The organism is Pseudomonas sp. BT-42-2, from assembly GCF_025847435.2.
In the GTDB taxonomy this organism is placed as follows: Bacteria; Pseudomonadota; Gammaproteobacteria; order Pseudomonadales; family Pseudomonadaceae; genus Aquipseudomonas; species Aquipseudomonas urmiensis.
In genome coordinates, this window is the sequence record NZ_JAOYTM010000018.1 from 1 (window position 1) to 56231 (window position 56231).

52 protein-coding genes and 1 riboswitch (1 of these 53 running past the window's edge) are annotated in these 56231 nt (G+C 62.9%); of the genes, 27 read left to right on the forward strand and 25 right to left on the reverse strand.

The features are described 5' to 3' along the window. Window positions 1-120: 120 nt before the first annotated feature. From hslU to gshB, 9 genes are all read right to left on the reverse strand, one after another. Entirely contained in the window at window positions 121-1467 is a 1347-nt protein-coding gene (hslU, locus tag OIU19_RS21330) for an ATP-dependent protease ATPase subunit HslU (RefSeq protein WP_264236673.1), read from the reverse strand. 76 nt (window positions 1468-1543) lie between these two features. Next, window positions 1544-2074: an ATP-dependent protease subunit HslV gene (gene hslV, locus OIU19_RS21335; protein WP_158458616.1), complete on the reverse strand. Its 531-nt coding sequence runs from the start codon at window positions 2072-2074 to the stop codon at window positions 1544-1546. 283 nt (window positions 2075-2357) lie between these two features. Further along, entirely contained in the window at window positions 2358-3629 is a 1272-nt protein-coding gene (locus tag OIU19_RS21340) for a dihydroorotase (protein WP_264236674.1), read from the reverse strand. After that, window positions 3626-4630 carry an aspartate carbamoyltransferase catalytic subunit gene (locus OIU19_RS21345; RefSeq protein WP_186557365.1) on the reverse strand — a complete coding sequence of 335 codons (1005 nt, stop codon included), beginning with the start codon at window positions 4628-4630 and terminating at the stop codon, window positions 3626-3628. Before OIU19_RS21345 ends, OIU19_RS21340 begins: the two co-directional genes overlap by 4 nt. A 12-nt stretch (window positions 4631-4642) precedes the next feature. After that, entirely contained in the window at window positions 4643-5161 is a 519-nt protein-coding gene (pyrR, locus tag OIU19_RS21350; RefSeq protein WP_264236676.1) for a bifunctional pyr operon transcriptional regulator/uracil phosphoribosyltransferase PyrR, read from the reverse strand. A 52-nt stretch (window positions 5162-5213) separates the two neighbouring features. Then, a complete protein-coding gene (gene ruvX / locus OIU19_RS21355) occupies window positions 5214-5639 on the reverse strand; it encodes a Holliday junction resolvase RuvX (RefSeq protein WP_264236677.1) in 426 nt (141 codons plus the stop codon). Continuing rightward, a complete protein-coding gene (locus OIU19_RS21360) occupies window positions 5639-6208 on the reverse strand; it encodes a YqgE/AlgH family protein (RefSeq protein WP_264236678.1) in 570 nt (189 codons plus the stop codon). Before OIU19_RS21360 ends, ruvX begins: the two co-directional genes overlap by 1 nt. Window positions 6209-6459: 251 nt before the next feature. Then, a complete protein-coding gene (locus OIU19_RS21365; RefSeq protein WP_264236679.1) occupies window positions 6460-7359 on the reverse strand; it encodes an energy transducer TonB in 900 nt (299 codons plus the stop codon). A 91-nt stretch (window positions 7360-7450) separates the two neighbouring features. Further along, window positions 7451-8404 carry a glutathione synthase gene (gshB, locus tag OIU19_RS21370; protein WP_264236680.1) on the reverse strand — a complete coding sequence of 318 codons (954 nt, stop codon included), beginning with the start codon at window positions 8402-8404 and terminating at the stop codon, window positions 7451-7453. A 193-nt stretch (window positions 8405-8597) separates the two neighbouring features. On the opposite strand from gshB, the gene OIU19_RS21375 reads away from it, so the two are divergent. The 7 genes from OIU19_RS21375 (at window position 8598) to OIU19_RS21405 (ending at window position 18622) form a co-directional block, all read left to right on the forward strand. Beyond that, entirely contained in the window at window positions 8598-8999 is a 402-nt protein-coding gene (locus OIU19_RS21375; RefSeq protein ID WP_186557370.1) for a PleD family two-component system response regulator, read from the forward strand. A gap of 46 nt (window positions 9000-9045) precedes the next feature. Then, the gene (gene pilH, locus OIU19_RS21380) at window positions 9046-9411 is read left to right on the forward strand and encodes a twitching motility response regulator PilH (RefSeq protein ID WP_186557371.1); all 366 of its coding nucleotides are present in this window, start codon (window positions 9046-9048) and stop codon (window positions 9409-9411) included. Next, window positions 9408-9962 (forward strand): chemotaxis protein CheW, encoded by a 555-nt coding sequence (locus OIU19_RS21385; RefSeq protein WP_264236681.1) that lies wholly within the window; start codon window positions 9408-9410, stop codon window positions 9960-9962. Before pilH ends, OIU19_RS21385 begins: the two co-directional genes overlap by 4 nt. Before the next feature lie 10 nt (window positions 9963-9972). Then, window positions 9973-12033, forward strand: coding sequence for a methyl-accepting chemotaxis protein (locus tag OIU19_RS21390; RefSeq protein ID WP_264236682.1), 2061 nt, complete (start codon window positions 9973-9975; stop codon window positions 12031-12033). A gap of 10 nt (window positions 12034-12043) precedes the next feature. Then, window positions 12044-17320, forward strand: a complete 5277-nt coding sequence (locus OIU19_RS21395) for an Hpt domain-containing protein (protein ID WP_264236683.1) — start codon at window positions 12044-12046, stop codon at window positions 17318-17320. Beyond that, window positions 17313-17786, forward strand: coding sequence for a chemotaxis protein CheW (locus tag OIU19_RS21400; RefSeq protein WP_264236684.1), 474 nt, complete (start codon window positions 17313-17315; stop codon window positions 17784-17786). The genes OIU19_RS21395 and OIU19_RS21400 overlap by 8 nt, the downstream gene beginning before the upstream one ends. Before the next feature lie 218 nt (window positions 17787-18004). After that, a complete protein-coding gene (locus OIU19_RS21405; RefSeq protein ID WP_264236685.1) occupies window positions 18005-18622 on the forward strand; it encodes a hemolysin III family protein in 618 nt (205 codons plus the stop codon). A 9-nt stretch (window positions 18623-18631) separates the two neighbouring features. Here the strand turns inward: OIU19_RS21405 and OIU19_RS21410 are convergent, their stop codons facing one another. From OIU19_RS21410 to OIU19_RS21420, 3 genes are all read right to left on the reverse strand, one after another. Continuing rightward, entirely contained in the window at window positions 18632-19351 is a 720-nt protein-coding gene (locus OIU19_RS21410) for a 16S rRNA (uracil(1498)-N(3))-methyltransferase (RefSeq protein WP_264236686.1), read from the reverse strand. 142 nt (window positions 19352-19493) lie between these two features. Then, window positions 19494-20900: an adenosylmethionine--8-amino-7-oxononanoate transaminase gene (locus tag OIU19_RS21415; RefSeq protein WP_264236687.1), complete on the reverse strand. Its 1407-nt coding sequence runs from the start codon at window positions 20898-20900 to the stop codon at window positions 19494-19496. Between the two features lie 81 nt (window positions 20901-20981). Then, a complete protein-coding gene (locus OIU19_RS21420; RefSeq protein ID WP_264236688.1) occupies window positions 20982-21473 on the reverse strand; it encodes a hypothetical protein in 492 nt (163 codons plus the stop codon). Window positions 21474-21674: 201 nt separating this feature from the next. On the opposite strand from OIU19_RS21420, the gene OIU19_RS21425 reads away from it, so the two are divergent. The 3 genes from OIU19_RS21425 (at window position 21675) to OIU19_RS21435 (ending at window position 24979) form a co-directional block, all read left to right on the forward strand. After that, window positions 21675-23543, forward strand: a complete 1869-nt coding sequence (locus OIU19_RS21425; RefSeq protein WP_264236689.1) for an NAD(P)/FAD-dependent oxidoreductase — start codon at window positions 21675-21677, stop codon at window positions 23541-23543. Window positions 23544-23817: 274 nt separating this feature from the next. After that, on the forward strand, window positions 23818-24369 hold the full coding sequence (locus OIU19_RS21430) for a cytochrome b (RefSeq protein ID WP_264236690.1): 552 nt from the start codon (window positions 23818-23820) through the stop codon (window positions 24367-24369). Window positions 24370-24400: 31 nt separating this feature from the next. Beyond that, window positions 24401-24979, forward strand: a complete 579-nt coding sequence (locus OIU19_RS21435; RefSeq protein ID WP_186557382.1) for a YceI family protein — start codon at window positions 24401-24403, stop codon at window positions 24977-24979. Window positions 24980-25044: 65 nt separating this feature from the next. Here OIU19_RS21435 and OIU19_RS21440 read toward each other — a convergent pair whose 3' ends face one another. The 5 genes from OIU19_RS21440 to ahcY form a co-directional block, all read right to left on the reverse strand. Further along, entirely contained in the window at window positions 25045-26952 is a 1908-nt protein-coding gene (locus OIU19_RS21440; protein WP_264236691.1) for a DEAD/DEAH box helicase, read from the reverse strand. Between the two features lie 219 nt (window positions 26953-27171). Then, complete coding sequence (locus OIU19_RS21445; protein ID WP_264236692.1) at window positions 27172-27960, reverse strand: ABC transporter substrate-binding protein; 789 nt, start codon at window positions 27958-27960, stop codon at window positions 27172-27174. A 63-nt stretch (window positions 27961-28023) separates the two neighbouring features. Beyond that, window positions 28024-29100, reverse strand: a complete 1077-nt coding sequence (locus OIU19_RS21450; RefSeq protein WP_264236693.1) for a hypothetical protein — start codon at window positions 29098-29100, stop codon at window positions 28024-28026. Between the two features lie 99 nt (window positions 29101-29199). Then, complete coding sequence (gene metF, locus OIU19_RS21455; protein WP_264236695.1) at window positions 29200-30045, reverse strand: methylenetetrahydrofolate reductase [NAD(P)H]; 846 nt, start codon at window positions 30043-30045, stop codon at window positions 29200-29202. 163 nt (window positions 30046-30208) lie between these two features. Next, window positions 30209-31618 (reverse strand): adenosylhomocysteinase, encoded by a 1410-nt coding sequence (gene ahcY, locus OIU19_RS21460; RefSeq protein WP_264236696.1) that lies wholly within the window; start codon window positions 31616-31618, stop codon window positions 30209-30211. Window positions 31619-31639: 21 nt separating this feature from the next. Beyond that, a riboswitch (S-adenosyl-L-homocysteine riboswitch) is annotated at window positions 31640-31735 on the reverse strand. A 178-nt stretch (window positions 31736-31913) separates the two neighbouring features. On the opposite strand from ahcY, the gene OIU19_RS21465 reads away from it, so the two are divergent. After that, on the forward strand, window positions 31914-32315 hold the full coding sequence (locus OIU19_RS21465; protein ID WP_186557388.1) for an acyl-CoA thioesterase: 402 nt from the start codon (window positions 31914-31916) through the stop codon (window positions 32313-32315). Between the two features lie 122 nt (window positions 32316-32437). Here OIU19_RS21465 and OIU19_RS21470 read toward each other — a convergent pair whose 3' ends face one another. Then, window positions 32438-33673: a sodium:proton antiporter gene (locus tag OIU19_RS21470; RefSeq protein ID WP_186557572.1), complete on the reverse strand. Its 1236-nt coding sequence runs from the start codon at window positions 33671-33673 to the stop codon at window positions 32438-32440. Between the two features lie 218 nt (window positions 33674-33891). On the opposite strand from OIU19_RS21470, the gene OIU19_RS21475 reads away from it, so the two are divergent. Then, window positions 33892-34725, forward strand: a complete 834-nt coding sequence (locus OIU19_RS21475) for a DMT family transporter (RefSeq protein WP_264236697.1) — start codon at window positions 33892-33894, stop codon at window positions 34723-34725. 31 nt (window positions 34726-34756) lie between these two features. Further along, a complete protein-coding gene (locus OIU19_RS21480) occupies window positions 34757-35143 on the forward strand; it encodes an MAPEG family protein (RefSeq protein ID WP_186557569.1) in 387 nt (128 codons plus the stop codon). A 112-nt stretch (window positions 35144-35255) separates the two neighbouring features. Here OIU19_RS21480 and OIU19_RS21485 read toward each other — a convergent pair whose 3' ends face one another. Next, window positions 35256-36407, reverse strand: a complete 1152-nt coding sequence (locus OIU19_RS21485; RefSeq protein WP_264236698.1) for a murein transglycosylase A — start codon at window positions 36405-36407, stop codon at window positions 35256-35258. A gap of 115 nt (window positions 36408-36522) precedes the next feature. Here OIU19_RS21485 and OIU19_RS21490 point away from each other — a divergent pair, with 115 nt between their 5' ends. Continuing rightward, a complete protein-coding gene (locus OIU19_RS21490; RefSeq protein WP_264236699.1) occupies window positions 36523-36969 on the forward strand; it encodes a cytochrome c in 447 nt (148 codons plus the stop codon). A 209-nt stretch (window positions 36970-37178) separates the two neighbouring features. On the opposite strand, the gene OIU19_RS21495 is transcribed toward OIU19_RS21490, so the two are convergent. The 5 genes from OIU19_RS21495 to OIU19_RS21515 all read right to left on the reverse strand — a co-directional run bounded on the left by OIU19_RS21495 (window position 37179) and on the right by OIU19_RS21515 (window position 42202). Then, window positions 37179-37580, reverse strand: coding sequence for a DUF1090 domain-containing protein (locus OIU19_RS21495; protein WP_264236700.1), 402 nt, complete (start codon window positions 37578-37580; stop codon window positions 37179-37181). Between the two features lie 141 nt (window positions 37581-37721). Beyond that, window positions 37722-38117, reverse strand: a complete 396-nt coding sequence (locus tag OIU19_RS21500) for a DUF1090 domain-containing protein (protein WP_186557556.1) — start codon at window positions 38115-38117, stop codon at window positions 37722-37724. A gap of 60 nt (window positions 38118-38177) precedes the next feature. Continuing rightward, the gene (gene ligB / locus OIU19_RS21505) at window positions 38178-39851 is read right to left on the reverse strand and encodes an NAD-dependent DNA ligase LigB (RefSeq protein WP_264236701.1); all 1674 of its coding nucleotides are present in this window, start codon (window positions 39849-39851) and stop codon (window positions 38178-38180) included. Window positions 39852-39995: 144 nt separating this feature from the next. Beyond that, a complete protein-coding gene (metK, locus tag OIU19_RS21510; RefSeq protein WP_186557554.1) occupies window positions 39996-41186 on the reverse strand; it encodes a methionine adenosyltransferase in 1191 nt (396 codons plus the stop codon). Beyond that, window positions 41183-42202, reverse strand: a complete 1020-nt coding sequence (locus OIU19_RS21515) for a metalloregulator ArsR/SmtB family transcription factor (protein WP_186557553.1) — start codon at window positions 42200-42202, stop codon at window positions 41183-41185. The genes metK and OIU19_RS21515 overlap by 4 nt, the downstream gene beginning before the upstream one ends. A gap of 349 nt (window positions 42203-42551) precedes the next feature. Between OIU19_RS21515 and tkt the strand changes: the two genes are divergently transcribed. The 13 genes from tkt to OIU19_RS21580 all read left to right on the forward strand — a co-directional run bounded on the left by tkt (window position 42552) and on the right by OIU19_RS21580 (window position 55673). Further along, entirely contained in the window at window positions 42552-44549 is a 1998-nt protein-coding gene (gene tkt, locus OIU19_RS21520) for a transketolase (RefSeq protein ID WP_264236702.1), read from the forward strand. A gap of 137 nt (window positions 44550-44686) precedes the next feature. After that, window positions 44687-45748, forward strand: a complete 1062-nt coding sequence (gene epd / locus OIU19_RS21525; protein WP_264236703.1) for an erythrose-4-phosphate dehydrogenase — start codon at window positions 44687-44689, stop codon at window positions 45746-45748. 12 nt (window positions 45749-45760) lie between these two features. Then, complete coding sequence (locus OIU19_RS21530) at window positions 45761-46924, forward strand: phosphoglycerate kinase (protein ID WP_264236704.1); 1164 nt, start codon at window positions 45761-45763, stop codon at window positions 46922-46924. Window positions 46925-46956: 32 nt separating this feature from the next. Further along, entirely contained in the window at window positions 46957-47175 is a 219-nt protein-coding gene (locus OIU19_RS21535; RefSeq protein WP_186557544.1) for a hypothetical protein, read from the forward strand. A gap of 142 nt (window positions 47176-47317) precedes the next feature. Then, the gene (locus OIU19_RS21540; RefSeq protein ID WP_186557542.1) at window positions 47318-47647 is read left to right on the forward strand and encodes an MliC family protein; all 330 of its coding nucleotides are present in this window, start codon (window positions 47318-47320) and stop codon (window positions 47645-47647) included. Between the two features lie 99 nt (window positions 47648-47746). After that, window positions 47747-48811, forward strand: a complete 1065-nt coding sequence (gene fba / locus OIU19_RS21545; protein WP_012274520.1) for a class II fructose-bisphosphate aldolase — start codon at window positions 47747-47749, stop codon at window positions 48809-48811. Window positions 48812-49027: 216 nt separating this feature from the next. After that, on the forward strand, window positions 49028-51148 hold the full coding sequence (locus OIU19_RS21550) for a bifunctional diguanylate cyclase/phosphodiesterase (RefSeq protein ID WP_264236705.1): 2121 nt from the start codon (window positions 49028-49030) through the stop codon (window positions 51146-51148). Between the two features lie 39 nt (window positions 51149-51187). Further along, window positions 51188-51688, forward strand: a complete 501-nt coding sequence (locus OIU19_RS21555) for a M48 family metallopeptidase (RefSeq protein WP_264236706.1) — start codon at window positions 51188-51190, stop codon at window positions 51686-51688. Between the two features lie 12 nt (window positions 51689-51700). Then, entirely contained in the window at window positions 51701-51997 is a 297-nt protein-coding gene (locus tag OIU19_RS21560; protein ID WP_264236707.1) for a winged helix-turn-helix domain-containing protein, read from the forward strand. An 87-nt stretch (window positions 51998-52084) separates the two neighbouring features. Further along, window positions 52085-52720 carry a transcriptional regulator gene (locus tag OIU19_RS21565; protein ID WP_264236708.1) on the forward strand — a complete coding sequence of 212 codons (636 nt, stop codon included), beginning with the start codon at window positions 52085-52087 and terminating at the stop codon, window positions 52718-52720. A 119-nt stretch (window positions 52721-52839) separates the two neighbouring features. Then, a complete protein-coding gene (locus OIU19_RS21570) occupies window positions 52840-53814 on the forward strand; it encodes a threonine/serine dehydratase (RefSeq protein ID WP_264236709.1) in 975 nt (324 codons plus the stop codon). Next, on the forward strand, window positions 53811-54758 hold the full coding sequence (locus tag OIU19_RS21575) for an ornithine cyclodeaminase family protein (RefSeq protein ID WP_264236710.1): 948 nt from the start codon (window positions 53811-53813) through the stop codon (window positions 54756-54758). The genes OIU19_RS21570 and OIU19_RS21575 overlap by 4 nt, the downstream gene beginning before the upstream one ends. 177 nt (window positions 54759-54935) lie before the next feature. Continuing rightward, window positions 54936-55673: an ABC transporter substrate-binding protein gene (locus OIU19_RS21580; protein ID WP_264236711.1), complete on the forward strand. Its 738-nt coding sequence runs from the start codon at window positions 54936-54938 to the stop codon at window positions 55671-55673. A gap of 124 nt (window positions 55674-55797) precedes the next feature. Here OIU19_RS21580 and yccS read toward each other — a convergent pair whose 3' ends face one another. Beyond that, window positions 55798-56231: the final stretch of a YccS family putative transporter gene (gene yccS, locus OIU19_RS21585; protein WP_264236713.1), read on the reverse strand. The gene runs 1750 nt beyond the window's last position; the window shows 434 of its 2184 coding nt (coding positions 1751-2184); its start codon lies beyond the right edge, outside the window; the stop codon is at window positions 55798-55800.

The following is a 56231-nucleotide window of genomic DNA, read 5'->3' on the forward strand; positions in this document are numbered from 1 at the left end:
GTACGCGCCGGTCTTTTAGCGGGCCGCAAAAGTTGCCCCGCGATAGCTGGCGTTGCTGCCGACACTATCGCGGGGCAAGCCCGCTCCCACGCGCCGCTCCCATTACCCTCTGGAGAGGTGTTACAGGATGTAGCGCGACAGATCTTCGTTCTGCGCCAGCTCACCGAGGTGGCTGTTCACATAAGCGGCATCGATGCGGATCGGCGCTTCGTCATGCGCGCTGGCCAGGTCGCCAGCACTGAACGACACCTCTTCGAGCAAACGCTCGAGCAGGGTGTGCAGGCGACGCGCACCGATATTCTCGGTCTTCTCGTTGACCTGATAGGCAATCTCGGCCAGACGCTGGATACCGTCGCTGACGAACTCGATGTTGAGGCCTTCGACCTTGAGCAGCTCGCGATACTGTTCGGTCAGCGAGGCATGCGGCTCTTGCAGGATGCGCTCGAAGTCGCCCGGGGTCAGCGCCTTGAGTTCAACGCGAATCGGCAGACGGCCTTGCAGCTCAGGCACCAGGTCGCTCGGCTTGCTCAGGTGGAACGCGCCAGAAGCGATGAACAGGATGTGGTCGGTCTTGACCATGCCCAGCTTGGTGTTGACGGTGCAGCCTTCGATCAGCGGCAGCAGGTCGCGCTGCACGCCTTCACGGGAGACGTCGGCGCCGCCAACGTTGCCACGCTTGGCAACCTTGTCGATTTCGTCGATGAACACGATACCGTGCTGCTCGACCGCTTCCAGGGCCTTGGCCTTGAGCTCTTCTTCGTTGACCAGGCGGCCCGCTTCTTCTTCGCGGACCATCTTCAGCGCTTCCTTGACCTTGAGCTTGCGCGCTTTGCGCTTGCCCTTGCCCATGTTGGCAAAGAGGCTTTGCAGCTGGTTGGTCATCTCTTCCATGCCGGGTGGCGCGGCGATCTCGACGCCCATGGATTCGGCGACTTCGATCTCGATTTCCTTGTCGTCCAGCTGGCCTTCGCGCAGGCGCTTGCGGAACAGCTGACGGGTGTTGGAGTCGCTGCTCGACTGCGAAGCTTCTTCGGCGAAGCTGCTGGCGCTGCGCGCCTGTGGCAGCAGGGCGTCGAGGATGCGGTCTTCGGCGGCGTCTTCGGCGCGGTGGCGCACGCGAATGATTTCCTGCTCGCGGAGCATCTTCAGCGCAGCGTCGGCCAGGTCACGGATGATCGACTCGACATCACGGCCAACGTAGCCGACTTCGGTGAACTTGGTCGCTTCGACCTTGATGAACGGGGCGTTGGCCAGCTTGGCCAGGCGACGGGCGATTTCGGTCTTGCCGACGCCGGTCGGGCCGATCATCAGGATATTCTTCGGCGTCACTTCAGCGCGCAGCTCGGCAGGTAGCTGCATACGCCGCCAGCGGTTGCGCAGGGCGATGGCCACAGCGCGCTTGGCGTCTTCCTGGCCGATGATGTGGCGGTTGAGTTCGTGGACGATCTCGCGGGGGGTCATGGACATGATCAATGTGGTCCTTGGGCGCAGTGGGTCAGCGTGGGAAAGCCCAACCACCGGGGTTGGGCGCCAAAACAGCTGATCACTCGGCCAGGTCCTGCTCCTCGATGGTCAGGTTGTGATTGGTGAACACGCAGATGTCGCCAGCGATATTCAGGGCGGTCTCGGCGATTTCGCGGGCCGAGAGGTCGGTCTTGTTCAGCAGCGCACGGGCAGCGGCCTGGGCGAAGGCGCCGCCGGAGCCCATGGCGATCAGGCCGTCTTCCGGTTCGACTACGTCACCGTTGCCGGTGATGATCAGCGAAGCGTCCTTGTTGGCCACTGCCAGCATGGCTTCCAGGCGGCTCAAGGAACGATCGGTACGCCATTCCTTAGCCAGCTCGACGGCGGCGCGGACCAGGTGGCCCTGGTGTTTTTCCAGTTGGCCTTCAAAGCGCTCGAACAGGGTGAAGGCATCGGCGGTGGCACCGGCGAAGCCGGCGATGACCTGGCCGTGGTACAGGCGACGAACTTTTTTCGCGTTGCCTTTCATCACGGTGTTGCCGAGGGAAACCTGGCCGTCGCCCGCCATGACGACTTTGCCGTGGCGGCGGACTGAAACGATGGTAGTCAAGGGAGAGTCTCCACGCAGCGGGGCGAAAATGCCTGATGCAGACTCATATGGGGGGAGGGGGGAAGAATTTCAACCGGGGAGGATGAATGGTCGACTAAGGCAGGCCTAGGGTCGTCGGTGCTTTGCCCATTCACTATGGATTGAGTAGGCTGCTTTGGGGTCGCGCTGCGGCCCTTCGCGGGCAAGCCCGCTCCCACAGGTACCGCGCCGTCCATGAGAGCAGCGCCCACCCTGTGGGAGCGGGCTTGCCCGCGAAGGGCCGCAGCGCGGCCCCATTACTGGATCAGGCCTCGTGGCAGACGTGGCCATCGACCAAGGTATAACGCACCGCACTCGGCAGGCAGTGGCCGATGAACGGGCAGTTCTCGCCGCGTGACAGCCATTGTTCGCCAGCTACGGTCGATGCCTTTGGATCGAACAGTACCAGGTCCGCCGCACCGCCGACCTTCAGCTCTCCGGCCGGCAGACGCAGCGCCTGCGCCGGGCCTGTGGTCAGGCGTGCCAGCAGGGTCGGCAGATCGAGCAAGCCGTCTTCGACCAGGGTCATCGCCAGCGGCAGCAACAGCTCGACACTGCTGATACCCGGCTCGGTAGCGCCGAACGGCGCCAGCTTGGCATCGCGCTCGTGCGGTTGGTGATGGCTGGAGATCGCCTGGATAACCCCCGACTTGACCGCCTCGCGCAGACCGTCACGGTCGGCCGCAGTGCGCAGCGGTGGCTGCACGTGGTACAGGCTGGAGAAATCCCGCAGCGCCTCGTCGGTGAGGATCAACTGGTACAGCGCCACATCGGCCGTCACCGGCAGGCCAAGCTCTTGCGCCTGGGCGATCAGCCGCGCGCCACGGGCGCTGGTGATCTGGGTGAAGTGCGCACGCACGCCGGTTTGCTCGACCAGCAGCAGGTTGCGCGCCAGGGCCACGGTTTCGGCACTTTCCGGAATACCCGGCAGGCCGAGGAAGCTGGCCATGGCGCCTTCATGGGCCAGGCCGCCGTGCGACAGGTCGCGATCCTGCGAGTGGAAGACCACGGTCAGGTCGAAAGTCGCGGCGTATTCCAGGGCGCGGGCCAGGGTGCGGTTGTTGGGGATTTCCTTCAAACCGTTGCCGAATGCCACGCAACCGGTGTCGCGCAGGGCGACCAGTTCGGCCAGTTGCTCGCCTTCCAGGCCCTTGGTCAGGGCGCCGATGGGGTAAACCTTGCTGTTGCCGGCCTCGCGGGCGCGGTCCAGCACCAGTTCGGCGACTGCCGAGGTATCCAGCACCGGGCGGGTCTGCGGCGGGCAGCACAGGCTGGTGACGCCACCGGCGACTGCGGCGCGGGTTTCGCTGGCGATGTTGCCCTTGCGGCTGTAGCCCGGCTCGCGCAGGGATACATCGAGGTCGACCAGGCCAGGGGCTGCTACCAGGCCATCGGCCTGGATCGTGCGGCTGGGGCTGAAGCCGGCAGGGGCGGCGCCGAGCGCAACGATCCGGCCGTTTTCCAGGTGCAGGTCGGTGATGGTGTCCAGGCCGCTGCTGGGGTCAATCACCCGGGCGCCAAGAATGCTGATACTCACAGGGCGTTCTCCAGGTCCAGTAGTCGTTGCGCGTTCTGTCCGCTCATGGCCATCGACAGCACGGCCATGCGTACGGCAATACCGTAGGTGACCTGGTTGAGGATCACCGAGTGTTGGCCGTCGGCCACGGCCGATTCGATCTCCACGCCGCGGTTGATCGGGCCAGGGTGCATGACGATGGCATCCGGCTTGGCTCCAGCCAGGCGCGCGGTGGTCAGGCCGAACAGGCGGTAGAACTCACCTTCGCTGGGCAGCAGGCCGCCGGCCATGCGCTCACGCTGCAGGCGCAGCATGATCACCACGTCGACGTCCTTGAGGCCTTCGGCAAGATCGGTATAGACCTTCACCCCGTATTGCTCGATGCCTACTGGAATCAGGGTCTTCGGGCCGATCACGCGGATGTCCGGGCAACCCAGGGCCTTGAGCGCGAGCATGTCCGAGCGGGCCACGCGCGAATGCAGGATGTCGCCGACGATGGCCACCGAGAGGTTCTCGAAGCTGCCTTTGTGGCGACGGATGGTGAGCATGTCGAGCATGCCCTGGGTCGGGTGCGCGTGGCGGCCGTCGCCGCCGTTGATCACTGCCACATCCGGGCAGACGTGTTCGGCGATGAAGTGCGCCGCGCCAGAGTCGGAATGGCGCACGACGAACATGTCGGCGGCCATCGCTTCGAGGTTGCGCAGGGTGTCGAACAGGGTCTCGCCTTTGCTGGTCGAAGAGGTCGACACGTTCAGGCTGATGACGTCGGCCGACAGCCGTTGGGCGGCCAGTTCAAAGGTGGTGCGGGTGCGGGTGGAGTTCTCGAAGAACACGTTGCACACGGTCTTGCCGCGCAGCAACGGGACTTTCTTGACGGCCCGGGCGCCGACTTCGAGGAACGAGTCGGCAGTGTCGAGGATCTCGGTGAGCAGTTCGCGAGGCAAACCGTCGAGCGAGAGGAAGTGGCGCAGCTGGCCCTGATCATTGAGCTGCAGCGGGCGCTTGGCGTCGAATGGCGTCATCGCGGGGGACTCTTAAAGGGCGGAAGCGGTGGCGAGGTCCTGGCGCTCGAGGGCGAGCGGCGTGGGTCCGGTCAATTTTACCCGCTCATGGGCGGCCAGCGACAGGGTGGCACCGAGCACATTGGGCCGGATCGGCAATTCGCCGGCATCCAGGTCCAGCAGGCAGACCAGGGTGACACTGGCGGGGCGGCCATAATCGAACAGTTCGTTGAGCGCGGCGCGAATGGTGCGACCGCTCATCAGCACGTCATCGACCAGCACCAGATGCTGGCCTTCGACTTCAAAGGGCAACTCGGAGGGACGCACCTGCGGGTGCAAGCCGTTCTGGCTGAAATCATCGCGGTAGAACGACACGTCGAGGGTGCCCAGCGGGCTCGTGTCGGCCAGTTCCTGTTGCAGGGCCTGGGCTACCCACACGCCACCGGTACGGATGCCGATGAAGCGTGGCTCGGCAATGGCGCGGCGGGCCAGGTGGGCGCGTAGGTCGACGGCCATCTGCCGGATCAGCTCGGCGGGATTGGGTAGGCTCATTGCGTGCTCCTCGGGGCGCCGGGTTGGCCCGGCGGCAAAGCGAATGAAGGAATCAGGTGTTGGCCTCCAGCCAGCCCTGCAACAGCAGCGCTGCGGCGATGGCGTCGACCGGATTGTCACGGTAGCTGCCGCGCTGGCCGCCACGGGCCATGCGCTCGCCCTTGGCTTCGAAGGTGGTCAGGCGTTCGTCGTGGGTGTGCACCGGCAGGTTGTAGCGCCCGTGCAAACGATTGGCGAATTTTTGCGCGCGGGCGCTCATGTCGCTGGGCGTGCCGTCCATGTTCAATGGCAGGCCGACGACGATGGCATCGGGCTTCCATTCTTTGATCAGTTTTTCTACCTGAGCCCAGTCGGGGATGCCGTCCTGGGCCTTGAGGGTACACAGCTCGCGGGCTTGGCCGGTGATCACCTGGCCCACCGCGACGCCGATCTGTTTGGTGCCGTAGTCAAAACCCAGCAGCAGGCGTAGCTCACTCATCAGGCGTGGCCCGCCTGGCTGGTCAGCAGGCTGAGGTTGATCCCCAGCAGTGCAGCGGCAGCTTCCAGGCGCTGCTCGCTGGCCAGGCCAAAGATGATCTCGGCATCGAACGGGCAGTTGAGCCAGGCGTTGTCGGCCAGCTCCGCTTCCAGTTGACCTGCTTCCCAGCCGGCGTAACCCAAGGTAATCAGGCTCTGTTTCGGCCCGTTGCCTTCAGCGATGGCGAACAGCACATCCTGCGAGGTGGACAACGACAGGCCGTCGAGCTCGATGGTGGCCTGGAAGCTGCGCTCCGGGGTGTGCAGGACGAAGCCGCGGTCGGTTTGTACCGGGCCGCCTTGGTAGATCGGGATCTGCAGGGTGCTGGCAGGCGCCTCATCGTCCGGGCGCAATTGCTCAAGGATGTCGGCCAGGTTCAGCTCCTGGGGCCGGTTGACCACCAGGCCCATGGCGCCATTGGCGTTGTGCTCGACGATGTAGGTCAGGGTCTGGGCAAAGTTCGGATCGGCCATGTGTGGCATGGCGATCAGGAACTGATGCTTGAGGTAACTCGGCGTGAGGTTTTTCATGGGGGATAGTGTGGCGCCAGGTGGCGAGGCTGACAAGGTGCTGCACAGTGTCTCCAGTCCCGACCGCACACTGTCGTGCATTGGATAGGTCATTGGCAGCGCTGCCCGACCTTGTGGGAGCGGGCTTGCCCGCGCAGAGACCGGTTTGAGCACCCTTGTGGATGGCGAGGGCTTCGCCCTCGTTCGCGGGCAAGCCCGCTCCCACAGGGTTGGGTGCCAGATCAACCCATCAGCATGGCTTCAGTGATGGCCTAATTGCTCGACAAGCGGTCACCGCGGGCAAAGCGCCAGGTGCGGATGATCTCCAGGCGGTCGAACTCGGCCAGATCTCCGGTAAACGGCGCAAATGGCGCTGCCAGGCGCACAATGCGTTGGGCGGCCTGGTCGAGCACTGGCTGGCCAGATGACTCCAGGACCAACACCTCATACAGCGAACCATCGCGATTGATCGACACCATCATGCGCAAATTGCCGTAGATCTGCTGGCGGCGGGCATCGTCTGGATAATTGAGGTTGCCGACCCGCTCGACCTTCTTGCGCCATTCCTCTTTGTACCAGGCGCCCTTGTCGCGCATGGTCGAGGCGGCATTGAGGCGGTGGATGCGTGGGCGCTTGGCGTACAGCTGTTGTTCGTTGGACAGCTCTGCCTCAAGGCTGGCGATCTGGCTGGACAGCTGCGAGCTGTCGAAGTCGGGCGTGGCCGCGGCAGGCTTGGGCTGCGGCTTGCTTTCCTTGGGCTTGGGCTCGACCTTGTGCACCTTGCTCGCCTGCGTGGCCACCGCTGACTTGTGTGGCGCCGGCGGAGTCTCGGGCTTGGCCGCAGGGGGCGGGGTGACCTTGTTGATCTTGCTGTCCTGGAACGGTGCAAGCTCGGTGGTCTTGGGCACCGCCTTCTTGTCCAGGGTACCGCTGCCTTGCTGATTGTCCTGGGCCTGGAAGTCGGCCTTCTCGGGCGGTTTCTCGCTCTTGAAGGTGGCCAGGGTGATGTCCATGGTATGGCGGATTTCACTGGGCTTGACCACGGTAAAACCGACGCCAAGGATCAGCGCCAGGTGCACCAGGGCAGCCAGGAACAGGGTAAAGCCGAGCCGATCCACCGAGCGAACGCGGGGTGGCAGCATGTCGGCAGGGATGTCGGCGGGCAGCGTCATCAGGTATCCAGCAACCGCAAAGCGGGGCAGCAGGTCAGGTGAAAAAGACCCGCATCATACCCCACTGCGCGGTTTTGCTCCGCGTTGGTGGTCAGCGCGCCTTGAGCTTGCGATCAATGGCGTCCATCAGTTGCGCACCAATCTGGGTGCCAAAGGCGTTGTCGATCTCGCGGATGCAGGTCGGGCTGGTGACGTTGATCTCGGTCAGGTGCTCGCCGATTACGTCCAGGCCGACGAACAGCAGGCCCTTCTCACGCAGGGTCGGGCCGACCTGGGCGGCAATCCAGCGGTCGCGCTCGGTCAACGGGCGCGCCTCGCCACGGCCACCGGCAGCCAGGTTGCCACGGGTCTCGCCGCTGGCCGGAATGCGCGCCAGGCAGTATGGCACTGGCTCGCCGTCGATCATCAGGATGCGCTTGTCGCCATCCTTGATCGCCGGCAGGTAGGCCTGGGCCATGATCTGCTGGCTGCCCAGCGCAGTCAGGGTCTCAAGAATCACCGACAAGTTGGGGTCGCCGACTCGGTGGCGGAAGATCGAGGTGCCGCCCATGCCATCCAGCGGCTTGAGGATCACATCGCCATGCTCGGCGGCGAATTGGCGAATGATGTCCGGGCGACGGCTGACCAAGGTCGGCGGGGTGCACTGCGGGAACAGCGTGGCGAACAGCTTTTCGTTGCAATCGCGCAGGCTCTGCGGGCGGTTGACCACCAGTACGCCGGCGGCCTCGGCCTGCTCCAGCAGGTAGGTGCTGTAGACGAACTCCATGTCGAACGGCGGATCCTTGCGCATCAGGATCACATCCAGGTCGCTCAGCGGCAGATCGGCTTCGGCGTCCAGCTCGAACCAGTGCGCCGGGTCGGCGAACACCTTGAGCCCGCGCACCTTGGCGCGGGCCACGCCCTGGTTCTGGTAGAGGTCCTGCTGTTCCATGTAGAACAGCGTCCAGCCGCGCTCCTGGGCTGCCAGCAGCATGGCCAGCGAGCTGTCTTTTTTGTAGGAGATGGACGCGATGGGGTCCATGACAATCCCGAGGCGAACGCTCATCGGTAGTTTCCTCTTGGCGGCGCCTGGCCGCGATGACTGGAAAGAAAAGTGGCTCAGGGTGGCGCCGCACGCGTGGATGGTCAAGGGGTGCAGCAGATGGAATGGCCACCCGGAGTGTGCTAAAAATGCCTGCATAGGCCTTCGGGCGATTCAATCGCGGGCAAGCCTCGCGATAAGCGGACTCAACGCGATTATGGAACAACCCCTGAAGGTGATGGTGATCGACGACTCGCGCACGATCCGCCGCACCGCCCAGATGCTGCTGAGCGAAGCCGGCTGTGAGGTGATCACCGCCAGCGACGGTTTCGATGCGCTGGCCAAGATCGTCGACCACATGCCACGGATCATCTTCGTCGATGTGCTGATGCCGCGCCTGGACGGTTACCAGACCTGCGCCGTGATCAAGCACAACAGCGCCTTCAAGGACACCCCGGTGATCCTGCTGTCGTCACGCGACGGCCTGTTCGACAAGGCCCGCGGGCGGGTGGTCGGCTCCGATCAATTCTTGACCAAACCCTTCAGCAAAGAAGAACTGCTCGATGCGATCAGGGCGCATGTGCCCGAATTCGCCGCGCAGGAACAACACGCACCCTGACCCCGCCGGTGCTGGCGGCGTCACTTTTCCTTGATGGGGAAACAGCATGGCCCGAGTTCTGATTGTCGACGACTCGCCGACAGAGTTGCACAAACTGACCGCAATACTGGTAAAGCATGGCCATGAGGTCCTTAAAGCGGAAAACGGCGCCAACGGCGTAGCCCTGGCCCGTCAGGAGAAGCCCGACGTGGTCCTGATGGATATCGTCATGCCGATCCTCAATGGTTTCCAGGCCACTCGCCAGCTGGCCAAGGACCCGGCGACCAGCGCCATTCCGGTGATTGTCATCACCGCCAAAGACCAGGATACCGACCGCATCTGGGCATCGCGTCAGGGCGCCCGTGATTTTCTGATCAAGCCGGTGGAAGAAGAGGCGCTGATCGCCAAACTCAAAGAAGTGCTCGCAGGTTGACCACCCGCCCGCAAGGCGCGTCGCTGACCGCCTTCGAGTTGCTGCTGGATATCGACCGGCGCTGCCGCCTGCTGGTGGCCGACCAGCCGTTGCAGGACAACCGCTTGCAGCAGTGGAGCGGGATCGGTTTTCGGATTGCCGGGCAGTGGTTCGTGGCGCCGATGGGCGAAGTCGCCGAAGTCTTGCGTGAGCCGCGCAGCAGCCGTGTGCCGGGGGTGCAACCGTGGGTCTGCGGCGTTGCCAACCTGCGTGGACGGCTGCTGCCGGTGATGGACCTGAGCAGCTTCTTCGGCCTCGGCCCGGTAGCGCCCGGCAAGCAGCGGCGCGTGCTGGTGTTGGACCACGAAGACCTGTTCGCCGGGCTGTTGGTCGATGAGGTGCTGGGTTTGCAGCACTTCACCCTGAGCAGCCTCGACCTGTCGCCGCCGCAGCCGCTGTTGCGCGCCGCTGCACCGTTCGTTCAGGGGCATTTCCCGCGGGAGCGCAATTGGGCGATCTTCAGTCCGTTCGCCCTGGCCCAGGCGCCAGGCTTTCTTGATGTAGCGTTGTAGAGGATCGACCGTGAACAAGCCCGCCAGCCCCGTCACTCCACCCGCCGTGACTGCGCGTGCGCGCAGCAGTGCGCAGATCACCGTGCTGTTCGTGGTGCTGATCCTGTCGATCGTCTTGCTGTTCGCCAACTTCGCCTACCTCAATACCCAGTCCAACTACGACAAGCAGTACATCGGCCATGCCGGCGAGCTGCGCGTGCTGTCCCAGCGCATCGCCAAGAACGCCACCGAGGCTGCCGCAGGCAAGGCCCTGGCGTTCAGGTTGCTGTCGGATGCGCGCAACGACTTCGAGCGTCGCTGGAGTTACCTGCGCGAAGGCGACAAGACCACGGCGTTGCCAGCAGCTCCGGCGAAAATGCGCGATGAAATGGAGGCGGTCCGCCAGGATTGGGAAAACCTGCGTAAGAACACCGACACCATCCTGGCCAGCGAGCAGACCGTATTGTCGCTGCACCAGGTGGCGGCGACCCTGGCCGAAACCGTGCCGCAGTTGCAGGTCGAGTACGAAAAGGTGGTGGAAATCCTCCTGCAGAGCGGCGCGCCCGCCAGTCAGGTGGCGGTGGCTCAGCGTCAGTTGCTGTTGGCTGAGCGCATTCTCGGTTCGGTTAACACCGTGCTGGCCGGCGATGACACTGCGGTGCAGGCAGCAGACGCCTTTGGCCGCGATGCCAGTCGCTTCGGTCAGGTGCTCGAAGGCATGCTCGGCGGCAACCCGGCGATCCAGGTCACCCGGGTCGAGGATGCCGACGCTCGCGCGCGGCTGGCCGAGATCGCCGAGTTGTTCCAGTTCGTAGCCGGCAGCGTTGATGAGATCCTCCAGACCTCGCCTGAGCTGTTTCGCGTGCGCGAGGCCGCGAGCAACATCTTCAGCCTGTCGCAGACCTTGCTCGATGAGGCCTCGCACCTGGCCAACGGTTTCGAGAACCTGGCCAACGGGCGCACCCTGGATACTGTCGGCGGCTACGTACTGGGCCTGATTGCCCTGGCCTCGATCATCCTCATCGGTTCGGTGATGGTTCGTGCCACTAACCGCCAGCTGCGCGAAACCGCCGAGAAGAACGAACGCAACCAGCAGGCGATCATGCGCCTGCTCGATGAAATCGAAGAACTGGCCGACGGCGACCTGACCGTGACGGTTTCGGTAACCGAGGACTTCACCGGAGCGATCGCCGACTCGATCAACTATTCCGTCGACCAGTTGCGCGACCTGGTCGCGACCATCATCCACAGCGCCGTGCAAGTGGCCGCTGCGGTACAAGACACGCAAAACACTGCCCGACAGTTGGCCAAGGCCTCCGAGCACCAGGCCGACCAGATCAGCGAAGCGTCGCTGGCGGTCGGCGACATGGTCGAGTCGATCGACCGCGTATCGGCACATGCCTATGAGTCGGCCAAGGTCGCCGAGCGGTCGGTGGCCATCGCCAACAAGGGCAACGAGGTGGTGCACAACACCATCCAAGGCATGGACAACATCCGCGAGCAGATCCAGGACACCGCCAAACGCATCAAGCGCCTAGGGGAGTCGTCGCAGGAGATCGGCGATATCGTCAGCCTGATCGACGACATTGCCGAGCAGACCAACATCCTCGCGCTCAACGCCGCGATCCAGGCCTCGCTGGCCGGGGAGGCGGGGCGCGGGTTTGCGGTGGTCGCCGACGAAGTGCAGCGCCTGGCTGAGCGCTCCTCGTCGGCCACCCGTCAGATCGAAGCGCTGGTGCGTACCATCCAGAATGACACCAACGAGGCGGTGATTTCCATGGAGCAGACCACCGCCGAGGTGGTACGTGGTGCGCGCCTGGCGCAGGATGCCGGGGTTGCCTTGGCTGAAATCGAGGGCGTTTCGCAGACGTTAGCAGATCTTATCCACAGTATCTCTGACGCCGCTCAGTTGCAGACTTCATCGGCCGGGCAGATTTCCCACACCATGGCGGTGATCCAGCAAATCACCGCGCAGACCTCCGCCGGCTCCGGTGCCACCGCCGACAGCATTCGCCACCTGGCGCGCATGGCCAGTGAGATGCGCCGCTCGGTTTCCGGTTTCACCCTGCCGGCACCCGCCGAGCCGCGTTGAGGAATCACCCATGGCCTCTGCCGCAGTGAGCCCCGAACGCCACGACACGGTCGCCCTGGCCTGGACCAAGGCGCCGATTCTCGATTGCCTGGCGCAGGCGCGCCAGGCCCTGGAGCGCTTTGCCGGCGACCCCGGCGATCTGTCGATGCTGACCTTCTTTGTGGATAACCTGCACCAGGTGCATGGCTGCCTGCGCATGCTTGAGCTGCGTGGCGCAACGCGTTTGGCCGAAGAACTCGAGCTGCTTGGCCGGGCCATGGCTGACGGCCAGATCACCCCGCGGGGCGATTGCCTGGGCGCGATGTTCCGTGGTCTGGAGCAGCTGCCGCCGTATCTTGAACGCCTGCGCGGCGCCCGCCATGACCTGCCGCTGGTCATGCTGCCGCTGCTCAACCGTCTGCGCGAGTGTCGCGGCGTCGAGGCCTTGGCCCAGGGCAGCCTGATGGGCGAAGCGGCGCAGCGCCTGGCTGGCGCGGCGGATCTGGCCGACCTCGACTTGTCGCTGGGCAACTGGCGCGAACAATTGCAGGCCGGTCAAGGCCGCGATGCCCTGCGCTCGGTGGTCAGCGCGCTGTGCGACGACCTCATGCGCATCAAGGATTGCCTGGACCAATTCGTGCGCGGCGAGCAGTCGCGTGAGCAACTCGATGCCCTGGTATCGCCGTTGCGCCAGGTCGCCGATACCTTGGCGGTGCTGAATTTCCAACAGCCGCGGCGGGTGATCATCGACCAGGTGCTGGCCTTGCAGGCCCTGGCCCAAGACCAGCAACCGGTGGATGATGCGCTGTTGATGGACGTCGCCGGGGCGCTGCTGTACGTCGAGGCGACCCTCAACGGCATGGTTGGCCCGTTGGAAGAGAGTGGCCAAGGCAGCATGCCGGGCTCGGACCTGGCACAGATTCGCCAGCAGGTGCTGAGCGAAGCGGTATCGGTGCTGCAGCAGGCCAAGGACCTGATCGGCGACTGCCTTGAATCCGGCTGGCCCCGCCAGCGCTTGCAGGCGCTGCCGGGCTTGCTGCACCAGGTGCGCGGGGCACTGTCGATGCTCATGCTGCCTGCCGCCGCCGAGCTGTTCGCTGGCGCGGCAGGCTATGTGCAAGGCTGGCTGGCGCACCTGGACGAAGAGCCGCCGCAGGCTGAACTGACCCACCTGGCCGACGCCCTCAGCGCTGGCGAATGCTACCTGCAATGGCGGGTGGCCGACCCGCTGGCCGATGCTCAGCCATTCATTGAAATGGCCCGTGCCAGCCTGGCTGCGCTGGGTGTGACTTGCCGCATTGGCGGGCTGGCCGATGAGGTCGAGGAAATCGATGCCGAGCTGCGCGAGGTGTTTCTCGAAGAAGCCAACGAGCTGTTGCCAGACCTTGAGCGGCACTGGCTGCGCTGGCGCGCCGACAACAGCTTGCGCGACGCCCTGATCGAAGTCCGGCGTGCGCTGCATACGCTCAAGGGCAGTGGGCGGATGGTCCATGCCCAGGCACTCGCCGAATTGGCCTGGGGGGCCGAACACCTGATCAACCGCGCGCTGGAAGGACGGGTGAGCCTGGCGGGCGAGGGTGTGGTTGCCTTGCAGCAGGTGTTCGTGCGTTTGCCAGACCTGCTCGCTGATTTTGCCGTCGGCCATCTGCCGCCGCTGGCCGAAGTCGAGCCGTTGTCGGCGCACTTGCATGGCTTGGCCAACAACCAGGCCAGCAGCGCCGCCGAAGTAGACGGGCTCGACCCGCAGCTGCTGGAGATCTTCCGTAACGAGGCCCAGGGCCACATGGCCAGCCTCGAGGCGTTTTTGCAGGAGACGCATGGCCAGGACACACCGGTCAGCGACAGCTTGCAGCGCGCCCTGCACACGCTCAAGGGCAGCGCCGCGATGGCCGGGGTGATGCCGATCGCCGAGCTGGCCACCGCCTTCGACCGCCTTGCGCGAGAATACAAAGGCCACCAGCTGCCGTTGCAGCTGGCCGAGATCGACTGGCTGGAAGCGGGGCGCACGCTGTTCCAGTTGGGCCTGAGCCAACTGGGCAGCACGCCGCTGGCAGCCATTCCCGGCGCTGCCGAGCTGATCGAGCAAGTCGGTCAAGGTGTCGATGGCCGTTTGGCCAGCTTGCAGGACGAGCCCCATCACAGTCGCCGGCGCCGCGACCCTCAGCTGATCGCTAACTTCCTCGCCCAGGGCATGGACATCCTGCTCGATGCCGAGTCGTTGCTATCGAGCTGGCAGCAGCATCCGGGGCAACGCCAGGCGCTGGAGACCCTGCTCGACGAGCTGACCACGCTCAGCCATGGCGCCCACCTGGCGGATCTGTGGCAGCTGGATGAGCTCTGCGAAGGCCTGCTCGATCTGTACGGGGCGGTGGAAGAGGGCAGCCTGGCGGCTGACCCAGCGTTCTTTGCCCAGGCCCAACAAGCCCATGACGCGCTGATCGACATGCTCGACGAGGTCGCTGCCGGGCAGGAAGTGACCCCGCGTCCAGAACGCCTCGATGCCCTGCGCGCGCTGTTGGACACGGCGCTGGCGCCTGATGCTACCGGGCTGGTCGGGCGCGACGGGGTTACGGCATTGCCGACTGTGGACAGCAGCGCGGAACCGGCGTTGGTGCAACTGTTTCTCGAAGAGGCCGGGGATATCCTCGACAGTGCCGACCAGGCGCTGCAGCAGTGGCAGCAGGACAGCGAAAGCGCGTCGAACCTGTCGGCGTTGCAGCATGAGGTGCAAACCCTCAAGGGCGGCGCGCAGATGGCTGCGGTAGGCGCGGTGGAGATTCTCGCCCAGGAGCTGGCGCTGCTCTACGAGGGCCTGGTGGATCGCCGCCTGGGCCCCAGCGCGGCGCTGTTCGAGCTGCTCAAGCGCAGCCATGCGGCGCTGGCCGAGATGCTCGAAAGCCTGCGCGAGGGGCAATCACCAGCCTCGGCGGTAGGGCTGCTCGCGCAGCTGCGTGAGTTTCGCCATGCGCCTGCGCCCGCCGAACTGTCAGAATCGCCGCCAGAGGTCGACAGCCCTGGCGACAAGGAACTGCTCGACGTGTTCCTCGAAGAGAGCTCCGACATCGTCGAAAGCTCTGCCGCCGCGCTGGCGCGTCTGCAGGCCGATCCGCGCAGTAGCGTCGAAGTCGAAACCCTGCTGCGTGACCTGCACACGCTCAAGGGCGGCGCACGTATGGTCGAGATCGCCGCCATTGGCGACCTCGCCCACGAACTGGAATTTCTTTACGAATTGCTCGCCGCTGGGCGTTTGCCCGCGACTCCGGCGCTGTTCTCGCTGCTGCAAAACTGCCACGACCGCCTGGCGCACATGCTCGATGCGGTGCGCCTGGGCCAGCCGTTGCATGCTGCCACGGCGCTGATCGACTACATCCGCAACTTCAGCAGCGCCGCCCTGACTGACAGTGTGGCCAGCCAGGGCCCAGCCGACATTACCCCTGCCGAAGCCCCGGTTGCCGCTGCGGAGCGTGCGCCGGGCGACATGGTCAAGGTCGATGCCGAGCTGCTCGATGACTTGGGCAACCTGGCGGGTGAGCATTCGGTGATCCGTGGGCGCATTGAGCAACAGGTCAACGACGCCCAATTCGCCCTCAACGAGATGGAAACCACCCTTGAGCGGATGCGCGACCAACTGCTGCGCCTGGACATCGAGACCCAGGGGCGCATGTCCAGCCGCTACCAGGCCGAGGGCGACGCCTACGATGACTTCGACCCCCTGGAGATGGACCGCCACTCACAGTTGCAGCAGTTGTCGCGAGCGCTGTTCGAGTCGGCCTCGGACCTGCTCGATCTGAAGGAAACCCTGACCCAGCGTGCTCAGGAAGCGCAAAGCCTCCTGCAACAGCAGGCGCGGGTCAATAGCCAGTTGCAAGAGGGCCTGACCGCCACCTTGATGGTGCCGTTCGAGCGCCTGGTGCCGCGTTTGCAGCGGGTAGTGCGGCAAGTGGCCAGCGAGCTTGGCAAGCAAGTCGAGCTGGTGGTTGGCAATGCTGAGGGCGAGCTCGATCGCAGCGTCCTGGAGCGCATGGTGGCGCCGCTGGAGCATATGCTGCGCAACGCCGTCGACCATGGCCTGGAGTCGCGTGAAGTGCGCCTGGCGGCGGGCAAGCCGGAGCTGGGCACGATTCATCTGAACCTGCTGCACGAAGGCGCCGACATCGTCATCGAAATGAGCGATGACGGCGCAGGGGTGCCCTTGGCTGCGGTGCGCGACAAGGCCATCAAGCGCGGCTTGCTCGACCCGCAAGCGCGCTTGAGCGATCACGAGATCCTGCAGTTCATCCTGCGGCCAGGCTTCTCCACGGCGGAAAAGATCACGCAAATTTCCGGGCGTGGCTTGGGCATGGATGTGGTCCACGAAGAGGTCAAGCAGCTCGGCGGCTCGATGAGTATCGAATCCAGCCCAGGCAAAGGCGCACGCTTCCTGATTCGCCTGCCGTTCACCGTGTCGATCAACCGGGCGTTGATGGTGCACCTGGGGGATGAGCAATACGCGATCCCGCTCAACACCATCGAAGGCATCGTGCGCGTGCCGCCGGCCGAGCTTGCCGCCTGCTACCAGTTGGAGGCGCCGCGTTACGTGTATGCCGGTCATGCCTATCAGTTGCGCTATCTCGGCGAGCTGTTGCAAGGCGGCAGTGCGCGGCCAAGCCTGCTCGGGCAAAGCGTGCCGCTGCCGGTGGTGCTGGTGCATTCGCATGAGGAGTCATTCGCCATCCAGGTGGACAGCCTGTCGCCGAGCCGCGAGATCGTGGTCAAGAGTCTGGGGCCGCAGTTCGCTGCTGTACCTGGCCTGTCTGGGGCAACCTTGCTCGGCGATGGCCGGGTGGTGCTGATTCTCGATCTGCTCGGTCAGCTACGGGGCCAGCAGCGGCGTCTGGCGCGTCTGCCGGGCGGTAATGATCGCCAGCAGCAGTTGTTCGGCCCTGCGCCGCGTCAGCGTTTGTTGATCATGGTGGTGGACGACTCGGTGACCGTGCGCAAGGTTACCAGCCGCTTGCTCGAGCGCCACGGCATGAGCGTGCTGACCGCCAAGGATGGCCTCGATGCCATGGCCCTGCTCGAAGAGCATCGGCCAGATGTGTTGTTGCTGGACATCGAGATGCCGCGCATGGACGGTTTCGAAGTGGCCACGCGGATCCGCCGCGACCAGCGCCTGAAAGATCTGCCGATCATCATGATCACCTCGCGCAGCGGCCAGAAGCACCGCGACCGGGCCATGGCCATCGGCGTCAATGATTACCTCGGCAAGCCGTATCAGGAATCGGTGTTGCTGCAGAGCATCGCTCACTGGAGCCAATCGCATGCTTGAACATATTGCCGGTCAGCGCAGCACCTTGACCGGGCTGCTGTTACCGCTGGGCGATCGCACCCTGGTGTTGCCCAATGTCGCGGTGGCCGAATTGATTGGCCAGCGTGCGCTGTCGTGCCAGATCGGCGAGCCGCGTTGGCACCTGGGCTGGATCGACTGGCGTCAGCAGCGCTTGCCGTTGATTGGCTTCGAGGCTGCCTGTGGTGCAGAGACCGTGTGCGGCGAGCGGGCGCGGATTGTCGTGCTCAATGCGCTGGGCGATACCGGCCTACGTTACCTGGCGCTGTTGCTGCAGGACATTCCGCGTTCGTGCAAGCTCGACAGCCAGCTGAATTATGTCGATGTGCCGCTTAGCGAACTGGAACTGGCGGCGGTGCAGGTAGCCGAGCAGGTGGCGCGGGTGCCGGATCTGGTGGGGCTGGAGCGCATGGTGCGTGACGCGGATCTGCAACCTATTGCGGGTTAGGATAGGGCGTCAAACTTGAAACCGCGTCGCCCTTTTCGCGGGCAAGCCGGCTCCCACAGACAGCGTTGGCTTGGGCTTTCGCTCACCCTGTAAAGGATGTCCCCGGGCTCCCCGCTTACCCTGTGGGAGCGGGCTTGCCCGCGAAAAGCACGACGCGGTGCTTGCCTTAAACCACACCAAATCAGGAACCTGCCCCGCCATCGGAGGTCTGTGTTTGCATGTATTACGGTGAACGCTTCAATGCCTGGACGCACCTGGTTGGTGCGGTACTGGCCTGCATAGGCGCTATCTGGTTGATCGTCACAGCCGGGTTGCAGGGCGATCCGTGGAAGATCGTCAGTTTCTCCATCTACGGCGGCACCCTGTTGCTGCTCTACAGCATCTCGACCCTCTACCACAGCACTCGCGGGCGGGCGAAGGTGATCATGCGCAAGCTCGATCACCTGTCGATCTACCTGCTGATCGCCGGCAGCTATACCCCGTTCTGCCTGGTCAGCCTGCGCGGGCCTTGGGGCTGGAGCCTGTTCGGGGTGGTCTGGGGGCTGGCGGTAATCGGCATGCTCCAAGAGATCAAGCCACGCTCCGAAGCGCGGGTGCTGTCGATCATCATCTACGCAGTCATGGGCTGGATCGTGCTGGTAGCGGTCAAGCCCCTGTTGCGCACCCTCGGCGCTGCTGGCTTTGCCTGGCTGGCGGCCGGTGGTGCGTTCTACACCATCGGCATCATCTTCTTCGCCTTCGACAGCCGCTTTCGCCATTGGCATGGCATCTGGCATCTGTTCGTTATCGCCGGCAGCTTGCTGCACTTCATCGCAGTGTTCTTCTACGTGCGTTAGGGCACGCGTTTAGAAGTCGCCCCATAGCTGCTGGGCCACCGACAGCGCCACCACCGGCGCGGTTTCGGTGCGCAGCACGCGTGGGCCGAGGCGGGCGGCGTGGCAGCCGGCGGCTTTGGCCTGCTCCACTTCGGCGTCGCTCAAACCACCCTCTGGGCCGATCAGGAAGGCCAGGCGCGCTGGGCGTGCATGGCTGGTCAGCGGCTCGGCTACCGGGTGCAAGACCAGCTTGAGGTCGGCCTCGGTTGCCTTGAGCCATTCAGCCAGGGTCAGTGGTGGATGGATCACGGGCAGGGTCGAGCGGCCGCATTGCTCGCATGCGCTGATCGCCACCTGGCGCCAGTGTGCCAGGCGCTTGTCGGCGCGTTCGTCCTTGAGGCGTACTTCGCAGCGCTCGCTGACGATCGGGGTGATTTCGTTGGCGCCCAGTTCGGTGGCTTTCTGGATTGCCCAGTCCATCCGCTCGCCCCGCGACAGGCCCTGGCCGAGGTGGATATGCAGCGGCGATTCGGCCTGGCCGGGGAGGGCCTGGTCGAGCGTGACGCGTACGCTCTTCTTGCCGACTTCGAGCAGCTGGCCGAGGTATTCCTGGCCGCTGCCGTCGAACAATTGCACGGCATCGCCAGGGGCCATGCGCAGTACGCGGCCGATGTAGTGGGCCTGGGCTTCGGGCAGGTCGTGCTGGCCAAGGCTCAAGGGGGCGTCGATGAAGAAGCGGGACAGTCTCATGGTTCAGCTCAGGGAGTAGGGGGCACAGAGTTCCCTGTGGGAGCGGGCTTGCCCGCGAAGAAGACACTGCGGTGTCTGCCAAGGGCTTCGCCCTTGTTCACGGGCAAGCCCGCTCCTACAGGGTTGGCGGCGATCTTGCGGGCTAGCCCGGATCGCGGAAGTCGGGATGGAAGTCTTTGGGCACTGCCACGCTGACGCTGTCGCGGGTGGCGATGTCGATCCCTTCGCTGGCCACCTCGGCGAGGAAGTCGATCTGCTCGGGGGTAATCACGTAAGGCGGCAGGAAATACACCACGCTGCCCAGCGGACGCAACAAGGCGCCACGGGTCAGGGCGTGTTCGAAGACCTTAAGGCCGCGGCGCTCCTGCCATGGGTAGGCGACTTTGCCGGCCTTGTCCTGGACCATCTCGATCGCCAAGGCCATACCCGTCTGGCGAATCTCGGCCACATGCGGATGATCGGCCAGGTGCGCGGTGGCACTGGCCATGCGCGCCGACAGCGCCTTGTTGGCCTCGATCACGTTGTCCTGTTCGAAGATGTCCAGGGTCGCCAGCGCTGCGGCACAGGCCAACGGGTTGCCGGTATAGCTGTGCGAGTGGAGGAATGCGCGCAGGGTTGGGTAATCGTCGTAGAAGGCCTGGTAAACGTCATCGGTGGTCAGGCAGGCGGCCAGCGGTAGATAGCCGCCGGTCAGGGCCTTGGACAGGCACAGGAAGTCGGGGCGGATGCCGGCCTGTTCGCAGGCGAACATCGTGCCGGTACGGCCGAAGCCGACGGCGATTTCATCGTGGATCAGGTGGACACCATATCGATCACAGGCCTCGCGCAGCAGCTTGAGGTAGATCGGGTGGTACATGCGCATGCCGCCAGCGCCCTGGATCAACGGCTCGACGATCACCGCGGCGACACTGGCGTGATGCTCGGCCAGGGTTTGCTCCATGGCGGCGAACAGGGTCCGTGAATGCGCTTCCCAGCTCACCCCTTCTGGGCGCAGGTAGCAGTCGGGGCTGGGCACCTTGATGGTGTCCAGAAGCAACGCTTTATACGTTTCGGTGAACAGCGGCACGTCGCCCACCGACATCGCCGCGATGGTTTCCCCGTGGTAGCTGTTGCTCAGGGTGACGAAGCGCTTCTTGTCCGGCTGGCCCTTGTTCAGCCAGTAGTGAAAGCTCATCTTCAGCGCCACTTCGATGCACGATGAGCCGTTGTCGGCGTAGAACACCCGGTCCAGGCCATCTGGGGTCATGGCGACCAGACGCTCGGACAGTTCGATCACCGGCTGATGGCTGAAGCCTGCGAGGATCACATGCTCCAATTGGTCGACCTGATCCTTGATGCGCTGGTTGATACGCGGATTGGCGTGACCAAAGACATTGACCCACCAGGAGCTGACCGCGTCCAGGTAGCGCTTGCCCTCGAAGTCCTCCAGCCACACGCCTTCGCCGCGCTTGATCGGGATCAGCGGCAGCTGCTCGTGGTCTTTCATCTGGGTGCAGGGGTGCCACAGGACCTTGAGGTCACGTTGCATCCACTGATCGTTGAGGCCCATGGGCACTTCTCCTGGCGACGCGGCTTGGTTTGACCGCGTAAGCCTAAGCAAAGGTGCCGGGCATCACAACCGTGTTCAGGCTCAATGCCGCAGGAGAGGCCTCCAGCTGAGGGCTGGAATGTGCAGGGTGCTGGCCTGCTTGGTGGAGATGGTCAGCCTGCGAAATGGCCCCAGCAGCAACTGGCGAGTAGGCGTGCTGGCGTATACCCCCGGAACGTATTCAGTGCCCGATTGGCCACTGAGGGTGAGCCAGTACAGCGGTGGCGCGTCGAGCAGATCGGGCCTGAGGCCTAAGTAGTCGCATTCGATCAGGTCGTCTTCGTCCAGCCCGGGGCAGTCGCTAACCACATAGAAATCGAGCATTACGCAATCGATTTCCTTACCGAAGTCGATCTGCAGGTCGTTGTTTTCACCAATCACCAGTTCAGTGCCGGGATTGCCCTGGAAATCTTGGTAAAGCCCCGCGTATGAGGTGCAGTTGGAGGTTATGCTCAAGCCACTGTTGCCCTGCCAGATGTCGTGGGGTTTGAAGTGATGAGGCTGCATGCGGGCAAAGTGCTGATGGCATTCCATGCATCAATTTCCATTGGGACTGGGTGCTGCCACTTTCCACTGCATGCGCCGATTCTGGCTACTGACAAAAATGCCAGTTGCATAAACGACTTGTCGTCGCTCCGCTGGCAGGGTGCCCAAGGGTGACGTATTCTTAACGCATCATCCTGGGGCGTCCCTTCCCCCGATCTCATTAACCTATTTCAACCGGAGTTCGCCGACATGGCTGCTGCTTGGGTGCGCCTGTGCGCGTTGCTATTGATTGGTGTGTCCAGTGGCGCCGCAATCGCCAAGGACAAGACACCTACTGCGATTGTGGTAGGCGGCGGCCTGGCAGGCCTGACCGCAGCCTACGAACTGCAAAACAAGGGTTGGCAAGTGACTTTGCTCGAAGCCAAGTCGGGGATGGGCGGCCGCTCGGGGCTGGCCACCAGCGAATGGATCGGCAACGGCAAGGCGCAGCCAGTCCTCAACCAGTATGTCGACCGTTTCAAGCTTGAAACACTGCCAGCGCCGGAGTTCGTGCGAACGCCGGGTTACCTGATCGACGGCGAGTACTTCAACGCCACTGACCTGGCCACCAAGCAACCTGCCACCGCCGAGGCGCTCAAGCGTTACGAGAAGACCCTCGATGACCTCGCCCGCTCGATCGACGATCCGCTGAACCCGCAGGCCAACAGTACGCTGTTCGCCCTCGACCAGATCAACGTCTCGACCTGGCTCGACAAGCTGCAACTGCCAACCACCGCCCGGCAGCTGATCAACCAGCAGATCCGTACCCGTTACGACGAGCCATCGCGCCTGTCGTTGCTGTATTTCGCCCAGCAGACCCGCGTCTACCGCGGTGTCAGCGACCGCGACCTGCGTGCCGCACGCCTGCCAGGCGGCAGCCCGGTGCTGGCCCAGGCCTTCGTCAAGCAACTCAAGACCATCAAGACCAGTTCGCCAGTGACTTCCATCGTCCAGGACAAGGACGGCGTTACCGTCAAGGTCGGTAGCGTCGGCTATCAGGCGGACTACCTGGTGCTGGCGGTGCCGCTGCGGGCGCTGGCCAAGATCCAGATGACTCCAGGCCTGGACAGCAAGCACCTGGCCGCGCTCAAGGGCACCAACTACGGCTGGCGCGACCAACTGATGCTCAAGTTCAAGACGCCGGTGTGGGAAAGCCGCGCGCGGATGTCTGGCGAGATCTTCAGTAACGCAGGCCTCGGCATGCTGTGGATCGAGCCTGCGCTCAAGGGTGGGGCCAACGTGGTGATCAACCTGTCTGGCGATAACGCCCGCCTGTTGCAGGCGTTTGGCGACAAGCAGATGGTCGATCAGGTGCTGATTCGCCTGCACGCGTTCTATCCACAAGCCCGTGGCGCCTTCACCGGCTACGAAGTCAAACGCTACAGCACCGATGCTGGCACCGGTGGCGCTTACCTGGCCTATGGTCCAGGGCAGATCAGCAAGTACTGGCGCCTGTGGGAGCGTCCGGTGCAGCGCGTAGCCTTTGCCGGTGAACACACCGACGCCTTGTATCCAGGCACGCTGGAAGGCGCGCTACGCAGTGGTCAGCGCGCTGCCGGGCAGGTCCAGGACTTGCTCGCCGGCAAGTCGTTCGACCCAGCCAAGGCAGTGCCGATTGCCGCTGCAGCGACAGCCGGTGCGGTGGCGGCGAAGGATAAGGGCGGGTTCTTCTCGAACCTGTTCGGCGGTTCTTCCGATAAATCCGACAAGGCACCCGCCAAGGCCGAGCCGGTGACCGCAAAGGAGGCTGAAGGGGGTAAACCGGGCTTCTTCTCGCGCCTGTTCGGTGGCAGTGCCAAGCCTGAAGTGAAGGCTGCGCCAATTGCCAAGGCTGCCGAGGTTGCGCCGGTTTCTGCCCCTGCGCCTGCTCCTGTTGCTCCAGCGCCTGTGGCCAAGGAACAGCCAGTCAAACCGGCTGCCAAAGCCGCGCCTGCCAAGCATGCTCCGGCGCACAAGCCGGCAGCGAAGTCTGAGGCGGCGAAGAAGGCAGCCAGCAAGCCTGCGCCAGTGAAGAAGGCGACAGTCAAGTCTGAGCCGGTAAAAAAGCCGGTGGCCAATACTCAGGCCAAGGCTGGCTGATTCACTCTTTGGGCTGCTTTGCAGCCCATTGCGAGGCAAGCCCTCACCTACAGGTTTACCCCATACCCTGTAGGTGCGGGCTTGCCTCGCGATGGGCCTCCTGTATTCAGCATCATCCCTTCCTGACGAATTTCCGCTATGGTTAATCTTTCCTTAATAGCCAATGCACACAATACATATCGTAAAAATCGATCATCCGAGTCAGATTTTTCCGCTTTTATTCGATACGTTACGCGTTAGTCTGTGCACAGCTTTCACGGGGAAATACGCCAACATGCAAGTTCGTAACTCACCTTCTCGCTATGGCCTGGTCAGCATCGTCATGCACTGGGGTGTGGCTTTGGCAGTCTTCGGTCTGTTTGGCTTGGGCTTGTGGATGGTAGGCCTGGACTACTACAGCCCTTGGCGCAAATCCGGCCCTGATCTGCACAAAAGCATCGGCTTGGTGCTGATGGCGGTGATGTTGCTGCGTGTGCTCTGGCGCTTCATCAGCCCGCCGCCACCGGCGCCGGCCAACCATGGGGCATTCACCCGCATGGCCGCCAAGCTGGGGCATCTGGCGCTGTACCTGGGGCTGTTCGCGGTGATGATCGCCGGTTACCTGATCTCTACCGCCGATGGCGTCGGCATTCCGGTGTTTGGCCTGTTCGAAGTGCCAGCGCTGGTCAGTAACCTGCCCGACCAGGCAGATACCGCTGGCGAGATCCATTTTTATCTGGCCTGGGGCCTGGTGATTTTCGCCGGCTTGCATGGTCTGGCAGCACTGAAACACCATTTCATCGACCGTGACGCGACCCTGATCCGCATGCTGGGCCGCAAAGCTTGACTCTCAACCTCAATTGCAAGGAATAGAAAGGATGTTGAAAAAGACTTTTGCCGCTTTGGCGCTCGGTACCGCTCTGCTCTCTGCTGGCCAGGTCATGGCTGCCGAGTACAAGATCGATAAAGAAGGCCAGCACGCGTTCGTTGACTGGAAAATCAGCCACCTGGGCTACAGCTTCATTCACGGTACCTTCAAGGACTTCGATGGCAACTTCACTTGGGACAGCGCCAAGCCTGAAGCCAGCAAGATCAGCGTCGATCTGAAAACCGCCAGCCTGTGGTCCAACCACGCTGAGCGTGACAAGCATATCGCCAGCGCTGACTTCCTCGACGTGAAGAAGTACCCAGAAGCCAAGTTCGTTTCCACCGCGGTCAAATCGACCGGTGACAAGACTGCCGACGTGACCGGCGACCTCACCCTGCACGGCGTGACCAAGCCTGTTACCTTCAAGGCTGTGTTCAACGGTGAAGGCAAGGATCCATGGGGCGGCGAGCGCGCTGGCTTCAACGCCAAGACCACGCTGAACCTGAACGACTTCGGCATCAAGGGCCCAGGCCCAACTTCGCAAACCCTCGACCTGGACATCAGCGTCGAAGGCGTCAAGCAAAAGTAATATGCTGCTCCAGACATGAAAAAGCCGCCCCGTGGGGCGGCTTTTTCATGTCTGCGTGATCCGAATCAGCGATTGCGGGTCAGCAGGGCCGGGCGCTCGCCACGCGGGCGGCTCGGCAGATCGTCCAGCTGCTCAGGCGTTGGATAACGGTCGAGCTTGGATTCCTTGCGGATGATCACTGGCTGGTTTTGCGATTCACGCGGATTGCGTACCGCTGGCTCCTGACGCGAACCCTCATCGCGACCCGCCGAGCGGTTGCGACCTGGGTTGCCATCACGGCGAGCACCGCCATTGTTGCTGTTGTTGCGCGGACGTTTCTCGCCCGAGCCCTGGCGTGGCTGGCCGCCGTTATTGCTGCGGCCCTGATTTTGCCCGCCAGCACCTGCGCCGCGTTGGCCGCTGCCTTGCGCCTGACCCTGGCCAGCAGCGCCACCTGGGCGACGGTTGCGGCCTTGGTTCTTGGCGTTCTGGTAGGGGCTGACGTAGTCGGCGCGGTTGCCGAAGTTATCCACTTCGTCGTCCAGGAACTCGTCGGGTGCGCGGTTGGCCGGCACTGGCGGAACACGGCTTTCACCCTGGCCAGCCTGCTGCTGACGCGGTTTGCCGTCACGCGACCTGCGCGGCTGCTGTTGCTGCTTGTCGGCGGATTTGCTCTTTTCGGCCGACTTTTCAGCTGCCTGGGGCTTGGCCTTGCCTTTATCCTTGCCCTTGTCTTTGCGCCCGCCATTGCTGTCTTTGCCAGCTTCGCCGCGCGACTGGTTACGACCGCCGCGACCGGTGTTTTGCGGGCGCTCGCGCACCTCTGGCTTTTCAGCTTCAACCTGGCTGGCATCAAAGCCCATCAGGTCGCCATCGGGGATTCTCTGCCGGGTGACGCGCTCGATGCTCTTGAGCAGTTTCTCTTCGTCTGGCGCGACCAGCGAGATGGCTTCACCGGAGCGCCCGGCACGGCCAGTACGGCCAATGCGGTGAACGTAGTCTTCCTCGACATTGGGCAGCTCGAAGTTGACCACGTGCGGCAGCTGGTCGATATCCAGGCCACGGGCGGCAATGTCGGTGGCAACCAGGATACGTACGGTGTTGGCCTTGAAGTCGGCCAGGGCCTTGGTGCGTGCGTTCTGGCTCTTGTTACCGTGGATCGCGGCGGCAGGTAGGCCGTGCTTTTCCAGGTACTCGGCCAGGCGGTTGGCACCGTGCTTGGTACGGGTGAACACCAGCACCTGTTCCCAGGCGCCGAGGGTGATCAGGTGCGCCAGCAGGGCACGCTTGTGGCTGGCCGGCAGGCGATAGACGCGTTGCTCGATCCGTTCGACCGTGGTGTTCGGCGGCGTGACCTCGATGCGCTCGGGGTTGTGCAGCAGTTTGTCGGCAAGGTCGGTAATGTCTTTGGAGAAGGTCGCCGAGAACAGCAGGTTCTGGCGCTTGGCTGGCAAGCGCGCCAAGACCTTCTTGACGTCATGGATGAAGCCCATGTCGAGCATGCGGTCGGCTTCATCGAGTACCAGTATCTCGACATGGGACAAGTCGACCTTGCCCTGGCCAGCCAGGTCCAGCAGGCGACCGGGGCAGGCGACCAGGACGTCGACGCCCTTGGCCATGGCCTGAATTTGCGGGTTCATGCCGACGCCGCCGAAGATGCAGGCGCTGACCAGGCTGAGGTCGCGGGCATACACCTTGAAGCTGTCGTGGACCTGAGCCGCCAGTTCGCGGGTCGGGGTCAGGACCAGTACCCGCGGTTGACGCGGGCCGTGGCGCTGGGACTTGTCGGGGTGGCCACCCGGGAACAGGCGCTCAAGAATCGGTAGGGCGAAACCGCCGGTCTTACCGGTACCAGTCTGGGCGGCAACCATCAGGTCGCGGCCTTGCAACACGGCGGGAATGGCCCGCTGTTGCACCGGGGTGGGCTGGGTATAGCCCGCTGCCTCGATAGCGCGGACAAGAGCCTCGGAGAGACCGAGGGAAGCAAAGGACATGGGCAATCCTGTTCTCGTGGGGGCTAGGCCCTATGGGGTGATCTGCCTGGCGCGACGGGCATCTGAGGGATGCGATCGCGTCCGGTCCAGCTGGGCGTTCACTGCGCATCCGGGAGGCGGCGGGCGTGCATTTGAGGTGCATGGCCGACGGTCGAGATGCCTACTGCGAGGCCGAGCGTCCGGGCGTGAGCCGGGCGGGAAGGCCCGAGTATAACAGAGCTAACGCAGCGTGCCGCGTTCCTGCTGCTCAATGGCGTCATCAAACCGCTCGGCGTCGCCCGCATAGCGCGCGCTGATGGCGGCGTAGGCGGGCTCGCGCTTGAACTGGCGTAGTTCGTCGGCGAACGCTTGAGCGAGTTTCTGCCGTCCAGGCTTCTGCGCAAGCCCCAGATACTGCGCGTGACGGCTGATCAGCAACGGCTGCTCCTCGACTTGCTGCAGCAACCCCAATTGATAGCGCAGGAAGCGGCCGACCTGGCGATCGGTCACCAGCGCATCGATGCGCCCTAGCATCAGCTTGCCGAAGTTGGCTTCATGGGTGGGCGCGGCTTCGCGCTTGAACAGCGGGGACTCGTTGAAATGCGCGCCGTAGGCATAACCGGGTGAGATGCCAACGGTCAGGCCGGCAAGGTCGTGCAGGTGGGTGATCAGTGGTCGTTGGGCGCGTTTGCGAAACACTACGAATTCAACATTCGATAGCGGTTCGTCTGGGTAGATCATGTAGCTCTTACGCGTGTCTATCTGGAAGATGTCGAGCACACCGTCGACCTGGCCCTGCTCGACCATCGCCAGGCAGCGCTTCCAGGGCAGGAACTGCCAGTCGACCTCGATGCTCAGGCGCTTGAACACTTCCCGTGAGACTTCGTAGTCGATGCCTTTCGGTTGGCCGTTTTCCTGATAGATGTAGGGTGCCCAGTCATCGGATACCAGGCGCAGGCGCTCGGCCTGAGCCAATGAACTCAGGCAGACAAGCAGCAGAAGGCCAAGAAGGCGGGCGAGGTCTGGCATGGCCGCAGAGTACGCGCTAAGTGAAAACGTGACCAGTGCAGCCTGGCCACGTTGAGTGCAAAGTCAGGCTCGCGAATCCTTGAGCAGATGGCGCTCGACTTCTTTGTGCTGGCGACCCAGTGACAAGCGCAAGCCAGGCTGGCGCAGGCATTGGCGCAATTGCTCTGCTTCCATTCGACCATGGCGCTCGTGCAGGTTCTCCAGGGCCTTGTCCCACCATGCCGGGGCGCAAGCTCGGTCGAACTCATTGGCATAGGCGTAGCAGCCATACAGCAATTCACGGGCGAACTGGCGCTGATGGCTGGGCAGGGTCAGGCTCATGGCCTTGTAGCCCAGCCGGTGCAGGGCCGGAGGTCGGGGCAGTTGATCGTTGACTAGGTACACATCGGCCAGTGCCGCTTCACTGAGCGGGTCGTCACCGTGCTTGTGCAGCCAGGCTTGGATCTTCGCCCGGAACTGCGCCTTGCGGCTCCAGTAGTGATGGATCACGTCGGTACATTCGGCGAGCTCAAGGGTGCGATAGGCGGCGACCGCCAGGCAGAACTCTTCCAGGGTGTAGGCCTGGCGAGCCTGCGGGTAGTACTCGTCCATCAAGGCGATGGAGTGATCGAGCGTCGCTGCATCAGCCGCGGTCAGGCCGATTACCCCGGAGTTGACCAGCGGCATCTGCGTGTCGGCCAACCCGCGTGCTTGCAGGGCCTGATGCAGGCTCTTGTACAGCTGGCAGTCGGGGTTCGCGCCATAGCGCGCGCCAATGGCGTTGCACAGCAGCGTGCCGGTCTTGATGCGACGGAACAGCTGCATCGGCGATTGGCGGAAGAAGGTGTCGGTGTCGATCAACACCGCCAGCGGGTGCTGCTTAAGCAGCTGGCGCATCAGCACATGCTTGCTGCGGAAATGATAACCATGCGGCTGGTTCCAGGCTTTGCGCGTTGCTTCATCCAGCACATGGACGACAACTGGCAGCTTGGCGTAGGGCTCGGGAGAGTCTGTGTAGACCTGGATATCGATCGCTTCATCGGGTGTCTGGCGCAAATGTGCCAGGGCGCTGACGATGCTGAAGCAGGCTTCCTGGTGGTAGGTGGCCGGGCCGAATGCGAGGTAAACCAGTTGAGGTTTGGAGGGATGTTGGAGGTGCATTCCGTGCAGTAACCTATCGAGGAGCCAAAATGAATAAGGCTTTAGCCTAAGCTAAAGCCTTTTTCATGTCCTCATATTCTTGTTACCGGCGATTGACGGTCAACGAGGAAGCTTGAGGTTGTTCCAGATCGCCAGGCTCGCTTCGGCCTGGTTCAGGGTATAGAAGTGCAGCCCTGGAGCGCCGCCTTGCAGCAGTTGCTCGCACATGCGGCTGATCACTTCCTCGCCAAACGCCTGGATGCTGGCGGTATCGTCGCCGTAGGCTTCCAGTTGCTTGCGAATCCAGCGTGGCAGCTCAGCGCCACAGGCGTCTGAGAAGCGCGCCAGCTTGCTGTAGTTGGTGATCGGCATGATGCCGGGCACAACCGGGATGTCGACGCCCATCTGCTGCACGCGCTCGACGAAGTAGAAGTAGCTGTCGGCGTTGAAGAAGTACTGGGTGATGGCGCTGTCGGCGCCAGCCTTGACCTTGTGCACGAAGTTGGCCAGGTCAGCCTCGAAGTTGGGCGCCTGCGGGTGCATCTCCGGGTAGGCGGCCACTTCCAGGTGGAAGTGATCGCCGGTTTCCTGGCGGATGAACTCGACCAGGTCGCTGGCGTAGCGCAGTTCGCCCGAGGCCATGCCCATGCCCGAAGGCAGATCGCCACGCAGGGCGACGATGCGCTTGATGCCGGCCGCTTTGTATTCGCCAAGCAGTGCGCGCAGGTCGGCCTTGGTGTCACCCACGCACGACAGGTGCGGAGCGGCAGGGACTTTCACTTCGCTTTCCAGCTGCAGCACGGTATTGAGCGTGCGGTCACGGGTCGAGCCGCCAGCGCCGTAGGTGCAGGAGAAGAAGTCGGGGTTGTAGCTGGCCAACTCACGGGCAACGCCCATCAGCTTTTCATGGCCGGCTTCGGTCTTGGTCGGGAAGAATTCGAAACTGTAACGGCGTTCTAGGGACATCACTCGTTCCTCAGCTGCAAGCGTCAGGCCGCAAGCTGCAAGTCAAAGCCAGACCGGTAGAGGCCGGTCTGGCTTGGGCATCGTTCAAGATTCAAGAGCTACAGGTTTCAAGCGGCTTGGCACTATCTGCCTTTCTTGCCGCTTGAAACGTGCAGCTTGCCGCTTAGTAGCGGTAGGCGTGCGGCTTGAACGGGCCTTCGACGGTCACACCGATGTACTCGGCCTGCTGCTGGGTCAGTTGGGTGACCACGCCGCCGAAGCCGCGGACCATTTCCAGGGCCACTTCTTCGTCGAGTTTCTTCGGCAGCACTTCCACGGTCAGGCGCTCGGCTTTCTGGGCAGGCGACAGGTCGGCGTACTTCTGGTTGAACAGGAAGATCTGCGCCAGTACCTGGTTGGCGAACGAGCCATCCATGATGCGGCTTGGATGGCCAGTGGCGTTGCCCAGGTTGACCAGGCGGCCTTCGGCCAGCAGGATCAGGTAGTCGTCGTTCTGCGGATCGAAATCGCCAGCGCCGGTACGGTGAATCTTGTGCACCTGCGGCTTGACCTCTTCCCAGGCCCAGTTCTTGCGCATGAAGGCGGTGTCGATTTCGTTGTCGAAGTGGCCGATGTTGCAGACCACGGCGCGCTTCTTCAGGGCCTTGAGCATGTTGGCGTCGCAGACGTTGACGTTACCGGTGGTGGTAACGATCAGGTCGATCTTGCCCAGCAGGGCCTTGTCGACGCTGGCTTCGGTGCCGTTGTTGATACCGTCGATGAACGGCGAGACCAGCTCGAAGCCGTCCATGCAGGCTTGCATGGCGCAGATCGGGTCGACTTCGGAAACCTTGACGATCATGCCTTCCTGACGCAGCGACTGGGCCGAGCCCTTGCCCACGTCACCGTAGCCGATGACCAGCGCTTGCTTGCCCGACAGCAGGTGGTCGGTGCCGCGCTTGATGGCATCGTTGAGGCTGTGACGGCAGCCGTACTTGTTGTCGTTCTTGCTCTTGGTGACCGAGTCGTTGACGTTGATCGCCGGGACTTTCAGCTCGCCCTTGGCCAGCATGTCGAGCAGGCGGTGAACGCCGGTGGTGGTTTCCTCGGTGACGCCGTGGACGCGATCCAGCACTGCTGGGTACTTCTTGTGCAGCAGCTCGGTCAGGTCACCACCGTCGTCGAGGATCATGTTGGCGTCCCATGGCTGGCCATCCTTGAGGATGGTCTGCTCCAGGCACCACTCGTACTCTTCTTCGGTCTCGCCTTTCCAGGCGAACACCGGGATACCGGCAGCGGCGATGGAAGCGGCGGCCTGGTCCTGGGTGGAGAAGATGTTGCAGGACGACCAGCGCACTTCGGCGCCCAGGGCAACCAGGGTTTCGATCAGCACGGCGGTCTGGATGGTCATGTGGATGCAGCCCAGGATCTTCGCACCCTTGAGCGGTTGCTCCTCGAGGTACTTGCGACGCAGGCCCATCAGTGCAGGCATTTCCGATTCAGCGATGATGGTTTCGCGACGACCCCAGGCGGCCAGGGAGATGTCAGCGACTTTGAAATCGGTAAAACCAGCAGGCGTGTTTACAGCGCTCATCAAGAGCCTCCATTCGTAGTGTGCGAATGGGCGCCGTTGTGCGTTGAGCGTCCGCATGGCGGACAACGCCCCAACCGAGCCTGACAGGCCGAGCCTGCTGCAGCGCCCCTCGGATGGGTGGCGGGCATGGCCCCGCAGCGGGTGGCCATGTGAAACGGCGCAGATTATAGCCGGGGTGGGCTATCAGACCCAAGGTTTTCTGTCGATTAATCGAGACGATAGTCGATGGGTAATGGAGAGCGGCGGCAGGCTCTGCCATCATGACTGCACGTAAGCCAAGCCGTCAGGAGCAATGATGAACTTCCACACCCGCAAGTGGGTTAAACCCGAAGACCTCAACCCTAATGGCACGCTGTTCGGTGGCAGCCTGCTGCGCTGGATCGACGAAGAGGCGGCGATCTACGCCATCGTCCAACTGGGCAACCAGCGCGTGGTCACCAAGTACATGTCGGAAATCAACTTCGTCAGCGCCTCGCGCCAGGGCGACATCATCGAGCTGGGCATCACCGCCACCGAGTTTGGCCGCACCTCGATCACCCTCAAGTGTGAAGTGCGTAACAAGATCACCCGCAAGAGCATCCTGACCGTGGACAAGATGGTCTTCGTCAACCTGGGCGATGATGGCCTGCCCGCGGCGCACGGGCGGACGCAGATCAAGTATGTGCAGGATCAGTTCCCGGATACCGCCGTCGAATAAGCGGCTGGCGTGGGGCTTGGGCTATAGGGGCGTGGGAGCGGGCTCGCCCCGCGATGCGAGGGTGAACCTACCGCTGCCATCGCCAGGCAAGCCCACTCCCACGAGTCCAACAAATCGCTCTTTCAGGGCTGGGCAGTAACGCCACGGACCACGCGGCCAATGCTCAAGCCCTGAATCAGGATCGAAGACAGCACCACGATGTAAGTGATCGACAGCAACAGGTCGCGCTCATCACCTACTGGCAGCGACAGCGCCAGAGCCACCGAAACCCCACCGCGCAAACCACCCCAGGTCAGTACCCGCACCGTGCCCTTGGGCACGCTACGCCAGCGGCGCAGCAGGACGATCGCCGGCGCCACGGTCAGCAAACGCGACATCAACACCGCCACCGCCAGCACGCTGCCGGCCGCCAAGTGCAGCCAGTTGAACGGCAGCAGCAACAGCTCCAGGCCGATCAGGGCGAACAGCAGCGCGTTGAGCATGTCGTCGATCAGCTCCCAGAAGCCGTCCATGTAGCGCCGGGTCATGTCGTTCATCGCCAGGTTGCGCCCCAGGTTGCCGATGATCAGACCGGCCACCACCATGGCGATTGGCGCCGAAACGTGCAGCTCGTAGCACATCGCCGAACCACCGATGACCAGCGCCAGGGTCAGCATGACCTCGACCTGGTACTGCTCGATGCTCTTGATCATGCGGTAGGTCGCGTAGCCGATCAGGCCGCCAAAGGCGATGCCGCCCAGTGCTTCGCGGGCAAACAGAATGGCGGTCTCGGAAACGCTCGGCGTCTCGCCGAGCTGGACGATCCCCAGCAACACGGTAAACACCACCACCGCCGTGCCGTCATTGAACAGCGACTCGCCGACGATGGTGGTTTTCAGTGGTTTCGATGCATTGGCGGTGCGCAGGGCGCCGAGCACCGCGATCGGGTCGGTCGGCGAAATCAGCGCGCCAAACAGCAGGCAATAGATCAGGCTGACGTGCCAGCCGAACAGGGCGAATACCCAGTGGGCCAGAAAGCCGATGACCACGGTGGCGATCAACACGCCGATGGTCGCCAGTAGGCCGATGGGCCAGCGGTAACTGCGCAGGTCGCCGAGGTTGACGTGCAAGGCGCCGGCAAACAGCAGGAATGACAGCATCCAGTGCATCAGCAGATCGTTGAAGTCGATCTGGTTCATCAGGCCTTCGACGCGCTCTTCCAAGCCGGGGAAACCGATCAGGCTCAAGCCCTGGAGAATCAAGGAGAACAATAGCGCCGTCACCATCACGCCGATGGCGGGTGGCAGGCCGATGAAACGGTAATTGACGTAGGTGAGAAGGGTGGTCAGGCAGATAAACGCGGCAACAAGTTCAAGCATCCCAAATCCTGTAAAGAGTGGCTTCCGAGTCGTAACCCGAATCGCTCGGGCAGTTGTTTGATGGCCTGGCGAGGGTTTCGGGACACACCCTCTGACCGGAAATCTCCGATTCGTTCAGAAACAGGTGCCGCTATGCGGCCCCAAAGATCGACAGGAAACCGCTATATTTGTGCCCTCATCCGCCACAGGCCACCCCGGCTCTCTGCAAGGAATACAGCGTGTTGGCAACCTCCCTCGTGCTCATCGCAGCCCTCCTGCACGCCACCTGGAACACCCTGATCAAATTCAGTGGCGAGCGCCTGCTGGTGATCGCCAGCATGGATGCGGTGGCCCTGGTGTTCGCCCTCGCGGCCGTCGCTTTCGTCGACTTCCCGCCCGCTGAAATCTGGCCCTGGCTGGTCGCCTCGGCGCTTGCCGAGCAGCTCTACCGGGTACTGCTGATCAAGGCCTACCGCGTCGGCGACCTGGGCCTGGTCTATCCTCTGATGCGCGGCCTGTCGCCTTTGGTCGTGCTGGGCCTGACCCTGGCATTCGCCGGAGAAACACTGAGCCAGCAGCAGATCATTGGCATCCTGCTGATCCCCTGCGGTATGGCTTGCTTGTTGTGGCAGGGCGGAGGCGGTGAACGTCTGCCTTGGTCGATGCTGCCGGTAGTGGCGCTAATTGGTCTGTGCATCGGCTGTTACACCTGGTTCGACGGCCAGGCAGTGCGTTTGTGGGGCCAGCCCTGGGATTACCTTGTCTGGCTGACCTTGCTCAGCGCCTGGCCGTTTCCGCTGCTGGCCAGCGTGGCGAGGCGTGCGCCGTTCGCGCTGTTCTGGCGCACGCAATGGCGGTTGGGGTTGGCGGTGGGCTTGTGTGTGTTGTTCAGCTACGCCCTGGTGCTGTGGGCCATGCACCTGGGGTCGGTGGCCGAGGCTGCGGCGCTGCGTGAGCTGAGTGTGATCCTGGTGGTGCTGTTGGGGATGCGCTACCTCAAAGAACCTTTTGGCGGCCCGAGGCTCTTAGCATGCGGGCTGGTCCTGGCGGGCATGCTGGTGATGAAGCTCTGATCCCGATCATTTCGAACAAGGAGTCCTGTCCATGACCGTTGCCCTGTGGTGCATTCTGATTGCCCTGATCCTGCCGCCGCTGTGTGCGCTGATCGCCAAGCTCAGCAGCGGGCGATTCGGCCTCAAGGACAATCACGATCCGCGAGCCTTTCTCGACACGCTGTCGGGCCTGCCACGGCGTGCCCATGCCGCGCAGCAGAACAGCTATGAAGCGTTTCCGGCGTTCGCGGCGGCGGTGCTGGTGGCGGATATCGTCGGCAATGCCGAACAGGTGACGCAGGACGTGCTGGGGGTGATGTACATCACCAGCCGGTTGCTCTACATCATTTGCTACCTGGCGGACTGGGCGGCGTTGCGCTCGCTGGTGTGGTTTGCCGGGCTGGCGTTGATTGTGTCGTTCTTCGTGGTTTCGGTCTGACATCGAGTCGCGCTTTTCGCGGGTAAACCCGCTCCTATAGGCACCCCGTTGACCTTGAAGCCAGCGCAGTCCCTGTGGGAGCGGGCTTGCCCGCGAAAAGGTCACCGCAAAATCAGAGGACTTTCGGCACTTCAGGCAATGGTTTGCCTTTAGGCCAAAGCATCCAGATCTGTCCCTGCTGCTTCATGTTACCCGCTAGTTCACCGGCCTCAGGCCCGGTGCCCCAGAACAGGTCCGCACGCACCTCGCCGGTAATTGCACCGCCGGTGTCCTGTGCGCCCACTGGCCGCACCACTGGCGTGCCGTCCGGGCGCGTGGTGGACAACCACAGCAAGCTGCCCAGCGGAATCACCTTACGGTCGATGGCCACGCTGTACCCCGCAGTCAGCGGCACGTTGAGCGAACCGCGCGGGCCTTCGTTGCTGTCCGGGCGAGTGCTGAAGAAAACATAGCTGGGGTTGCTGGCCAGCAGCTCCGGCACCCGTTGTGGATTGGCCTGGGCCCAGGCATGAATGGCGCCCATGCTCACGTCTTCCTTCTTCAACTGGCCTTGCTCGATCAGCCAGCGACCAATCGGCCGGTAGGGGTGGCCGTTCTGGTCGGCGTAGCCCAGGCGCAACTGCCGGCCATTTTCCAGCTCGACGCGGCCCGAACCCTGGATCTGCAAAAATTGCAGGTCCATCGGGTCGGTCAGCCAGGCCAGCACCGGCGCTTTGACACCGTCGCGATAGATCACCTCGGCAGTGTCGTACGGCTTGAGCACGCGGCCTTCAAGGCGGCCACGCAGGCGTTTGCCTTTGAGTTCGGGATAGATGCTGGTCAGGTCGACCACGATCATGTCGTCGGGAATGCCATAAACCGGCACCTGAGCAGCTTCAGTGCGTTCCAGACTGCCGGGGTAGACCGGCTCGTAATAACCAGTGATCAAGCCATTGGCGTTGTTCTCGGCCGAGCGCAGGCCATACACCTGCAGGTTCTGCTGGAGGAAGGCACGAGCTTGGGCGGCATCGTCCGGAATCCGCTGCGCTGCTTCGCAGGTCGGCGCCCAGACCGGGTCACGCTTGAGCTTCTCGCAGCCATTGCGCCAGGCCACGAAGCCTGCCAGCAAGTCGGCATCGCTGACACTGGGCAGGTCTTTCCAGGTGGCGGGGGCGTAGGTGGCCACGGCATGGGGTTCGGGTTTGGCGCTTTCGCCGCCGTTGCAGCCGGCCAGCAGGGCCAGGGCAGGGAGTGCCCAGGCGAGATGGCGCAGAGCAGATTTCATGGCTGAATCCTTGAACGGGCGAGCGCGTGGCTGCCCCTGTTTTTCGTAAGGGTATTGGTGTTTGTCGAGCAGGCGAGGATACTGTCGGCCCTATTCCGATGCCAATGTGACCGTGATGTTCAAATGTTTCACCGTGCTGCTGCTGGTCAGCGTGTCCCTGGTGGGCTGCGACCGTGTCGATCCTAACTCACCGCTGGGGCAGCGCAAGGCGATCTTCAAGCAGATGCTCAAGACCAGCGAAGACATGGGCGGCATGCTGCGTGGGCGTTTACCCTTCGATGGCGGCAAGTTCGCCGACGGCGCGCTGAAGCTCGATAGCCTGGCCCATGCGCCATGGCAGCACTTCCCACAAGTGCAGGATGAGGGCGACAGCAGTGCCCGGGCCGAGGTTTGGCAGCGGCAGGCGCGTTTTGAGGATCTGGCGCGGCAGTTGGAAAGTGTCACCGCGCAATTGGTAGGTGTGACGCGTACTCAACCGCTGGAAATGGCGCAATTGAAGGCACCGATGGACAAGGTCGAAGCCGCCTGCAAGGCCTGTCATAGCGAGTTTCGCAACCACTGACAGCGCCGTAATGCTGTTCACTTAAGATTCTGGGGCCGCTTTGCGCCCCTTCGCGGCGGTTCGGCGCTCCGACAAGCCCGCTCCCACAGGTATAGCGCCGCTCGGACGGTCGGCGCCGTACCTGTGGGAGCGGGCTTGCCCGCGAAGGGCCGCAAAGCGGCCCCAAAGCAGGCGACAAGGGCCTTAAGTGAACAGCATTACGGTAGGGGCTATTTATCCAGCTCGGCCTGCGCCTGTTTCAGCTCGGCTTCAGATACCGCCAGCTTGCTCTGGCGCTTGGCAATCTTGCCTGGGTCGCCCTTGGCTTGCGCCTGTTTGAGGTCCGCCCGGCGCTCTGCAACTTCAGCCTCGGCCTTGTCGATTTTTGCTTGGCGCTCCGCGCGCAAGCCTTCATCGGTACAGTGCTCGGTATTCTCTTTCAGCGCTTTTTGCAGTCCGCGCACTTCGCCGGAGTTCTGCCGGGATTGGGCTTGCTGCAACTGCTGTTCGATGGCATCACGTTTGGCCGCGCAGCCAGTCAGGCCGGGGCTGAGGATCTGCGCCGCTTGCAGCGAGCCCGCCGGCAAGAAAGCTAAGGTACTCAGCAAGGCCAGGGTAGACAGCTGTTTCATGGGGCCTCCTATACAGGGTAATGGCAACAAAAAGTGTAAGGGCATAGTGCGCTCAACGCTTTGCTCCGTGAACCCAGTAACGGCAAATATGGCCCCTTTTCAGACGGCTCCTACAGCTTTAGTGGCATCGATTGATTGAAATCAACGCTCCAGCTCGTCCAGCGCGCTCTGCAGTTCTTTCTTCGATTCGGCGAGCTTGTCCTTGCGCTTGTTGATCTTCTCGGCATCGCCTTTCTTCATCGCCTTGTCCAGGTCCTTGGTGCGCTGGTTCACTTCATGGCGGGCATCGAGCACCTTCTGCTCGCGCTCTTTGCGCAGGCTGGCGTCGGTGCAGTGCTCGGTGACTTCGCTCAGGGCCTTCTCCAGACCGGCCTGCTGGGCACTGTTGCCGTGGGCGCGGGCCTGTTCGATCTGTTCGCTGATGGCCTGACGCTTGGCTGCGCAACCGGTCAACCCGGGCTGCTGCTCGGCAGCCAGCGCAGAATGGGCGGACAGGCAGAACACGGCGGACAGGGCGAGGGACGAGAGCAGTTTCATCAGGGACTCCATTCGAAGGCAGGGCAACGGAAAATGAAATGCTGCCCTGAACCGGCAAAATTAGAAACCCTTGATTGCGTGCAGGCGCAATTGCGCGGCCAGTATCTGCACGTCGTCATGCTGGAAGAAAGCGCGCAGTTGCTCGGCCCGGCGGCGGCCGATGCCGGGTTGCGCCAACCATTGCTCGGTATTTCTGGCGGCCAGGGTCGACCAGTCGGAACCTAGGTCGAGATCCTTTGGCGCCGGTATACCGATAGCGCGCAACCAGCGTTGGAAGGGTTGTTGACGGGCTTGCTCGAAGGCCTGCAGCAATTGCCCGGCGCGTTTCTCGCCAATCCCAGGGATGCGCAGCAAGTCGGTGCGCGTCAGATTCAGCCAGTCGTCAAGGTTGCCGACCGCAGCGCTGTCGACCAGCTGCGCCCAGGTCAATGAGCCCAGCTTTGCCATGGCCAAGCCCTGCTTGCTGCTGAGCCAGTTCAAGCGGGCGATAAATTGCTCCCTGCAGCTGTCGCTGTCTTGCCAGCAACTGAGAGGGTGATGCCGAGTGGGGACCGGCGCAGCCACAGGTTCACGATGCAAACTGCGATGCACCACGCTGTCCAGGCGGGGGATGGTCAGCCCCGCCAGGCTCACGGCCACCTGGTCGCCGGGGCGTATGTCCAATGCTTGCCAGCGCGAGAGTGATCCCAGGCTGACCAGGCTGATTCGGCGATCATCCAGGATCAGCGGCTCAAGGTGCAGCATGGGGGTGATTCGACCTGTCCTGCCGACCCTGAAGCGAACGTTTCGGACCTCAGCCAGCGCTTGCCTGAACGGGTACTTCCACGCTGCGATCCAGTACGGCGGTTTGGCCCGCCAGCGCGCAGCCGGTGGGCGACGGTCCAGACGCAAGATCACCCCGTCGGTGGCGAAGGGCAGCGGCGTGCGATACCAGCGCTGGCGCCAATCAGCGGCCTGCTCGTAAGTGTCGATGGCCACGCTGTAGCGCTGGCTGTCGGCAAAACCCAGTTCTGCCAGCTTGGCCAAGCGTTCGGCCTGGCTGGCGGGGCCTTGCGGCCAGTCCCAGACGAACAGCCCGATATTCTGCCCTTGCTCGGCATTGATCTGCTTGCGTGCCAGCAACCCGGCGACAGTCCCTCGGGCATTGAGCCCGCCAGCACTCGCTTGTACATGCTTATCCAGCGCCCAGTACAGCTCGCCTTGCAAAACCATATCGAGCGGCTGTGGCAGTTGCCGAGTCAGGCCGCCTAGCGCTGGGATATGCCGGCTCCAGTCGTGGCCATGGATGCCATCGCCCCGGCTAAGCAATTGCCTCAGGCGGCCCTGGCGGAAGACCAGCGATACTGCGACCCCATCGACCTTGGGCTGAATCCAGATGCCCTGCTTGCCACGCATCCAGCCAGCGACCGCCTGCTCGTTGGCCAGCTTTTCGACGCCGGTGTGCGCGACAGGGTGGGGAATCTGGCCGCGAGCGCTTGCCAGCGGGTTATCGATGGTGTTGAGCGAAAAGCAACTTTGTAGCCAGTGAAAGCGCTGCCGGCTCTGGTCGTACAGTTCATCCGTTACCAGCGAAATGCCGTGGCGATGGTAGTGCTCATCCCATTTGGCCAGTGTGGCTTGCAGTTGCTCACTTTCTTGTCGCCCTCGTTCAGCGGACCAGGTAGGGCAGTCGGCAGCGACGGCTGTGGATAAGTAGACGCTAACTAGAAAACCAACGAGCAGCTTGAGCGACATGGCCAGCATCCTTGCATGGCGGTGTGGAATGCTCAGCCTAGGCCGCCGACGGCGGGTTTGCAGGGCGCAGTTGTCAGCCGATATGTCACAAAAAAGCCCCTGCCGATTACGCGGCAGGGGCTTTCGTCTGTAGCTGTAGGACGCTTACAGGCCGGCAGCGTCACGCAGCGCTTGGGCGCGATCGGTACGCTCCCAGGTGAAGGTGGTGAAGGTGTCGTCGCCGACAGTCTTCTGCTGCGGAGTACGGCCGAAGTGGCCATACGCTGCGGTCTCCTGGTACATCGGGTGCAGCAGGTCGAGCATGGTGGTGATGGCGTACGGACGCAGGTCGAAGCACTCACGCACCAGCTGGACGATCTTGTCGTCGGAGATCTTGCCGGTGCCGAAGGTGTTCAGCGAGATCGAGGTAGGCTGCGCCACGCCGATGGCGTAGGACACCTGGATCTCGCAGCGCTCGGCCAGGCCAGCGGCGACGATGTTCTTGGCTACGTAGCGGCCAGCGTAGGCAGCCGAGCGGTCGACCTTGGATGGGTCTTTGCCGGAGAACGCGCCGCCACCGTGACGGGCCATACCGCCGTAGGAGTCGACGATGATCTTGCGACCGGTCAGGCCGCAGTCACCCACTGGGCCGCCAATGATGAACTGGCCAGTCGGGTTGATGTGGAACTGGGTGTCCTTGTGCAGCAGCTCGGCAGGCAGGGTGTGCTTGACGATCAGCTCCATCACCGCTTCCTGGAGGTCTTTTTGCGACACTTCAGGGTTGTGCTGGGTCGACAGGACGACGGCATCGATACCGACTACCTTGCCGCCTTCATAACGGCAGGTGACCTGCGACTTGGCATCCGGACGCAGCCACGGCAGCAGGCCGGACTTGCGCGCTTCGGCCTGGCGCTCGACCAGGCGGTGCGAGAAGCAGATCGGCGCTGGCATCAGCACGTCGGTTTCGTTGCTGGCATAGCCGAACATCAGGCCCTGGTCGCCAGCGCCCTGATCCTCTGGCTTGCTGCGGTCAACGCCTTGGGCGATGTCCACCGACTGCTTGCCGATGATGTTCATCACTGCGCAGGTGGCGCCGTCGAAGCCGACGTCGGAGCTGTCGTAGCCGATGTCGATGATGACTTTACGGACGATTTCTTCCAGGTCGACCCAGGCCGACGTGGTGACTTCGCCGGCGATGATGGCGACACCGGTCTTGACCAGGGTTTCGCACGCGACACGGGCGAATTTGTCCTGGGTGATGATGGCGTCCAGGACCGCGTCCGAAATCTGGTCGGCGATCTTGTCCGGATGCCCTTCGGACACGGACTCGGAGGTGAAAAGGGAGTATTCGCTCATCTCGACGGGTTCCTAAAATTTACCGAATGGTGAGTGTCGCCAGCCGTCCGCTGGAAATGTCGGACCTGAATCTGGAAACCGTTACGCAAGCCCACATAGAGGCTGTCCCCGGGTAGCAGCCCGGCAGCATGGGCCCACTGGGCCAGGTCGTCCTGCTCGAAGCCAAGCCACAGGTCGCCGCAGGCATCGCGCGCCCAACCCTGGTCATGGCTGCACAGCTCGGTGACCAACAGGCTGCCGCCTGCCTTCACCCGTTTGGCCAACTGGCGCAAGGCCAGGGCCGGGTCGCTGAAATGGTGCAAGACCATGTTCAGCACGACGCAGTCGGCTTCCACATCCGTTGCACCCAGTGCATCGGCCAACTGCAGATTTACATTACCCAGGCCTTCACGTTCGCAGACCTGGCGGGCCAGCTCGAGCATGGTCGAGCTGTTGTCCATGGCGGTGACCTGGGCGAAGCGGCGGGCCAGGTCAGGCAGGAAGCCGCCGTCACCGGGGCCCACTTCCAAGGCGCTGGCGGCAGGCCCGAAACTCAGCTTGTCGAGCAGCGCCAACAGGCTTTCGCGGTACTGCGGCAGACCGGCGATCAGGTCTTGCTGGGCGCGAAACTTCTCTTCTACACGCAGGAAAAAGTCCTGGCTGGTGGCCGCGCGGCGCTGCTGTACTTGAGCGATGCGCGCCTGCACATCCTCCGGCAGGGCCAGGTCGTCGACTTCTTCGAGCAGGGCGCTGTGCAGGCGCCCGCCCGGACGCAGGCTGTCAGGCAGGGCGCGGCGGTAGAAGATGGCATTGCCTTCGCGGCGGGTGGCGACCAGGTCGGCCTGGGCCAATACCTTCAAGTGGTGGCTCATGCCCGATTGGCCGATGTCGAAGATCTGCGCCAACTCCAGCACGCCGAACGAGTCACTGGCCAAGGCGCGCAACACATTCAGGCGTAGCTCATCGCCACTGGCTTTGCACAAGGCAGCCAATGCGTCGCTTCGCTGAACGGGAATGGGTTGGGCGCGTAGGTTCATAGCGCGGCAGTCTAGACAGGCATCGTTGCCCTCGCAATAGCAATATCAAAAAGTTTTGATATTGCAAGACGTACGGTTTGCTGGCCGCGCGAGCGGCCGCTGTGAGCAAAGAGAGTGGGGCAAGCCCGCTGCCACGCAGTACAGGCTCCCACGCAGTACAGGCTTGCTGAAAATACTCCGCAGAGTCTGCCCGGTATCGGTTTGCACCAGCGTTTTTCATGAATTGCCCCCTAAACACAGGAAAAATACCCAACTGCGACCATCCGTCATTGCCCCCAGGCCGCCTGTGGGGGAAAATGGCCGCCTTTTTGCGTTCCACTACTTATTCAAAGCCCCAGGAGACTTAGCGATGCCCAGCCGTCGTGATCGTGCCAACGCCATTCGTGCCCTCAGCATGGATGCCGTGCAAAAGGCCAACAGCGGCCACCCAGGTGCCCCTATGGGCATGGCGGATATCGCCGAAGTGCTTTGGCGCGACTACCTGAAGCACAACCCGAGCAACCCGAGCTTCGCTGACCGTGACCGCTTCGTGCTGTCCAACGGCCACGGCTCGATGCTGATCTATTCGCTGCTGCACCTGACCGGCTATGACGTCACCATCGACGACCTCAAGTCGTTCCGCCAGCTGCACAGCCGCACCCCAGGCCACCCGGAGTTCGGCTACACCCCAGGTGTCGAAACCACCACCGGCCCGCTGGGCCAAGGCCTGGCCAACGCCGTAGGCTTCGCCCTCGCCGAGAAAGTGCTGGCTGCCCAGTTCAACCGTGAAGGCCACAACATCGTCGACCACAACACCTATGTGTTCCTGGGTGACGGCTGCATGATGGAAGGCATTTCCCACGAAGTCGCTTCGCTGGCCGGTACCCTGGGCCTGAACAAGCTGGTCGCCTTCTACGACGACAACGGCATCTCCATCGACGGCGAAGTGCACGGCTGGTTCACCGACAACACCCCAGCGCGTTTCGAAGCCTACAACTGGCAGGTCATCCGCAACGTCAACGGTCACGATGCCGACGAAATCAAGATGGCCATCGACACCGCTCGCAAGAGCGACCGTCCGACCCTGATCTGCTGCAAGACCATCATTGGTTTCGGCTCGCCGAACAAGCAGGGCAAGGAAGACTGTCACGGCGCGCCGCTGGGCAACGACGAAATCGCCCTGGCCCGCAAAGAGCTGAACTGGAACCACGGCCCGTTCGAAATCCCTGCCGACATCGCTGCCGAGTGGGATGCCAAAGCCGCCGGTGCCAAGGTCGAAGCCGAGTGGAACCAGCGCTTCGACGCTTATGCCGCCGCCTTCCCGGAACTGGCCAGCGAGCTCAAGCGTCGCCTGAGCGGTGATCTGCCAGCTGACTTCTCGGAAAAGGCCGCTGCCTACATCGCCGAAGTCGCAGCCAAGGGTGAAACCATTGCCAGCCGCAAGGCCAGCCAGAATGCCCTGAACGCCTTCGGCCCCCTGCTGCCTGAGTTCCTCGGCGGCTCGGCTGACCTGGCCGGCTCCAACCTGACCCTGTGGAAAGGTTGCAAGGGTGTCGAGGCCAATGACGCCAGCGGCAACTACGTGTTCTACGGCGTGCGTGAATTCGGCATGACCGCGATCATGAACGGCGTTGCCCTGCACGGCGGCCTGGTACCTTACGGCGCGACCTTCCTGATGTTCATGGAATACGCCCGTAACGCAGTGCGCATGTCGGCGCTGATGAAACAGCGGGTGATCCACGTCTACACCCACGACTCCATCGGCCTGGGCGAAGACGGCCCGACTCACCAGCCGATCGAGCAGCTGACCAGCTTGCGCAGCACGCCGAACCTGGACACCTGGCGCCCAGCCGATGCGGTCGAGTCGGCCGTCTCCTGGAAAGCCGCACTGGAGCGCAAGGACGGCCCATCGGCGCTGATCTTCTCCCGCCAGAACCTGCAACATCAGGACCGCGATGCCCAGCAGATCGCCGACATCGCCCGTGGTGGCTATGTGCTCAAGGACTGCGCAGGCGAGCCTGAGCTGATCCTGATCGCCACCGGTTCCGAAGTGGGCCTGGCGGTGCAGGCGTTCGCCAAGCTGACCGAGCAGGGCCGCAAGGTGCGCGTCGTTTCGATGCCAAGCACCAGCGTGTTCGACGCCCAGGACGCTGCCTACAAGCAATCGGTACTGCCGCTGCAAGTCGGTGCCCGCATCGCCATCGAAGCTGCCCACGCCGACTTCTGGTACAAGTACGTAGGCCTGGAAGGCCGCGTCATCGGCATGACCACCTACGGCGAATCGGCTCCGGCCTCGGCGCTGTTCGAGGAGTTTGGCTTCACCCTGGAAAACATCCTGGGTACTGCTGAAGAGCTGCTGGAAGACTGATGTAAAGTCTGGGGGCTTTGCCGCCCCCTTCAATCGCGGGGCAAGCCCGCTCCCACGCCAGCTCGCGAATACTGGCTGGCGTGGGAGCGGGCTTGCCCCGCGATGGTCATACACCGCTTTCGATACGTGAGCCCGGCATGCCCCATCCGCGTCCCTACAAAGTTGCACTCAACGGTTACGGCCGCATCGGCCGCTGTGTCCTGCGCGCACTGGTCGAGCGAGGGGCGAAGGCGGGCTTCGAGATCGTTGCACTGAACGATCTGGCCGATCAGGCCAGCCTGGAATACCTGACACGCTTCGACTCCACCCACGGGCGTTTCCCCGGTGAGGTGAAGGTCGACGGCGATTGTCTGCATATCAATGGCGACTGCGTGCAGGTTTTGCGCAGTGCCACCCCTGAAGGGATCGACTGGGCCGCCCTGGACGTCGACCTGGTGCTCGAATGCACCGGCGCCTACAACACCCGCGCCGATGGCCAGCGCTTCCTCGATGCCGGCGCGCCTCGGGTGCTGTTCTCCCAACCGATGGCCAGCGAGGCGGATGTCGATGCCACGGTGGTCTATGGGATCAACCAGGATTGCCTGACCGGCGCCGAGCGGCTGGTGTCCAACGCCTCCTGCACCACCAACTGCGGCGTGCCGCTGCTGCGCGTGTTGGACCAGGCCTTTGGCATCGAGTACGTGCAGATCACCACGATTCACTCGGCGATGAACGACCAGCCGGTGATCGACGCCTATCACCACGAAGACCTGCGCCGCACCCGCTCGGCATTCCAGTCGGTAATTCCGGTGTCTACTGGCCTGGCCCGTGGCATCGAGCGTCTGCTGCCGGAACTTGCCGGGCGAATTCAGGCCAAAGCGGTACGCGTGCCGACCGTCAACGTGTCGTGCCTGGACATCACCTTGCAGACCGCTCGCGATACCACGGCGGCCGAGGTCAACCAGGTGCTGCGCGACGCCGCCGTGAGCGGCCCGTTGCAGGGGCTTCTGGCCTACACCGAGCTGCCGCACGCCAGCTGTGATTTCAACCATGACCCGCATTCGGCCATCGTCGATGCCAGCCAGACCCGCGTTTCCGGCCCTCGCCTGGTGAACCTGTTGGCCTGGTTCGACAACGAATGGGGGTTCGCCAACCGTATGCTCGACGTTGCTGACCACTATCTGCACGTCGTCCACCAAACCCGCACCAAACAGCCCTGAAGGACTGCATTCATGACCGTGTTGAAGATGACCGACCTCGACCTGCAAGGTAAACGCGTACTGATCCGCGAAGACCTCAACGTGCCTGTGAAGGACGGTGTGGTAGCCAGCGATGCGCGTATCCTGGCTGCGCTGCCGACCATCAAGCTGGCCCTGGAAAAAGGCGCCGCGGTAATGGTCTGCTCGCACCTGGGTCGTCCGACCGAGGGCGAGTTCTCCGCCGAGAACAGCCTCAAGCCCGTCGCCGACTACCTGAGCAAGGCCCTCGGCCGCGAAGTGCCGCTGGTTGCCGACTACCTGGACGGCGTCCAGGTCCAGGCCGGCGAGCTGGTGCTGTTCGAGAACGTGCGCTTCAACAAAGGCGAGAAGAAGAACGCCGACGAGCTGGCGCAGAAGTACGCCGCCCTGTGCGACGTGTTCGTCATGGACGCCTTCGGTACCGCCCACCGCGCCGAGGGTTCGACCCATGGCGTGGCCAAGTTCGCCAAAGTCGCTGCTGCCGGTCCGCTGCTGGCAGCCGAGCTGGACGCCCTGGGCAAGGCCCTGAAAGCCCCGGCCAAGCCGATGGCAGCCATCGTCGCCGGCTCCAAGGTGTCGACCAAGCTCGACGTGCTCAACAGCTTGAGCAACGTCTGCGACCTGCTGATCGTCGGTGGCGGTATCGCCAACACCTTCCTCGCCGCAGCTGACCACAAGGTTGGCAAGTCGCTGTACGAGCCTGACCTGGTCGACACCGCCAAGGCCATTGCGGCCAAGGTCAATGTGCCGCTGCCGGTGGACGTGGTGGTTGCCAAGGAGTTCGCCGAGAGCGCCCAGGCCACCGTCAAGCTCATCACTGAAGTCGCTGACGACGACATGATCCTGGACATCGGCCCGCAAACCGCCGAACAGTTCGCTGAGTTGCTCAAGACCTCCAAGACCATCCTGTGGAACGGTCCGGTCGGCGTGTTCGAGTTCGACCAGTTCGGCAACGGCACCAAAGTGCTGGCCAAGGCCATTGCCGATAGCACGGCATTCTCCATCGCGGGCGGTGGCGATACCCTGGCAGCCATCGATAAATATGGCGTTGGCGGCGATATCTCCTACATTTCTACCGGTGGCGGTGCGTTCCTCGAATTCGTCGAGGGCAAGGTTTTGCCCGCCGTAGCGATCCTGGAAGAGCGGGCCAAGGCCTGAGCATGAAGGCGCGCGGCAAAGGGAGCGACCGAATGGTCAAGCAATTGCCTGTGATGATCGTGGCGGGGCTGCTGAGCGCTTGCTCCAGCGGTCCGGCTGCGGACGCCGAACCGTCGCAGTCGCCCCAGGGCGGCTGCTATCAGTCCCAGTGGCAGGCGGAAACGGTGCCGGTGATCAACAAGCGCTTGGGCCCGGATGGCCTGGAAAAGTACGACGACGAGCACCAGCGCAAGGCGCCGGGTTGCCCTTGATCGGGTGACGAGCAACCAACTGGACCTTTCGTGGTCTTGGACAAAGGGGCCGCGGTGCGGCCCTTTGCGGGCACAGCGCTGACCTGTAGGAGCGGGCTTGCCCGCGAAGGGCTGCACAGCAGCCCCAATTCGAGGAAACTGAATGAAAGCGCTCATGGCCTTTGCGGCCCTGGCGACACTGGCAGGATGCTCACTGCTGCAGCCGGCGCAACCCGCCCCGGCAGACAACTGGACCCGCTGGGTCTGCGATACCCAGACCGAGGTGCTCTGGCGCTTTGCCGACGCAACCCAGGATTCGGTCGACGTACGCCTCGGCGGCGGCGACCAGGTCTACCGGCTCAAGTCCGAGCCGGGCGCTTCCGGCGCACTGTACAGCGACGGCGTGCTGGCCCTGCACACCAAAGGCGATGAAGGCCTGGTGTACTGGGTAGCAACCAACGATCTGATTGGGCGGGGCTGCAAGGCACCGTGACTGGCCGGGCCGCCATGGTGGCCCACACTACTTGAACAGCAACCGCCCCTGCGGCAGGCTTGCACGAAACAACGACGCTTGTCGGGAGAGAGATACACAATGGCACTCATTAGCATGCGCCAGATGCTGGACCACGCCGCCGAGTTCGGCTACGGCGTTCCAGCTTTCAACGTCAACAACCTCGAGCAGATGCGCGCCATCATGGAAGCCGCCGACAAGACCGACTCTCCGGTCATCGTGCAGGCCTCGGCCGGTGCTCGCAAATACGCAGGTGCGCCGTTCCTGCGCCACCTGATCCTGGCCGCGATCGAAGAGTTCCCGCACATCCCGGTGTGCATGCACCAAGACCACGGCACCAGCCCGGACGTCTGCCAGCGCTCGATCCAGCTGGGCTTCAGCTCGGTAATGATGGACGGCTCGCTCGGCGAAGACGGCAAGACCCCGACCGACTACGAGTACAACGTGCGCGTCACTCAGCAGACCGTCGCCATGGCGCACGCCTGCGGCGTTTCGGTGGAAGGCGAGCTGGGCTGCCTGGGTTCGCTGGAAACCGGCATGGCCGGTGAAGAAGACGGTATCGGCGCCGAAGGCGTTCTGGATCACAGCCAGATGCTGACCGACCCAGAAGAAGCCGCCGACTTCGTCAAGAAGACCCAGGTCGATGCCCTGGCCATCGCCATCGGCACCAGCCACGGCGCCTACAAGTTCACCAAGCCACCTACCGGTGACGTACTGGCGATCGACCGCATCAAGGAAATCCACAAGCGCATCCCTAACACTCACCTGGTGATGCACGGTTCTTCCTCGGTACCGCAAGAGTGGCTGGCGATCATCAACCAGTATGGCGGCGACATCAAAGAAACCTACGGCGTACCGGTTGAAGAAATCGTCGAAGGCATCAAGTACGGCGTGCGCAAGGTCAACATCGATACCGACCTGCGTCTGGCCTCGACCGGTGCCATGCGTCGCCTGATGGCGACCAACCCGAGCGAATTCGACCCACGTAAGTTCTTCGGCGAAACCGTCAAAGCCATGCGCGACGTCTGCATCGCCCGTTACGAAGCCTTCGGCACTGCCGGTAATGCCTCCAAGATCAAACCGATCTCCCTGGAAGGCATGTACCAGCGTTACCTGAAAGGCGAGCTGGCTGCCAAGGTCAACTGATCCGCACCCGTGCAGGAAAAACCCGCAGAGATGCGGGTTTTTTTATGGCTGCTGTTTAGCGCCATCGTGGAACAAGACCGGGCACGACCGTTAGTCGGTTTGGGCGAAGATATCCGACTGATAGCGTTCTGATTGCATTGCACCCGGCCAACCCCCGTCTAGAGTAGTTAATCGGATCCAATTGGTAGTGGCAGTCGCGCTTACAAGAGAAGCAGCATGGATGAAGCTCAACCCAATGCCCCGGATGGCCGATCCGTTCTGCTGGTTGTCGACGATTACCCGGAGAACCTGATCAGCATGCGGGCGCTGTTGGCCCGGCAAGACTGGCAGGTGCTCACCGCAAGCTCAGGGATGGAAGCCTTGAGCGCATTGCTGCAGCATGACGTGGACCTGGTCCTGCTGGATGTGCAAATGCCCGAAATGGACGGTTTCGAGGTGGCCCGGCTGATGCGCGGCAGCCAGCGAACCCGGTTGACGCCGATTATCTTCCTGACCGCCAACGAGCAGTCGCAAGCCGCGGTGCTCAAGGGCTATGCAGCAGGTGCGGTGGATTACCTGTTCAAACCCTTCGATCCGCAGATCCTCAAGCCCAAGGTGCAGGCGTTGCTGGAGCAGCAGCGCAACCGGCGCATGCTGCAACGCCTGACCCGCGAGCTGGAAACGGCCAGGGCGTTCAATGCATCGATTCTGGAAAACGCGGCCGAAGGCATTCTGGTAGTGGATGAGGCTGGCACCATCGGCTTTGCCAACCCGGCCATCTCGCGCTTGCTCGAAACGCCTGTGGATAAGTTGCAAGGCGCGCATGTGCTCGACCTGGTGCGATTGGTAACGGCCTGCCTCTGGCGCGAGTCAGAGTTTTATCAGGCGTACTTGGCCCGGCAGATCTTCCGCGTGCATGATGCCCAGCTGCGTACCCTCGGCGGCCAGTTGGTGCCGGTAGCGCTGTCCTGTGCACCCTTGCCGGCGGAGCAGCGCGCCATGGTGGTGACGGTGCTGGATATGTCGGTAGTACGCAGCCTGCACCAGCAATTGGAATACCAGGCGGTCACCGATCCGCTCACCGGCCTGCTCAATCGCCGCGGCTTCTATCAGGCCGCCGAGGGTGCGCTGCTGCGCAGTGAGCGCTCGGACAAAGCCCAGGCATTGATGTACATGGACCTGGATGGTTTCAAGCGGATCAACGACTCGCTAGGTCATGAGGCCGGCGATGAGGTGCTGCGCCGGGTCGGCGAACAACTCAAGGACTGCCTGGGCAGCGAGGCCTTGCTGGCGCGCATGGGCGGTGATGAATTCACCGCGTTGTTCGATGGCTTGCCCTACCCGGAGCGGGCCGGGCGGTTTGCCGAGCAGGTGATCGAGCGCCTGTCGATTTCTCATCAGGTCGAGGGTGTGGATGTCTGCCTTGGCGTCAGCATCGGCATCGCCACCTACCCCGATTGCGGCGGCACGGTCGAAGGCTTGATCCGCGCGGCCGACACCGCGATGTACGCCGCCAAGCAAGCCGGTCGCCAGCAGTATCGCTTCTACGATCAGGAGCTCAATGGGCGGGCCCGGTCCCGCTTGATGCTCGAAGACGGGGTGCGATCGGCCATCGAACAGAAGGACTTCAGCCTGGTGTTCCAGCCTCAGGTGGCGTTCGCTGACGGGACATTGCGCGGCTTCGAGGCGTTGCTGCGCTGGCAGCACCCAAGCGTCGGCGACGTTCCGCCTGCGCTGTTCATTCCCTTGCTCGAGGAAACCCGTCTGATCAGCCGGCTGGCCAGCTGGATCTATGATCAGGGCGCCGCTCAGCGCCAAGCCTGGAATGAGCACTTCGCGCCTGAGCTGGTGCTGAGCATCAGCCTGAGCCGGATTCAGTTCGCCATGCCCAACCTGGTCGACGAGCTGCGCCGGGTGATCGAGGAGCACGGCCTACAACCTGCGCAGCTGGAGGTCGAGGTGGCGGAAACCTCACTGATCTACAACATCGATGCGGCGATCAAGCAGGTCAAGCGCTTGCACGAGCTGGGCGTACGGGTGGCGCTGGACGACTTTGGCGCGGGTGAGTGTTCGTTGCGCATGGTCCGCGACTTGCCGATCGATACCCTCAAACTCGACCGTCATCTGGTCAGTCGATTGCCGGACTCGGCGGGTGATGCCGCGCTGGTGCGCAGTGTCATCGGCTTGTGCGCCGACTACGCCATCACGGTGATCGCCGAAGGCGTGGAGACCGCCGCCCAGGCCGCCTGGCTCAAGGCCAATGGCTGTGCCTATGTGCAGGGCTTCTTGGTGGCGCGGCCGATGACCTGCGCCGATGCCAGCGGCTTCCCGGCGATTTTCCCCTGGCCACGGTCATGATTGGCTAGAATCGCCTCTGCTTTCAGCGACCGCCGTGCCATGACCGAATTACGCTACTTGCAAGCCTACCCACCGCACCTGCAGGAGCAGGTGCGCCAGATGATTGCCAGTGACCGCCTGGGCGATTACCTGCGCCAGCGCTATCCAGGGCGCCACCAGGTGCAGAACGACAAAGCCTTGTATCTCTATGCCCAAGCGCTCAGGCAGGCCTATCTGCGCAGCGCGCCGAACCTGGATAAAGTGCTGTTCGACAACCGCCTGGACCTGACCCACCGTGCCTTGGGGCTCAATACCGCGGTATCGCGAGTGCAGGGCGGCAAGCTCAAGGCGAAAAAAGAGATCCGCATTGCGGCATTGTTCAAGGAAGCCGCGCCGCAGTTCCTGCGCATGATCGTCGTGCACGAGTTGGCCCACCTCAAGGAGCACGACCACAACAAGGCCTTCTACCAGCTGTGCCAGCACATGGAGCCGGACTACCATCAACTGGAATTCGACCTGCGCGTCTACCTGACCTACCGGGAGCTGCCGGGCACCACGTAAGGACCACCCAGCATGGATGTAAGCAAGACCAAGAGCAGTTTCTACCGTCGCCTCTACGTGGCCTGGCTGATCGACAGCCAGACCGCGACCAGCGTTCCCGCCTTGATGGAGGCCACTGGCATGCCCCGGCGCACCGCTCAGGACACCATCGCGGCCCTGGCCGACCTGGACATCGTCTGCGAGTTCGAGCAAGAAGCGGGTGCGCGCAACCATGCTGGGCACTACCGTATCCATGATTGGGGTGCGATCGACAAGCAGTGGATCATTCAGCACCTGCGCAAGATCCGTGAGGTGTTGCGGTATCCCTGAGCGCTATTGGCCGTTTGGGGTGGCGTCGCTTCGCATCGTTTTCTCGCTCGTTTAGCATGTTGCTCTTCACGCTCAGGAATTTCCCAGATGTCGGCAAAACGCCAGGCCCTCGGCCCCCGCTTCATCAACTACGCCGCGATGGCCGACGGCGTCGCGACTTTGTTGTTCCCTCACGCCGAGGTGGTTGTGCATGACCTGGGCAGCCAGACCATCGTGCACATTGCCAACAATATCTCCAAGCGTCAGCTGGGCGATGATTCGTGCCTGGAGGACCTGCCCGCAGACCTCGATGGCGCGAACCGCCTGGGCCCCTACGAGAAACTCAACTGGAACGGTCAGAAGATCCGCTCGATCAGTAGCGTAATGGTAGATGAGGCGGGCAGGCCGGAAGCACTGCTGTGCATCAACTTCAACATCGGCGTGCTAGAGCAAGCCAAACACGCGTTGGAGCTTTTTTTCCAATCAAGCCGCCTACTGCCGCAGCCTGAAGCGTTGTTCAGGGACGATTGGCAGGAGCGCATCAACACGTTCCTGCATACCTGGCTGGCGCAGCGAAATCAAAGTCTGAACTCGCTTGATCGTGAGCAGAAACGTGAGTTGGTCGAAGCGCTGCACGGGGAAGGAGCGTTCCGCGGCAAAAGCGCTTATGACTACGTGGCCAACGTTCTCGGTATGGGCCGTGCAACGGTATACAAGTACGTCAAGCTCATCCGCGAGAGTTGACGGACTCAATCAGTCTGTCTGTGCATGCTTGTATTTTGTAGAAATTAATTCTACTGTGGATTTAATTTCTATATAAAGGGGCCGTGTGCGCGGCTTCCTACGTGCCAGAGGCTTCGCTGATGACCAACGTTCCTTCCCTTGCCGACTTGCAGCAGGCGATCCGCCAAGCGCACCAGGTGCTGCGCCCTCAGGTGGCGGTTACACCGCTAAGCCATAGCGCCAGGCTTTCAGCCATGACTGGGTGTGAGGTGTATCTTAAATGCGAGCATTTGCAGCACACTGGATCGTTCAAGTACCGCGGCGCCAGTAACAAGCTGCGCTTGCTGGATGCCGAGCAGCGGCGGCTTGGCGTGATCACTGCGTCCTCAGGCAACCATGGCCAAGGCTTGGCCCTGGCGGGCCGCGCATTGGCAGTACCAGTGACGGTCTTCACCACCCGTGACGCCTCGGTCTACAAACTTGAGGCCATGCGCACGTTGGGCGCCGAAGTTTGCTGCCTGGACCTCGACCCGCTTGGCGTCGAACTGGAGGCAGGGCGTCAGGCGCGCTTGCAGGGCAAGCCGTTCGTCTCTCCCTACAACGACTTCGACATCATTGCCGGGCAAGGCACCGTCGGCATGGAGCTGTTCGAGCAACTGCCTGAGTTGGACGCCGTGTTCGTAGCGGTGGGGGGCGGCGGTTTGATCTCGGGCATCGGCGCCGCGCTGCAAGGTCTTGCGCCGCGTACCCGGATTATTGGCTGCTGGCCGGCCAACGCGCCGACGTTGCAGGCCTCGCTGCAGGCGGGACGGATCATCGACATGCAAGAGCAGGAGACCCTATCCGACGGTACCGCAGGCGGTGTTGAGCCAGACAGCATCACCTTTGGCCTGTGCCAGCAACTGTTGAGCCAAACCGTGCTGGTCAGCGAGGCTGAAATCAAGGCAGCCATGCGGGATGCCGCCAGTTGTGAGCGCTGGATCATCGAGGGTGCTGCTGGCGTCGCACTGGCTGGAATGAAAAAACTTGCCGAGGAGTATCGTGGCAAGAAGGTCGCGGTGGTGCTGTGCGGACGCAATATCGTTTTGGAGAAATTCCTCGAGGCCATTGCATGAAGGTTTTCGACAAGTCGGCGATCATGGCGGCGCTAGACGTCGAGCTGGCCCTGCAGCGTCTACAAGAAGGCTTCATTGCCTACTCTGCGGGCAAGGTTCAGGTGCCGCCGGTTCAGACCTTCAGTTTTACCCAGGCCAATGGTGATTGTTGCATCAAGTCGGCCTTTATCGAGGGCAGCGATACGTTCACGGTGAAACTGTCCACCGGTTTTTACGATAATCCTGGCAAAGGCCTGGACAGTAACGATGGGCTGATGCTGGTGCTCAGTGCTCATAGCGGCCAGCCGTTGGCACTGCTTGCCGACCAAGGTTGGTTGACCTGCATGCGCACCGCGCTGGCCGGTCGAATCGTGGCCAAGCTGCTGGCGCCGAACCAGGTCGAAGCGATTGGTATCCTGGGCACTGGCATGCAGGCGCGGCTTCAGCTTGAACAACTGATGAGCGTTACTGACTGTCGTCAGGTCGTGGTCTGGGGGCGTAGTGAGCCAGGGCTGCAGCGCTATCATGCGTTTGCCGAGACCCTGGGCTTCGCGGTACGGGCTGTGAGTGAGCCGCAGGCAGTCGCTGAGGCGGCTAATCTGATCGTCTGCGCGACCCCCTCGCGTACAGCGCTGCTCAACCCAGAGTGGCTCCAGGCGGGCACCCACATCACCGCGGTCGGGGCCGACTGCCCCGGCAAGCAGGAGCTGGATCCGGCAGTGGTCGCCAGCGCGCAGCGAATCATCGTCGACTCTGCTGCCCAATGCAGTCAGTACGGCGAGGTGTCTCACGCCTTGAAGGCTGGGCTGATTACCCACGACCAGCTGACCGAAATCGGCGTTGTACTCGCCGGACATGCCCCAGGGCGAGAAGCACATGAGCATTTGACCTTGGCTGACCTGACCGGCGTAGCCGTGCAGGATGCACAAATCGCCTGCAGCGTTTTCGAGAAACTCGTACGTTGATAGCCAGGGCTCGCGACGAGTCTGGCAATTGCTTCAAATCATCCTTGATGGATTTCGGCCAAAATAGAGGCTATTTGACATTATTGTCGGCTGCGACCGGCTTTCGCCTTTGTGTACTCTGCCAAGCCTGTAGTGATGAGATCGCGCGTGAGCCCCTAATTGCGAAAGGACTTGAGCATGCGGCCACTGCTTTGTGTTGTTGGATTGCTGACGGTAATGCTGCTGCCCGCAGCATCGGCACAGGACAAGCTACGCCTGGTGTCCGACAGCTGGCCGCCTTTCACCGATACCGGCATGCCCGGCGGTGGCCTGGCCACCAGCATCGTCACCACCGCCCTGATGCGTGCGGGATATGCCAGCGAGTTCGAGGAGGTGCCTTGGGCCAGGGCGCTCAAGGGCGTGGCTGATGGTCGCTACGATGTGCTGGTGAATGCTTGGTACAACGACTCGCGCGCGCTGATCGGGCAATTTTCCAAAGCCTACCTGACCAATCGGATTCGCCTGCTCAAGCGCCAGGGAGATAACTTTAGCTACAAGCGCCAGGCCGACCTGTATCCCTATTCGATTGCGGTGGTGCGCGATTATGCCTACTCACCGGATTTCGACAGCGATACCCGCTTGAGCAAAGTGCCTGTGCGTAATTTCTCATCTGCCGTCCGCATGCTGGCCGCAGGGCGGGTGAAGTTGGCAGTTGAGGACGAGTATGTGGCCCGCTACAACTTGCAGCGCGAGCCACAGCAGGTGCGCGACGCGGTGAGCTTCGTCGAACCGCCGCTGGGGGAGAACAGCCTGCATATCCTGGTGAGCCTCAAGCATCCCCAGCATCAGCAGATCGTGCAGCGGTTCGAGCGTGCAATCGTGGCGATGAAGGCCGATGGCAGTTATGCCCGGCTGTTACGCCAGCATGGGTTCTGAGGGGGCGGTGCAGGCCTTATCGCGAGGCAAGCCCGCTGCCACGAGAACAATTGATCACCCTGAAGGGTTGCAAGCCGCGCCCGAGGGGACAATTGATCAGGCCTGAATGGGCAGCCGCCAATCCTCAGGCGGGAGAGCCTTCCTTGATCAAGTGAGCGGCCATGGTCCGCAGCGGTCCGAGCTGGCGACAGATCAACGCCAATTGCGTCTGCACCAGGCGCTGATGCTCATCCAGCTCCTCTGGCATTTGCTCCAGTGCATTGGCCAGGGCCTCTTCCTCATCACTGTGGATCGCCACGGGTAGCCGCGCTGCCAGGCCATTGGCGATCTCTTCCAAGCTCTTGGCCAAGCTCTGCCCGGCACCCTCGATCAACTGCTCATGCACCTCGGCCGGCAACGCCGTATCACGGTGCGCACCCAGCCCGGACAGATAGCTGAGCAGGGTGTGCGAGAGCACCAGGAAACGGAAGCCGACATCTGCCTCCTTACGGAAATGCCCCGGCTCCATGAGCATGTTGGCCAGGGTGGTCGACAGCGCTGCATCGGCGTTGTGCGCGT

What these genes read in the sequence shown, in the direction of transcription:
- hslU (WP_264236673.1), bottom strand. Translation starts at nt 1,467, where the DNA reads ATGTCCATGACCCCCCGCGAGATCGTCCACGAACTCAACCGCCACATC.
- OIU19_RS21345 (WP_186557365.1), bottom strand. Translation starts at nt 4,630, where the DNA reads ATGACGCCATTCGACGCCAAGCGCCCGCTGCAGCTCAATGATCAGGGC.
- pyrR (WP_264236676.1), bottom strand. Translation starts at nt 5,161, where the DNA reads ATGAGCCTACCCAATCCCGCCGAGCTGATCCGGCAGATGGCCGTCGAC.
- ruvX (WP_264236677.1), bottom strand. Translation starts at nt 5,639, where the DNA reads ATGAGTGAGCTACGCCTGCTGCTGGGTTTTGACTACGGCACCAAACAG.
- OIU19_RS21360 (WP_264236678.1), bottom strand. Translation starts at nt 6,208, where the DNA reads ATGAAAAACCTCACGCCGAGTTACCTCAAGCATCAGTTCCTGATCGCC.
- OIU19_RS21365 (WP_264236679.1), bottom strand. Translation starts at nt 7,359, where the DNA reads ATGACGCTGCCCGCCGACATCCCTGCCGACATGCTGCCACCCCGCGTT.
- gshB (WP_264236680.1), bottom strand. Translation starts at nt 8,404, where the DNA reads ATGAGCGTTCGCCTCGGGATTGTCATGGACCCCATCGCGTCCATCTCC.
- OIU19_RS21375 (WP_186557370.1), top strand. Translation starts at nt 8,598, where the DNA reads ATGGAACAACCCCTGAAGGTGATGGTGATCGACGACTCGCGCACGATC.
- pilH (WP_186557371.1), top strand. Translation starts at nt 9,046, where the DNA reads ATGGCCCGAGTTCTGATTGTCGACGACTCGCCGACAGAGTTGCACAAA.
- OIU19_RS21395 (WP_264236683.1), top strand. Translation starts at nt 12,044, where the DNA reads ATGGCCTCTGCCGCAGTGAGCCCCGAACGCCACGACACGGTCGCCCTG.
- OIU19_RS21400 (WP_264236684.1), top strand. Translation starts at nt 17,313, where the DNA reads ATGCTTGAACATATTGCCGGTCAGCGCAGCACCTTGACCGGGCTGCTG.
- OIU19_RS21405 (WP_264236685.1), top strand. Translation starts at nt 18,005, where the DNA reads ATGTATTACGGTGAACGCTTCAATGCCTGGACGCACCTGGTTGGTGCG.
- OIU19_RS21410 (WP_264236686.1), bottom strand. Translation starts at nt 19,351, where the DNA reads ATGAGACTGTCCCGCTTCTTCATCGACGCCCCCTTGAGCCTTGGCCAG.
- OIU19_RS21415 (WP_264236687.1), bottom strand. Translation starts at nt 20,900, where the DNA reads ATGGGCCTCAACGATCAGTGGATGCAACGTGACCTCAAGGTCCTGTGG.
- OIU19_RS21420 (WP_264236688.1), bottom strand. Translation starts at nt 21,473, where the DNA reads ATGGAATGCCATCAGCACTTTGCCCGCATGCAGCCTCATCACTTCAAA.
- OIU19_RS21425 (WP_264236689.1), top strand. Translation starts at nt 21,675, where the DNA reads ATGGCTGCTGCTTGGGTGCGCCTGTGCGCGTTGCTATTGATTGGTGTG.
- OIU19_RS21430 (WP_264236690.1), top strand. Translation starts at nt 23,818, where the DNA reads ATGCAAGTTCGTAACTCACCTTCTCGCTATGGCCTGGTCAGCATCGTC.
- OIU19_RS21435 (WP_186557382.1), top strand. Translation starts at nt 24,401, where the DNA reads ATGTTGAAAAAGACTTTTGCCGCTTTGGCGCTCGGTACCGCTCTGCTC.
- OIU19_RS21440 (WP_264236691.1), bottom strand. Translation starts at nt 26,952, where the DNA reads ATGTCCTTTGCTTCCCTCGGTCTCTCCGAGGCTCTTGTCCGCGCTATC.
- OIU19_RS21445 (WP_264236692.1), bottom strand. Translation starts at nt 27,960, where the DNA reads ATGCCAGACCTCGCCCGCCTTCTTGGCCTTCTGCTGCTTGTCTGCCTG.
- OIU19_RS21450 (WP_264236693.1), bottom strand. Translation starts at nt 29,100, where the DNA reads ATGCACCTCCAACATCCCTCCAAACCTCAACTGGTTTACCTCGCATTC.
- metF (WP_264236695.1), bottom strand. Translation starts at nt 30,045, where the DNA reads ATGTCCCTAGAACGCCGTTACAGTTTCGAATTCTTCCCGACCAAGACC.
- ahcY (WP_264236696.1), bottom strand. Translation starts at nt 31,618, where the DNA reads ATGAGCGCTGTAAACACGCCTGCTGGTTTTACCGATTTCAAAGTCGCT.
- OIU19_RS21465 (WP_186557388.1), top strand. Translation starts at nt 31,914, where the DNA reads ATGAACTTCCACACCCGCAAGTGGGTTAAACCCGAAGACCTCAACCCT.
- OIU19_RS21470 (WP_186557572.1), bottom strand. Translation starts at nt 33,673, where the DNA reads ATGCTTGAACTTGTTGCCGCGTTTATCTGCCTGACCACCCTTCTCACC.
- OIU19_RS21480 (WP_186557569.1), top strand. Translation starts at nt 34,757, where the DNA reads ATGACCGTTGCCCTGTGGTGCATTCTGATTGCCCTGATCCTGCCGCCG.
- OIU19_RS21485 (WP_264236698.1), bottom strand. Translation starts at nt 36,407, where the DNA reads ATGAAATCTGCTCTGCGCCATCTCGCCTGGGCACTCCCTGCCCTGGCC.
- OIU19_RS21490 (WP_264236699.1), top strand. Translation starts at nt 36,523, where the DNA reads ATGTTCAAATGTTTCACCGTGCTGCTGCTGGTCAGCGTGTCCCTGGTG.
- OIU19_RS21495 (WP_264236700.1), bottom strand. Translation starts at nt 37,580, where the DNA reads ATGAAACAGCTGTCTACCCTGGCCTTGCTGAGTACCTTAGCTTTCTTG.
- OIU19_RS21500 (WP_186557556.1), bottom strand. Translation starts at nt 38,117, where the DNA reads ATGAAACTGCTCTCGTCCCTCGCCCTGTCCGCCGTGTTCTGCCTGTCC.
- ligB (WP_264236701.1), bottom strand. Translation starts at nt 39,851, where the DNA reads ATGTCGCTCAAGCTGCTCGTTGGTTTTCTAGTTAGCGTCTACTTATCC.
- metK (WP_186557554.1), bottom strand. Translation starts at nt 41,186, where the DNA reads ATGAGCGAATACTCCCTTTTCACCTCCGAGTCCGTGTCCGAAGGGCAT.
- OIU19_RS21515 (WP_186557553.1), bottom strand. Translation starts at nt 42,202, where the DNA reads ATGAACCTACGCGCCCAACCCATTCCCGTTCAGCGAAGCGACGCATTG.
- tkt (WP_264236702.1), top strand. Translation starts at nt 42,552, where the DNA reads ATGCCCAGCCGTCGTGATCGTGCCAACGCCATTCGTGCCCTCAGCATG.
- epd (WP_264236703.1), top strand. Translation starts at nt 44,687, where the DNA reads ATGCCCCATCCGCGTCCCTACAAAGTTGCACTCAACGGTTACGGCCGC.
- OIU19_RS21530 (WP_264236704.1), top strand. Translation starts at nt 45,761, where the DNA reads ATGACCGTGTTGAAGATGACCGACCTCGACCTGCAAGGTAAACGCGTA.
- OIU19_RS21535 (WP_186557544.1), top strand. Translation starts at nt 46,957, where the DNA reads ATGGTCAAGCAATTGCCTGTGATGATCGTGGCGGGGCTGCTGAGCGCT.
- OIU19_RS21540 (WP_186557542.1), top strand. Translation starts at nt 47,318, where the DNA reads ATGAAAGCGCTCATGGCCTTTGCGGCCCTGGCGACACTGGCAGGATGC.
- fba (WP_012274520.1), top strand. Translation starts at nt 47,747, where the DNA reads ATGGCACTCATTAGCATGCGCCAGATGCTGGACCACGCCGCCGAGTTC.
- OIU19_RS21550 (WP_264236705.1), top strand. Translation starts at nt 49,028, where the DNA reads ATGGATGAAGCTCAACCCAATGCCCCGGATGGCCGATCCGTTCTGCTG.
- OIU19_RS21555 (WP_264236706.1), top strand. Translation starts at nt 51,188, where the DNA reads ATGACCGAATTACGCTACTTGCAAGCCTACCCACCGCACCTGCAGGAG.
- OIU19_RS21560 (WP_264236707.1), top strand. Translation starts at nt 51,701, where the DNA reads ATGGATGTAAGCAAGACCAAGAGCAGTTTCTACCGTCGCCTCTACGTG.
- OIU19_RS21565 (WP_264236708.1), top strand. Translation starts at nt 52,085, where the DNA reads ATGTCGGCAAAACGCCAGGCCCTCGGCCCCCGCTTCATCAACTACGCC.
- OIU19_RS21570 (WP_264236709.1), top strand. Translation starts at nt 52,840, where the DNA reads ATGACCAACGTTCCTTCCCTTGCCGACTTGCAGCAGGCGATCCGCCAA.
- OIU19_RS21575 (WP_264236710.1), top strand. Translation starts at nt 53,811, where the DNA reads ATGAAGGTTTTCGACAAGTCGGCGATCATGGCGGCGCTAGACGTCGAG.
- OIU19_RS21580 (WP_264236711.1), top strand. Translation starts at nt 54,936, where the DNA reads ATGCGGCCACTGCTTTGTGTTGTTGGATTGCTGACGGTAATGCTGCTG.